Origin of the sequence: Rhodococcus sp. 05-2254-6 (assembly GCF_002258565.1) — a bacterium.
GTDB lineage: Bacteria > Actinomycetota > Actinomycetes > Mycobacteriales > Mycobacteriaceae > Rhodococcoides.
Genome location: NZ_NOZF01000140.1, coordinates 1 through 57,671 on the forward strand (window position 1 = coordinate 1; position 57,671 = coordinate 57,671).

48 protein-coding genes (1 of these 48 running past the window's edge) are annotated in these 57,671 nt (G+C 66.1%); 41 read left to right on the forward strand and 7 right to left on the reverse strand.

Features of this window, described 5'->3' with window-relative positions; translation table 11 throughout:
• Positions 1-290 precede the first annotated feature (290 nt).
• The 6 genes from yajC (at position 291) to CH256_RS18025 (ending at position 8,651) form a co-directional block, all read left to right on the forward strand.
• On the forward strand, positions 291-701 hold the full coding sequence (gene yajC / locus CH256_RS18000; protein ID WP_094641939.1) for a preprotein translocase subunit YajC: 411 nt from the start codon (positions 291-293) through the stop codon (positions 699-701).
• Between the two features lie 163 nt (positions 702-864).
• Positions 865-2,652: a protein translocase subunit SecD gene (secD, locus tag CH256_RS18005; protein WP_179272137.1), complete on the forward strand. Its 1,788-nt coding sequence runs from the start codon at positions 865-867 to the stop codon at positions 2,650-2,652.
• Position 2,653: 1 nt separating this feature from the next.
• A complete protein-coding gene (gene secF / locus CH256_RS18010) occupies positions 2,654-3,835 on the forward strand; it encodes a protein translocase subunit SecF (protein ID WP_068050589.1) in 1,182 nt (393 codons plus the stop codon).
• A gap of 23 nt (positions 3,836-3,858) precedes the next feature.
• Positions 3,859-5,562: an ABC transporter substrate-binding protein gene (locus CH256_RS18015; protein ID WP_094670201.1), complete on the forward strand. Its 1,704-nt coding sequence runs from the start codon at positions 3,859-3,861 to the stop codon at positions 5,560-5,562.
• A complete protein-coding gene (locus tag CH256_RS18020) occupies positions 5,559-6,098 on the forward strand; it encodes an adenine phosphoribosyltransferase (RefSeq protein ID WP_068050586.1) in 540 nt (179 codons plus the stop codon). Before CH256_RS18015 ends, CH256_RS18020 begins: the two co-directional genes overlap by 4 nt.
• A gap of 249 nt (positions 6,099-6,347) precedes the next feature.
• A complete protein-coding gene (locus tag CH256_RS18025; RefSeq protein WP_068050588.1) occupies positions 6,348-8,651 on the forward strand; it encodes a RelA/SpoT family protein in 2,304 nt (767 codons plus the stop codon).
• 69 nt (positions 8,652-8,720) lie between these two features.
• Here CH256_RS18025 and CH256_RS18030 read toward each other — a convergent pair whose 3' ends face one another.
• Positions 8,721-9,515 carry a peptidylprolyl isomerase gene (locus tag CH256_RS18030; RefSeq protein WP_094670202.1) on the reverse strand — a complete coding sequence of 265 codons (795 nt, stop codon included), beginning with the start codon at positions 9,513-9,515 and terminating at the stop codon, positions 8,721-8,723.
• On the reverse strand, positions 9,512-10,375 hold the full coding sequence (locus tag CH256_RS18035; RefSeq protein ID WP_094670240.1) for a peptidylprolyl isomerase: 864 nt from the start codon (positions 10,373-10,375) through the stop codon (positions 9,512-9,514). The genes CH256_RS18030 and CH256_RS18035 overlap by 4 nt, the downstream gene beginning before the upstream one ends.
• Positions 10,376-10,566: 191 nt before the next feature.
• Here CH256_RS18035 and CH256_RS18040 point away from each other — a divergent pair, with 191 nt between their 5' ends.
• Genes CH256_RS18040 through CH256_RS18050 form a run of 3 tightly spaced genes read left to right on the forward strand, consistent with a single transcriptional unit; the run spans position 10,567 to position 13,176 of the window.
• On the forward strand, positions 10,567-11,259 hold the full coding sequence (locus CH256_RS18040; protein WP_094641933.1) for an MBL fold metallo-hydrolase: 693 nt from the start codon (positions 10,567-10,569) through the stop codon (positions 11,257-11,259).
• A 2-nt stretch (positions 11,260-11,261) separates the two neighbouring features.
• The gene (hisS, locus tag CH256_RS18045; RefSeq protein WP_068050587.1) at positions 11,262-12,533 is read left to right on the forward strand and encodes a histidine--tRNA ligase; all 1,272 of its coding nucleotides are present in this window, start codon (positions 11,262-11,264) and stop codon (positions 12,531-12,533) included.
• Complete coding sequence (locus CH256_RS18050) at positions 12,523-13,176, forward strand: hypothetical protein (RefSeq protein ID WP_094670203.1); 654 nt, start codon at positions 12,523-12,525, stop codon at positions 13,174-13,176. The genes hisS and CH256_RS18050 overlap by 11 nt, the downstream gene beginning before the upstream one ends.
• A 7-nt stretch (positions 13,177-13,183) precedes the next feature.
• On the opposite strand, the gene CH256_RS18055 is transcribed toward CH256_RS18050, so the two are convergent.
• The gene (locus CH256_RS18055; RefSeq protein ID WP_068050581.1) at positions 13,184-13,654 is read right to left on the reverse strand and encodes a DUF3237 domain-containing protein; all 471 of its coding nucleotides are present in this window, start codon (positions 13,652-13,654) and stop codon (positions 13,184-13,186) included.
• A 124-nt stretch (positions 13,655-13,778) separates the two neighbouring features.
• On the opposite strand from CH256_RS18055, the gene CH256_RS18060 reads away from it, so the two are divergent.
• Positions 13,779-14,807 carry an Rv2578c family radical SAM protein gene (locus tag CH256_RS18060; protein ID WP_068050580.1) on the forward strand — a complete coding sequence of 343 codons (1,029 nt, stop codon included), beginning with the start codon at positions 13,779-13,781 and terminating at the stop codon, positions 14,805-14,807.
• A gap of 26 nt (positions 14,808-14,833) precedes the next feature.
• On the opposite strand, the gene ypfJ is transcribed toward CH256_RS18060, so the two are convergent.
• Positions 14,834-15,757 carry a KPN_02809 family neutral zinc metallopeptidase gene (gene ypfJ / locus CH256_RS18065; protein ID WP_068284208.1) on the reverse strand — a complete coding sequence of 308 codons (924 nt, stop codon included), beginning with the start codon at positions 15,755-15,757 and terminating at the stop codon, positions 14,834-14,836.
• A gap of 170 nt (positions 15,758-15,927) precedes the next feature.
• On the opposite strand from ypfJ, the gene aspS reads away from it, so the two are divergent.
• Positions 15,928-17,712, forward strand: a complete 1,785-nt coding sequence (gene aspS / locus CH256_RS18070) for an aspartate--tRNA ligase (RefSeq protein WP_068050575.1) — start codon at positions 15,928-15,930, stop codon at positions 17,710-17,712.
• 67 nt (positions 17,713-17,779) lie between these two features.
• Here aspS and CH256_RS18075 read toward each other — a convergent pair whose 3' ends face one another.
• On the reverse strand, positions 17,780-18,814 hold the full coding sequence (locus CH256_RS18075) for a hypothetical protein (RefSeq protein ID WP_179272138.1): 1,035 nt from the start codon (positions 18,812-18,814) through the stop codon (positions 17,780-17,782).
• A gap of 127 nt (positions 18,815-18,941) precedes the next feature.
• Positions 18,942-19,562, reverse strand: coding sequence for an RDD family protein (locus tag CH256_RS18080; protein ID WP_082899037.1), 621 nt, complete (start codon positions 19,560-19,562; stop codon positions 18,942-18,944).
• A 206-nt stretch (positions 19,563-19,768) separates the two neighbouring features.
• Here CH256_RS18080 and CH256_RS18085 point away from each other — a divergent pair, with 206 nt between their 5' ends.
• The 13 genes from CH256_RS18085 to aroB all read left to right on the forward strand — a co-directional run bounded on the left by CH256_RS18085 (position 19,769) and on the right by aroB (position 38,802).
• Positions 19,769-23,158, forward strand: coding sequence for a transglutaminase family protein (locus tag CH256_RS18085; protein ID WP_094670241.1), 3,390 nt, complete (start codon positions 19,769-19,771; stop codon positions 23,156-23,158).
• A 380-nt stretch (positions 23,159-23,538) separates the two neighbouring features.
• Positions 23,539-26,070 (forward strand): circularly permuted type 2 ATP-grasp protein, encoded by a 2,532-nt coding sequence (locus tag CH256_RS18095; RefSeq protein ID WP_373454843.1) that lies wholly within the window; start codon positions 23,539-23,541, stop codon positions 26,068-26,070.
• The gene (locus CH256_RS18100; RefSeq protein WP_094670206.1) at positions 26,070-26,969 is read left to right on the forward strand and encodes a transglutaminase family protein; all 900 of its coding nucleotides are present in this window, start codon (positions 26,070-26,072) and stop codon (positions 26,967-26,969) included. The genes CH256_RS18095 and CH256_RS18100 overlap by 1 nt, the downstream gene beginning before the upstream one ends.
• 155 nt (positions 26,970-27,124) lie before the next feature.
• Complete coding sequence (locus CH256_RS18105) at positions 27,125-28,294, forward strand: kinase (RefSeq protein WP_094670207.1); 1,170 nt, start codon at positions 27,125-27,127, stop codon at positions 28,292-28,294.
• A gap of 148 nt (positions 28,295-28,442) precedes the next feature.
• Entirely contained in the window at positions 28,443-29,750 is a 1,308-nt protein-coding gene (locus CH256_RS18110; protein ID WP_255183163.1) for a replication-associated recombination protein A, read from the forward strand.
• A 43-nt stretch (positions 29,751-29,793) separates the two neighbouring features.
• Positions 29,794-32,463 carry an alanine--tRNA ligase gene (alaS, locus tag CH256_RS18115; RefSeq protein WP_094670208.1) on the forward strand — a complete coding sequence of 890 codons (2,670 nt, stop codon included), beginning with the start codon at positions 29,794-29,796 and terminating at the stop codon, positions 32,461-32,463.
• 5 nt (positions 32,464-32,468) lie between these two features.
• Positions 32,469-32,999 (forward strand): Holliday junction resolvase RuvX, encoded by a 531-nt coding sequence (ruvX, locus tag CH256_RS18120; protein ID WP_068050567.1) that lies wholly within the window; start codon positions 32,469-32,471, stop codon positions 32,997-32,999.
• A complete protein-coding gene (locus tag CH256_RS18125) occupies positions 32,996-34,402 on the forward strand; it encodes an endolytic transglycosylase MltG (protein WP_094670209.1) in 1,407 nt (468 codons plus the stop codon). The genes ruvX and CH256_RS18125 overlap by 4 nt, the downstream gene beginning before the upstream one ends.
• On the forward strand, positions 34,377-35,216 hold the full coding sequence (locus CH256_RS18130) for a shikimate dehydrogenase (RefSeq protein ID WP_373454842.1): 840 nt from the start codon (positions 34,377-34,379) through the stop codon (positions 35,214-35,216). The genes CH256_RS18125 and CH256_RS18130 overlap by 26 nt, the downstream gene beginning before the upstream one ends.
• 138 nt (positions 35,217-35,354) lie before the next feature.
• Positions 35,355-35,927, forward strand: coding sequence for a prepilin peptidase (locus CH256_RS18135; RefSeq protein ID WP_231893997.1), 573 nt, complete (start codon positions 35,355-35,357; stop codon positions 35,925-35,927).
• A 12-nt stretch (positions 35,928-35,939) separates the two neighbouring features.
• Positions 35,940-37,127 carry a chorismate synthase gene (aroC, locus tag CH256_RS18140; RefSeq protein WP_094641913.1) on the forward strand — a complete coding sequence of 396 codons (1,188 nt, stop codon included), beginning with the start codon at positions 35,940-35,942 and terminating at the stop codon, positions 37,125-37,127.
• On the forward strand, positions 37,124-37,675 hold the full coding sequence (locus CH256_RS18145) for a shikimate kinase (RefSeq protein WP_068050563.1): 552 nt from the start codon (positions 37,124-37,126) through the stop codon (positions 37,673-37,675). The genes aroC and CH256_RS18145 overlap by 4 nt, the downstream gene beginning before the upstream one ends.
• Before the next feature lie 14 nt (positions 37,676-37,689).
• Entirely contained in the window at positions 37,690-38,802 is a 1,113-nt protein-coding gene (aroB, locus tag CH256_RS18150; RefSeq protein ID WP_068050562.1) for a 3-dehydroquinate synthase, read from the forward strand.
• Between the two features lie 89 nt (positions 38,803-38,891).
• On the opposite strand, the gene CH256_RS18155 is transcribed toward aroB, so the two are convergent.
• Positions 38,892-39,551: a B-4DMT family transporter gene (locus CH256_RS18155; protein WP_094670211.1), complete on the reverse strand. Its 660-nt coding sequence runs from the start codon at positions 39,549-39,551 to the stop codon at positions 38,892-38,894.
• Positions 39,552-39,657: 106 nt separating this feature from the next.
• On the opposite strand from CH256_RS18155, the gene CH256_RS18160 reads away from it, so the two are divergent.
• The 17 genes from CH256_RS18160 to CH256_RS18240 all read left to right on the forward strand — a co-directional run.
• Positions 39,658-40,761, forward strand: coding sequence for a M24 family metallopeptidase (locus CH256_RS18160; RefSeq protein WP_094670212.1), 1,104 nt, complete (start codon positions 39,658-39,660; stop codon positions 40,759-40,761).
• Positions 40,762-40,838: 77 nt separating this feature from the next.
• Complete coding sequence (gene efp / locus CH256_RS18165) at positions 40,839-41,402, forward strand: elongation factor P (protein ID WP_027496978.1); 564 nt, start codon at positions 40,839-40,841, stop codon at positions 41,400-41,402.
• Between the two features lies 1 nt (position 41,403).
• A complete protein-coding gene (gene nusB, locus CH256_RS18170; protein ID WP_094670213.1) occupies positions 41,404-41,958 on the forward strand; it encodes a transcription antitermination factor NusB in 555 nt (184 codons plus the stop codon).
• Positions 41,959-42,097: 139 nt separating this feature from the next.
• Positions 42,098-42,685, forward strand: coding sequence for a bifunctional pyr operon transcriptional regulator/uracil phosphoribosyltransferase PyrR (gene pyrR / locus CH256_RS18175; RefSeq protein ID WP_094641904.1), 588 nt, complete (start codon positions 42,098-42,100; stop codon positions 42,683-42,685).
• Complete coding sequence (locus CH256_RS18180) at positions 42,682-43,629, forward strand: aspartate carbamoyltransferase catalytic subunit (protein WP_094670214.1); 948 nt, start codon at positions 42,682-42,684, stop codon at positions 43,627-43,629. The genes pyrR and CH256_RS18180 overlap by 4 nt, the downstream gene beginning before the upstream one ends.
• Positions 43,626-44,960, forward strand: coding sequence for a dihydroorotase (locus CH256_RS18185; RefSeq protein WP_094670215.1), 1,335 nt, complete (start codon positions 43,626-43,628; stop codon positions 44,958-44,960). The genes CH256_RS18180 and CH256_RS18185 overlap by 4 nt, the downstream gene beginning before the upstream one ends.
• Before the next feature lie 4 nt (positions 44,961-44,964).
• A complete protein-coding gene (locus tag CH256_RS18190; protein ID WP_068050555.1) occupies positions 44,965-45,471 on the forward strand; it encodes a PH-like domain-containing protein in 507 nt (168 codons plus the stop codon).
• The gene (carA, locus tag CH256_RS18195; protein ID WP_094670216.1) at positions 45,468-46,598 is read left to right on the forward strand and encodes a glutamine-hydrolyzing carbamoyl-phosphate synthase small subunit; all 1,131 of its coding nucleotides are present in this window, start codon (positions 45,468-45,470) and stop codon (positions 46,596-46,598) included. The genes CH256_RS18190 and carA overlap by 4 nt, the downstream gene beginning before the upstream one ends.
• On the forward strand, positions 46,598-49,936 hold the full coding sequence (gene carB, locus CH256_RS18200; protein ID WP_094670217.1) for a carbamoyl-phosphate synthase large subunit: 3,339 nt from the start codon (positions 46,598-46,600) through the stop codon (positions 49,934-49,936). Before carA ends, carB begins: the two co-directional genes overlap by 1 nt.
• A gap of 27 nt (positions 49,937-49,963) precedes the next feature.
• On the forward strand, positions 49,964-50,791 hold the full coding sequence (gene pyrF / locus CH256_RS18205) for an orotidine-5'-phosphate decarboxylase (RefSeq protein WP_094670218.1): 828 nt from the start codon (positions 49,964-49,966) through the stop codon (positions 50,789-50,791).
• 209 nt (positions 50,792-51,000) lie between these two features.
• A complete protein-coding gene (gene mihF / locus CH256_RS18210) occupies positions 51,001-51,321 on the forward strand; it encodes an integration host factor, actinobacterial type (protein ID WP_008716579.1) in 321 nt (106 codons plus the stop codon).
• Between the two features lie 5 nt (positions 51,322-51,326).
• Positions 51,327-51,938 (forward strand): guanylate kinase, encoded by a 612-nt coding sequence (gene gmk / locus CH256_RS18215; RefSeq protein ID WP_094670219.1) that lies wholly within the window; start codon positions 51,327-51,329, stop codon positions 51,936-51,938.
• Positions 51,939-52,010: 72 nt separating this feature from the next.
• The gene (rpoZ, locus tag CH256_RS18220) at positions 52,011-52,316 is read left to right on the forward strand and encodes a DNA-directed RNA polymerase subunit omega (RefSeq protein WP_094670220.1); all 306 of its coding nucleotides are present in this window, start codon (positions 52,011-52,013) and stop codon (positions 52,314-52,316) included.
• Between the two features lie 23 nt (positions 52,317-52,339).
• On the forward strand, positions 52,340-53,590 hold the full coding sequence (coaBC, locus tag CH256_RS18225; protein WP_094670221.1) for a bifunctional phosphopantothenoylcysteine decarboxylase/phosphopantothenate--cysteine ligase CoaBC: 1,251 nt from the start codon (positions 52,340-52,342) through the stop codon (positions 53,588-53,590).
• 181 nt (positions 53,591-53,771) lie between these two features.
• Positions 53,772-54,986: a methionine adenosyltransferase gene (gene metK, locus CH256_RS18230; protein WP_037189390.1), complete on the forward strand. Its 1,215-nt coding sequence runs from the start codon at positions 53,772-53,774 to the stop codon at positions 54,984-54,986.
• A 147-nt stretch (positions 54,987-55,133) separates the two neighbouring features.
• Positions 55,134-57,101 (forward strand): primosomal protein N', encoded by a 1,968-nt coding sequence (locus tag CH256_RS18235; protein ID WP_179272141.1) that lies wholly within the window; start codon positions 55,134-55,136, stop codon positions 57,099-57,101.
• A gap of 79 nt (positions 57,102-57,180) precedes the next feature.
• Positions 57,181-57,671: the 5' portion of a cyclase family protein gene (locus CH256_RS18240; RefSeq protein WP_068050541.1), read on the forward strand. The gene runs 361 nt beyond the window's last position; only the first 491 of its 852 coding nucleotides appear in the window; the start codon lies at positions 57,181-57,183; its stop codon lies off the right edge, out of view.

Below are 57,671 nucleotides of genomic sequence, written 5' to 3' on the forward strand. Positions count from 1 at the left end.
CAGCGGAAACAGCAAATCCATCGGAAGGTCAGTCCTCGAAGTCGGGTTCGATATACGTCATTGTCTCGTGCGAGAACGCCGCCGGTGCGGGCCTCGCAGCTACCCAGTGTGCCATTACCTGGAACCGGTCCGGTCCGTTCGTGTCCTGTTGTGCCCGATTCACTCGAATAATCCCTGCTGGACCTCCGAGGATCGGACCGAAATTCCACCCACTGCGAGGCCCGCACCGGCGGCGTTCTCGCACGAGACAATGACGTATATCGAACCCGACTTCGAGGACTGACCTTCCGATGGATTTGCTGTTTCCGCTGCTGATCGTGGCCCTTCTGGTACCGCTGTTTCTCAATGCGCGTCGACAGAAGAAGGTGTTGGCCAAGACCACGGAAATGCAGGACTCGCTGAAGATCGGCGACGAGGTCGTCACCACCGCCGGTCTGTACGCCCGCGTCGTCCTGGTCGAGGACGACACGATCGACCTCGAGATCGCCGACGGCGTCATCACCACGTGGTCGCGCGCAGTCGTGCGTGAGGTGCTGCCCGACGATTCCGAGTTCGACGACACCGACATCGACGCCACCACCGAGGCGGACATCGCGGCCCTCGGCTCGAACAACACCGCGGGACCGTCGCTGAGCAAGACAGACGCGGCCCGGCCGGACGAGACCGTCGAGCAGACGGCGAAGAGGCTCGAAAAAGAGTGAGCTCGATGTGATCGACGACCGCTGTCGGAGACAGTATCCGGCAGCGGTTTTCTCTGCGGTGACCGATGTGGTGCACAATCGCACCGCTCACCGCTGACACAGCGGGCCGCCAGGCCCTGCAGGAACCGACATTTTCCATCGCCTCAGAGGAGAAACACACACCGTGGCACCTTCCAGCGGACCGGTGCAACCCGCCCGCTATCTCGCCGTTTTCGCGGTGCTGATGGCAGCGGTGTACGCCATGGTCTTCTTCACCGGAGACAAAGACCCCTCGCCGAAGTTGGGAATCGACCTGCAGGGCGGCACGCGCGTGACACTCACCGCGCGGACCCCCGACGGCAACGCACCGACGCAGGACAGCTTGCAGCAGGCGCAGCAGATCATCGAGACCCGCGTCAACGGTCTCGGTGTCTCCGGCTCCGAGGTGGTCATCGACGGCGACAACCTCGTCATCACGGTGCCCGGCGACGACAGCTCCCAGGCGCGCACCCTCGGGCAGACCGCGCGACTGTTCATCCGTCCCGTGATCGGATCCGTTGCTCCGTCGACGGGCGAGGGTGCAGGCACGCAGCAGACCCCGGTCGACCCGGCCGCGCCGGTCGATCCTGCGGCACCTGCAGACCCGGCTGCTTCGGCGGACCCGGCTGCACCCGCAGATCCGGCCACTCCGCAGCAACGTGTGTTCCCGGCGCAGGATCCGACGACGGTCGATCCGACTCCCGCCCCCGCTACTGATGCACCCGCTAGCGAGGCACCGGCCACCGACGCACCGGCCGAGGACCCCGCCACCGACGCTTCGCTGTCCGACGCCGATCGTGCCGCCCAGGAGATCGCCGACGCGAAGGCACTGCGGCAGAGCGAGGACCAGCAGGTCCAACAACTCGCGATGCAGTCCCTCGACTGCAACGCCGCCGACCCGCTCGCAGGCAACGACGATCCCGCTCTTCCCCTCGTCGCATGCTCGACCGATGGAACGGCCGTCTATCTACTCGGTCCGACGATCATCGACGGTCAGCAGATATCCGACGCGACCTCCGGGTTCGACAGTCAGCAGGCACAGTTCCAGGTGAGCCTGACGTTCGACACGGAGGGCTCGAACACCTGGGCTCAGTTCACCGCGGCCAACCTGCAGAAGCAGGCTGCGTTCGTATTGGACTCCAAGGTGATCAGTGCGCCGGTCATCCAGGGGGCCACCCCAGCCGGTAGCGCCACCTCGATCACCGGAAACTTCAATGCCCAGACCTCCTCGGAGCTGGCCAACACGCTCAAGTACGGCTCACTACCGCTGTCCTTCGTGTCCTCCGAAGCCGAAACTGTTTCGGCCACACTGGGATTGGCCTCGCTCGAAGCCGGACTGCTCGCAGGTGCCATCGGACTGGCGCTGGTGTTGGTCTACTGCCTGCTCTACTACCGTGCCCTCGGACTGCTCACCGCGCTGTCGTTGGCGCTGGCCGGTCTAGTCGTCTACGGAATCATCGTTCTGTTGGGCAGATGGATCAGCTTCACGCTGGACCTGGCAGGCATCGCAGGCCTGATCATCGGTATCGGTATGACCGCGGACTCGTTCGTGGTGTTCTTCGAACGCATCAAGGACGAGATCCGGGAGGGTCGCAGCTTCCGGTCGGCGGTTCCTCGCGGCTGGGCTCGCGCACGCAAGACGATCCTGTCCGGCAACGCGGTCAGCTTCATCGCTGCTGCGGTGTTGTACGTGTTGGCCGTGGGTCAGGTCCGCGGCTTCGCGTTCACGCTCGGACTGACGACGATCCTGGACATCATCGTCGTGGTGCTGGTGACCTGGCCGCTGGTGTACCTGGCGTCGAAATCCACGTACTGGTCCAAGCCGTCGGTCAACGGCCTCGGTGCAGTCCAGCAGATCGCGCTCGAACGCAAGCGCGCCGCCAACAAGGCACTCGCCGTCAAGACCGGCACTGCGCCGTCGAAGGAGGCATGACATGTCGGACACGACCACGTCGACCCCATCCCCCCTCGACGATTCGGGCGTCGATCAATCCACCCAGCCCAAGCACAGCTGGTTTTCCAGGTTGTACACCGGCACCGGTGCCTTCGACATAGTCGGTCGTCGCCGGTTCTACTACATCCTCACCGGCGTCATCGTGCTGGTGTGCCTGCTGAGCTTCCTCGTCCGCGGCTTCACACTCGGTATCGATTTCGAGGGCGGAACCCGGATCGCGCTGCCCGCCGCCGACAACATCTCCACCGAGCAGGTCGAAACCGTCTACGACGACTCGCTCGGCATGCCGCCGGTGTCGGTACAGACCGTCGGTTCGGGTGCCGCAGCGACGGTGCAGATTCGCTCCGAAGCTCTCGACCCCGCCGAAGTGGACACCCTTCGCCAGGCGTTGTTCGAGGCCTTCCAGCCGCAGGACAACTCGGGTACCGCTACCCCGAATGCCATCAGCGTGTCCGACGTCAGTGAGACCTGGGGCAGTCAGATCACCCAGAAGGCCCTGATCGCACTCGTGGTCTTCCTGGTCATAGTCAGTATCTACATCGCGGTCCGATACGAGCGAGACATGGCGTTGGCGGCTCTGGCTGCCCTGGCCTTCGACCTTCTGGTGACCGCAGGTGTGTACTCGCTCGTCGGATTCGAGGTGACGCCTGCGACGGTCATCGGTCTGCTGACGATCCTCGGCTTCTCCCTGTACGACTCCGTGGTGGTGTTCGACAAGGTCGAGGAGAACACCCGGGGCATCCTCAACCTGCATCGCAAGACCTACGCCGAACAGGCGAACCTGGCCGTCAACCAGACCCTGATGCGCTCGATCAACACCACCGTGATCGGTGTTCTCCCGGTGATCGCACTGATGATCATCGCGGTGTGGCTACTCGGAGTGGGCACGCTCAAGGATCTGGCGCTGGTACAGCTGGTCGGCATGATCGTCGGTGCCTACTCGTCGATCTTCTTCGCCACTCCGTTGCTGGTGACGCTCAAGGAGAAGTGGGGCCCCGTCGCAGTCCACACCCGCAAGGTCCACTCCAAGCGCGCCGAGGCGGCAGCTCGCGCGGCCGGTCTCGCTCCGGAGCCGGTGGCTGTCGGCGTGGCAACTCCGAAGTCTTCTGCTCCCCAGCCGGGCAACCGCCCCACCGGGAAACGAAACAAGAAGCGTCGGTAGACCACCTTCGACAGGGACGGAGAGTGCACGTGAAACGACGGTGGATCGCGGCACTGGTGGCAGCGAGTGTCGGCGCGGTGTCCATCACGGCGTGTTCGTCGCCCGAGGACAAGGTGCCCTCGATCGGCTACTCGTTCGACAACGTGGTGAACACGTACAACGCCAGAACCGTCGACGGCGCGGCGTCGGGAGCCCGGCAGGCGTTCACCCGGGTGCAGGTGGGCTTCAGCTACCTCGGGCCCGAGGGAGACGCGTTGTCGGACAACGACATCGGAACAGTATCGGTGGTACCCGGTGACACTCTGACCGTGCAGTACGCCATCGCCCCGGCCGCGACGTACTCGGACGGTGTGCCGATGGCCTGCGACGACCTGGTGTTGGCCTGGGCGGCGAACAGCGGAAGGTTCGCCACCGACGGCCCCATGTTCGACGCGGCGTCGACGGCCGGGTACTCCGACATCGAGCGCATCGATTGCGTTCCGGGGGCCAAGGAAGCCACCGTCGTCTTCGCATCCGGCCGCAGCTACCAGAACTGGCGAGCCCTGTTCGGCGCCACCGATCTGCTACCGGCGCATGTCGCGGCCCGGGCCGCAGGCGTGCAGAACGTCGTCGATCCCATCCTGGCCGAGGACGACGACGTGGTGCGCCGCATCGCCGACTTCTGGAACACCGGATGGAACCTGACACCGGGTTCGATCGACCTCTCGCTGCTGCCCTCGGCCGGCCCGTACCGGGTCGAGTCCTACTCCGCCGAGGACGGTCTCGTGCTCGTGGCGAACGACGCCTGGTGGGGAAACCCGCCTCAGACCGAACAGGTGGTCGTCTGGCCCAAGGGCACCGACCTGGCGGCGAAGTCCGCGGACGGCTCGCTGGACGTGGTCGACCACGGTGCCGGTGCCGTCGATCTCGGGACCACCGAGGGTTTCACCACCACCGAGGAACCGTCGCGAGGCGTCGAGCAGTTGACGTTTTCGACCCAGGGGGTGCTGGGCCAGGCGAGTGCACGTCGAGCAGTGGCCGCATGCATCCCGAGATCGGATCTGTTCGACACACTGGGTCACCCCGGTTCCGAGGCGGCAGCGGCGGGTCTCGGCTCGGGTGTCGTCGACTCTCGACTCGTCCAGCCCGACACGCTGGTGTACCCGTCGGTCGCGGCGGTGGTGGGTGATCGCTACCAGCGCTCGGACCTGGACCAGGCCGGCCGAGAGCTCGAGGCCGCAGGCGAGAATGCAATGACCGTTCGTGTCGGCTACCGGGGACCGGACGCGCGGCGCGCCCAGGTGGTGAGCCGCATGGCCGCCGATTGTGCCGCCGCGGGCATCACCGTCGAGGATGCGAGCTCGCCGGACTTCACACCGTCCGCCCTGCGGGCCGGGGCGGTCGATGCCGTCCTGGGTAGCAGCGGATCGCTTCCTGGACCGTCGGGTTCGGCTGCCGCGGTGACCGCACGGTATTCGCTGCGCACTGGAATCGGTCTGAACGTCGGCGGATACAGCAACGGCAGGATCGATTCCATCGTCGATCAATTGGCGGTGACCGACGATCCCGAGCGCATTCTGGCGCTGGCCACCGAGGGCGAGAACATCCTGTGGAACGACATGCCGTCGCTTCCCCTGTACAACGAGCCGCGTACGACCGTCGTCAGTGACGGCATGCAGGACGTGGTGCCCAACCCGACGGCCGCTGGTGCCGGATGGAACATGGATCGGTGGGTGCTTCTTCGATGAACGATGCAGACGGTGCAGTGGGTGCGGCCGCTGCCGTGGCCAGGCTGACGCGGTGGGTGGACGATTTTCCCGTCCCCGGTGTGCGCTTCGGCGATCTGACACCGGTGTTCGCGGACGGGCCGGCGTTACGCAGCGTCGTATCGGAGTTGGCGCAGGGATTCGAGGACGTCGACCTGGTGGCGGGTATCGACGCACGGGGTTTTCTGTTGGGGGCCGGAGTTGCCCTCGAACTCGGGTGCGGTGTGCTGGCGGTGCGCAAGGCGGGAAAGTTGCCGCCTCCGGTGCATTCACGGTCGTACGATCTCGAGTACGGAACCGCCGAGTTGCAGATCCCGACTGCGATCGACGTGACCGGGAAGCGAGTGCTGGTGGTCGACGACGTACTGGCGACCGGCGGTACCGTCGATGCGACGGCTCGGTTGTTGGCCGAGCAGGGGGCAGTCATCGCCGGAGCCGCTGTGGTTCTCGAGATCGCTGTTCTGGGTGGGCGCGACAAGTGCAGTGGCTACCCGCTCGGCTGCCTGGTTCGAGTATGAGGACTAAAGTCGCTTTCACGAAGCGTTGACCGAACAATTCCGGCAACAACGCGGAATGTGTGGCAGGAGGTGATGAGAGTGACCCGTTACATCGATCAGCCCTTGCCCGATGGGCCTGCCGTCCCCGAACGGCCCGTTGCCGATCAGACCGGGGTCACCGAACGGACCGGTGTCGACGTCGTCACGACAGAAGAGGCCGCGTCCGGTGATTCCCGCCCGGCCGTCGACACTCCGGTACCCCACGGCCCGGTGGCGAACGATGCGCAGGCTCCGTCGGGAACCCGTAATTCGGCACCCGTCCCCACCTCGGCATCGCGTCGGGTGCGGGCGCGTCTGGCGCGCCGCATCACCGCCGGACGCAGCGCGGCGGTCAAGCCGGTGCTCGAGCCACTGGTCAGCCTGCACCGCGAGCTCTATCCCAAGGCCGACCTGACATTGCTGCAGCGGGCCTACGACGTGGCCGACGAGCTGCACGCCTCGCAGATGCGCAAGTCCGGCGATCCCTACATCACGCATCCGCTCGCTGTGGCGAACATTCTGGCCGAACTCGGAATGGACACGACCACCCTGGTTGCGGCGCTGCTGCACGACACCGTCGAGGACACCGGGTATTCGCTGGCCAAGTTGACCGAGGAATTCGGCGACGAGGTGTCTCATCTCGTGGACGGAGTGACAAAGCTCGACAAGGTCGTGCTCGGAACTGCGGCCGAGGGCGAGACCATCCGCAAGATGATCATCGCGATGGCGCGAGATCCACGGGTGTTGGTCATCAAGGTCGCCGACCGGTTGCACAACATGCGCACCATGCGGTTCCTGCCCCCGGAGAAGCAGGCGCGCAAGGCCAAGGAGACGCTGGAAGTCATTGCGCCGCTTGCCCATCGGCTCGGAATGGCCACGGTCAAGTGGGAGCTCGAAGACCTGGCGTTCGCCATACTCCACCCCAAGAAGTACGACGAGATCGTGCGTCTGGTGGCCGATCGTGCGCCGTCCCGCGACACCTACCTCGAGAAGGTTCGGGCCGAGATCAACGCGACACTCGCCGCGTCGCGCATCAGTGCCGTCGTCGAGGGTCGCCCGAAGCACTACTGGTCGATCTACCAGAAGATGATCGTCAAGGGCCGCGACTTCGACGACATCCACGACCTCGTGGGCGTCCGCATCCTGTGCGACGAGATCCGCGACTGCTACGCCGCTGTCGGCGTGGTGCATTCGCTGTGGCAGCCGATGGCGGGCCGTTTCAAGGACTACATCGCGCAGCCGCGCTACGGGGTGTACCAGTCGCTGCACACCACGGTGATCGGACCCGAGGGCAAGCCCCTCGAGGTGCAGATCCGGACGCGGGACATGCACCGTACAGCCGAGTTCGGAATTGCGGCGCACTGGCGCTACAAGGAGACCAAGGGCAAGCATTCACAGGACAATGCCGAGGTCGACGACATGGCGTGGATGCGTCAGCTGCTCGACTGGCAGCGAGAAGCCGCCGATCCGGGAGAGTTCCTCGAGTCGCTGCGCTACGACCTCGCGGTCAAGGAGATCTTCGTCTTCACGCCCAAGGGCGACGTGGTCACCCTGCCCGCCGGATCGTGTCCGGTCGACTTCGCGTACGCGGTGCACACCGAGGTGGGGCATCGCTGTATCGGTGCGCGGGTCAACGGTCGACTCGTGGCACTGGAACGGACTCTCGACAACGGTGAAGTGGTCGAGGTGTTCACCTCGAAAGCCGCCACTGCCGGTCCGAGCCGGGACTGGCAGGGTTTCGTCGCCTCACCGCGTGCCAAGACCAAGATTCGCCAGTGGTTCGCCAAGGAGCGCCGCGAGGAAGCTCTCGAGGCGGGCAAGGACGGCATCGCCAAGGAGGTTCGTCGAGGCGGACTACCCTTGCAGCGCTTGATGAATGCCGAGTCCATGTCGGCGATCGCGCACGAACTACGGTACGTCGACGTCTCCGCGCTCTACACCGCGGTCGGCGAGAATCATGTGTCCGCTCGCCACGTGGTGCAGCGGCTGGTCGCCCATCTCGGCGGCGTCGGCGATGTCGAGGAAGAGCTCGCCGAGCGGTCGACCCCGTCGACCATCCCGACTCGACCCCGTCAGGTCGGCGACGCGGGCGTACTGGTCACCGGATCCGAGGGCGTCGTCGCGAAACTCGCCAAGTGCTGCACCCCGGTGCCGGGAGACGAGATCCTCGGATTCGTCACCCGTGGTGGATCGGTGAGTGTCCACCGCACCGACTGCACCAACGCACGGTCGCTCGAGGAACAGTCCGAACGGTTCATCGAGGTTCAGTGGGCGCCGTCGGCGTCGTCGGTGTTCCTGGTCGCCATTCAGATCGAGGCACTCGACCGTCATCGACTGCTGTCCGACGTCACCAAGGCGCTCGCCGACGAGAAGGTCAACATTCTTTCGGCGTCCGTCGCGACATCGGGGGACCGGGTGGCGATCAGCAAGTTCACGTTCGAGATGGGCGACCCGAAGCACCTCGGGCACGTGCTGAACGTGGTGCGCAACGTCGAGGGCGTCTACGACGTGTACCGCCTGACGTCTGCTGCCTGAGCGGCAGTCCGAGAACGACGAGAGGGTGAGCAGATGTTCTGCTCACCCTCTCGGCCTTCGAGCGCGAACTCAGGCGGCGGACTCCACGATCACCGGGTTCGCCGGTGCGCCGTCCTCGGAGCCACCGGTGACCCCGCCCGCAGCGATGGCGTCGAGGGTCTGCAGACCGGAGTCCGAGATCGTGCCGAACACCGTGTACTGCGGCGGCAGCACCGAATCGGCGTACACCAGGAAGAACTGGCTACCGTTGGTATCGGGGCCTGCGTTGGCCATGGCCAACGTTCCTCGGGGGTAGACCACCGGATTCTCGGCCTGCGCCGGGTCGTCGGTGTACGCGGTGGTGGGGTACTCGTTGGCGAAGGTGTATCCCGGTCCACCTCGACCGGACCCGGACGGATCACCGCACTGCACTACCTCGAGGCCCGGTGACGTCGTCAGTCGGTGACAGGGCGAGCCGTCGAAATATCCCTGCTGAACGAGGCCGACGACGCTGTTGACGGTGCACGGTGCCTGAGTGCGGTCGAGTGTGATGTCGATCGGACCCTGATTGGTGGACAGCGTCACGTCGACGTTTCCGAACACGTCGATGTTGTCGGTCGCAGGAGCGTCGACCTCCTTGGCGGCCGGCGACTCCGCCGGATACGAGCAGGACACCGTGTCGGTCGTCGGCTGCGGCACGGGCGGCAACGCACCGAACCGGGACAGGTCGAGTGCAGGACGCGGCGCGGGTGCTTCGGTCGTCGTGGTCGTCGACGACGACGGTGTGGTGGTCGGTGCGGCTGCCGGTTCGGTCGAACCGGAACACCCTGCGAGTACCAGCGCGGTGGCCGAGACCGCGATCGTCAGCGCCGAGGTGCGGTTCACAGGTCGCTCAGCATGGACGTGATGTCGACCGGTTCGGCGGGCGCTCCGTCGGATGCGCCGCCCTCCACTCCCTTGGCCGCGATGGCGTCGAGAGTGGCGAGTCCGGTCTCGTCGATGGTGCCGAATGCTGTGTAGGCGGGCGGCAGTTCGGAATCGCCGTAGACGAGGAAGAACTGGCTGCCGTTGGTACCCGGGCCTGCGTTGGCCATGGCCAACGTTCCGCGCGGGTATGCGATCGGGGTCTGTGCGGCGGGGTCGCCTTCGGCATACGTATCGGTGGGGAATTCGTCGGCGAACTGGTACCCCGGACCACCGGAGCCGGTGCCCGTGGGATCGCCGCACTGCAACACCTGCAGGCCCGCGCCCGTGGTGAGTCGATGGCAGGTGGTGCCGTCGAAGTAGCCCTGATTGGCGAGCGATACGAAGCTATTGACCGTGCACGGAGCCTCGGGATTGTTCAGCGTCAGACCGATGTTGCCCGCAGACGTGGTCATGCTGTAGCTCAGCGGCTCGTCGCTGGTGGGGACGTTGTCGGTGCGCGGGGGAGTGTTCTCCTTGGCCGCCGGCTGCGTAGCAGCGGGATAGGAGCAGTTCACCGTCTCTGGCAGCGGCTCGGTGCGTCCCGCTGCGATGATCGAATCGGCAGGTGCCGACGTCGACGATTCCTGCGCGGTGCTCGCATCGTCGTCACCGCGCGTCACCACGAACACGACCGAGACGACGGCCACGACCGCGACGACGCCGAGAACGGAACCGACGATCGTCAATTGCTTACGACGCCGCGCTCGCTCGGCGCGGCGTACGAGTTGGCGTTCGAGCTTTCGTTTGGCAGCCTCGCGCCGTTGCTCGTTGCTGGGCAATTCGTGTTCCTCCCGCTTGTCGAAAAACGACCTCGCCCGCTCGCTGCACGGACCGATCGTGTGGTAACCGGCCGAGAATCGGCCAACGCGAGTTTGCCACTGTTGCCTGAGAGCATGCTGGGGGGACCCGACGCGAGCGGCCACACTAAGCTTGCTCGGTACTTCGGCCTCAGCCTTTAGGAGCGTTTGTCTTGCTCGTCACCGGATTCCCCGCAGGCATGTTTCAGACCAACTGTTACATCCTGGCCCAGGACGACGCGTCCGAGTGTGTCGTCGTCGATCCCGGTCAGGACGCCGCGGATCCGCTGATCGACTTCCTGACGCAGTCCTCGCTCACCCCCACCGCAGTGTTGCTCACGCACGGTCATCTGGACCACACGTGGTCGGTGGAGCCGATCTGCGCAAAGTACGGCATCCCGGCGTACATCGCACCCGAGGACCGCTACATGCTGGCCGATCCGATCAAGGGAACGGGCCCGACGTTGGCGGCAGTGCTGGGCGACCTCGAGTTCCACGAACCGGCCGAGGTGATCGAGCTCACGGACGGTCACCGGCTCGAGCTCGCCGGAATCGAGTTCACGGTGGTGCACACCCCCGGGCACACCCAGGGATCCGTCGTGTTCCTCGCCCATGCAGACGGGCCCGACGGCTCGGTTCCGTTGGCACTGACCGGGGACACCCTCTTCGCGGGATCGATCGGGCGCAGCGACCTGCCCGGCGGCGATCATGATCAGCTGCTGCGATCGATCGCGAGTCGGCTGCTACCGCTCAGTGATGACACGGTGGTGCTCCCGGGGCACGGCGGACAGAGTTCGATAGGCCAGGAGCGGGAGTCCAATCCGTTCCTCGTTGGACTCACCGACCCCGAGCAAGGGAAGCTGTGAACGTGAGCAAGCCGACCGCCTTTTCTGCGCCCAAGGGCGTCCCCGATTACTTCCCCCCGAACTCGGCCGAGTTCGTCGCCGTCCGCGAGGGGCTGCTCGACGCCGCCCGCAACGCCGGCTACGGCCACATCGAACTGCCGATCTTCGAGGACACCGGGCTGTTCGCCCGCGGAGTCGGGGAGTCGACCGATGTGGTGAGCAAGGAGATGTACACCTTCGCCGACCGCGGAGATCGATCGGTGACGCTGCGTCCCGAAGGCACCGCAGGAGTCATGCGCGCGGTGATCGAGCACGGATTGGATCGGGGAGCGCTGCCGGTCAAGCTCGCCTACGCCGGGCCCTTCTTCCGCTACGAACGCCCGCAGGCCGGCCGGTACCGGCAGCTGCAGCAGGTGGGTGTCGAGGCGATCGGCGTCGACGACCCGGCGCTGGACGCCGAGGTCATCGCCGTGGCCGACGCCGGTTTCCGGACCCTCGGGCTCACCGGGTTCCGGCTCGAGATCACCTCGCTCGGCGACGACACCTGTCGCCCGCAGTACCGAGAGCTGTTGCAGCAGTTCCTGTTCGCGCTTCCGCTCGACGAGGACACCCGTCGGCGCGCCGAGATCAACCCGCTGCGCGTGCTCGACGACAAGCGCCCTGAGGTGCGCGCGATGACCGCAGACGCACCGCTGATGCTCGATCACCTCTCCGAATCGGCGAAGGAACACTTCGACGAAGTGCTGGCATACCTGGACGTGATGAACGTTCCGTACCTGGTGAATCCGCGGATGGTGCGGGGCCTGGACTACTACACCAAGACGACGTTCGAGTTCGTGCACGACGGGCTCGGCGCACAATCGGGCATCGGCGGCGGCGGACGCTACGACGGGCTGATGGAACAGCTGGGCGGGCAGGCGCTCTCCGGAATCGGGTTCGGCCTCGGCGTCGATCGCACCGTGCTGGCCCTCGCCGCCGAAGGCAAGACCGCGGGCGCAACGTCACGATGCCAGGTCTTCGGCGTTCCGATGGGTGCCGGCGCCAAGCTGGCGATCGTCGACATCGCGGCTCAGCTACGCGAACGAGGAATAGCCGTGGACATGGCCTACGGCAATCGCGGGATCAAGGGTGCCATGAAGGCCGCCGACCGGTCCGGGGCGCGGTTCGCGTTGATGCTCGGCGATCAGGAACTGGCTGCGGAATCGGTTCTGGTGAAAGACCTTTCGAACGGCGAGCAGGACACCGTTCCGATGGCCGACGTGGTCGACGCCCTCGGAGCGCGCCTTGCCCGGTGAGTCCCGGCCCGGTGACTCTCGGTCCAACGCGGGGCCGGTAGCCCTCGACCTGGTCTCGGTGGAGTTCCTGGCACCGCGCCTGCGCAAGATAATGGTCGGGTCGGCCGTGATCGGGATCGTTCTCGCCGTCGTCCTGGCGCTGTTCGCGCCGGTGTGGGTCGCAGTTCTCGTCGGGGTGATCGTCGGCGGTCCCGCAGTGCTGTCGGGTTGGCTCGGTCTGCGCCGACGGGTGTGGCTCGACGGCCCGCAACTGTGCGCGCGAGGGTTGCGCACTCGCCGGCTGAAAATGCCGGAGGTGGTGACGGCCGAACTGACGATTCGGACGGCCGGAATCGATCAGATCTCGCTGCGGCTCTACGACGGGCGTACACACATCGTGGTTCCGCTTGCGCTCTACACCAGGGACGGGGGCCGTGAGCTGCCGATTCTCGCGTTACGCAGCCTCGCCGACTCGCTGTGGACCACCGAGCTGGTACCAGCCGCAGCGATCGCATCGGTGCTGGTGGATCAGCTACGTGCCGAGGCGCGCGATGCCGGACTCGATCAGCGGCCGCTCTATCGCGCCGTCGAACTGGTTCGCAGCAAAGGGCGAACTCCGCAGGCGACGCTGACCGACCGCGAGGTCGCGCAGTTGCTCGACTGAACCGTGATCAGGTGACCAGGAAGGCGTCGAGCACGACGGCTTCGGCGGAGCGGGATCCGGACGTGACGACGAGTGCGCGGTTGAGATAGGTGAACTTCGGCACTGCGGTCGACACGCGGAGTGTGCCGCGGAAGTAGTACGTGGCGGGATCGACCTCTCGCTCGGGATCGTTCAGAGCTTCGATGACCTCGGCAGGCCCGAACTGAACCCCTCGGTAGTCCAAGGAGAGGTAGCCTCCGGTCGCCAATTCCAGAACGAGGTCGCTGCTGAACTCGGTGCATCCGTCGGACCGCGTCACGCTGACGACGGTCGACCCGGCTGCGAGAGTTCCCTCGATGTCGGGGCCGGGAGCTGCGCCGCCGAGCACGGTGGTGACGACCCGCTCGCCCGCGGGTACCGAACCGATGTCGATTCCAGGTCCGAGTGTGAGGCCGAGACGCAGAATGGGTTCGAGGGTCGGTGTGTTCGGGGCGGTCACGGCGGTGCACTCCTAGGATCGACTGGGGGCCTACGGTATCGCCTTCCCATGACCACACCCGAGCGGGGATCGGCAGTGGCGGGCCGGCCTTGACACGGCATAGAACAAATGTTCGACTGTGTGCATGCGATGGGCGGGTCAGACTCTCGACGCCGCGGACGACGGGGCGCTACCGGGGCTCGAGCGGTCGGGTTTGGTCCGCAGCGTGCAGACGCCGGAGTTCGAGGGCATCACCTTCCACGAGGTGCTGTGCAAGAGCGCCCTGAACGAGGTTCCGAGCGAATCGCAGGTGCCCTTCTCGTGGACCGTCAACCCGATGCGCGGATGCTCGCACGCATGTCGATACTGCTTCGCCCGCCCCACCCACGAGTACCTGGATCTGGACTCCGGCAACGACTTCGACTCGCAGATTGTCGTCAAGACCAACGTCGCGGCCGTTCTGCGCAAGGAGCTTTCGCGGCGATCGTGGAAGCGTGAGCCGGTGGCGCTGGGAACCAACACCGACCCCTACCAACGCGCGGAGGGCCGATATCGGTTGATGCCCGGCATCATTCGGGCGCTGACCGAATCTGGCACTCCGTTCTCGATTCTGACCAAGGGCACACTCTTGCGACGCGATCTACCCCTGTTGACGTTGGCCGCCCAGCAAGTCGACGTGCACGTGAGCATCAGCCTCGCTATTCACGACGCCGACCTGCAGAAGCAGCTCGAGCCCGGAACCCCCGGTCCGCGAGCACGATTGGACCTCGTTCGAGCGGTCCGCGACGCCGGACTGGAGTGCGGAGTTCTGGTGGCACCGGTCATTCCGTTTCTCACCGACGGGGCCAAGCAACTGGACGGCCTCATCGGCGCTCTGGCCGAGGCGGGTGCGACGACCGTGACGGCCCTGCCGATGCATCTGCGTTCGAGCACCAAAGATTGGTACATGAGCTGGCTGGTGAAGGAGCACCCCGCGTTGGTGCGGCGGTACCGTCAGCTCTATGGGCACGGGGCCTACGTGACTCCGGAGTACAAGCAGTGGCTACGTGGCCGCATCGATCCGTTGCTCGACAAGTACGGGTTCGCCCCAGAGCAGACCCGCTCGCTGCCCGTGAACGAACCTGCCGAACCCCGAGCGTCGGTGACCTCGGGGCCGGCCCTCACCTTGTTCTGACTACGTCGTTCCGACTACTTCGGGGATCAGGGATTGTTCAGGTCCCGCGCCGAGAACGTATCGCAGGCCGCCACCTGCCCGGTCTCGTAGCCCGCGGTGAACCATGCCTGTCGCTGTGCAGACGAACCGTGCGTCCAGCCCTCGGGGTTGACGCTGCCGGTGGATGCCTGCTGAATCCGGTCGTCGCCCACCGACGACGCGGCGGAGAGAGCGTCATCGATGTCGGTGGTGGTCAGCGGCTCGAGGAACGGAACCCCGGTGTCCGGATCGACTGTGTCGGCTGCATAGTGCGCCCAGATTCCCGCGTAGCAATCGGCCTGCAGCTCCACCTTGACGCCACCGGACTCGGGTCCCTGCGGATCGGCCTGCGCGCGGCCGATGTCGCCCAGTTGGTTCTGCAGGTGGTGGCCGACCTCGTGCGCCACCACGTACTCCTGCGCCAAGGGGCCGCCGCTCGAGCCGAACTGGTCGACGAGAACCTGGAAGAAGCTGGTGTCGAAGTAGGCGGTGGAATCGGCGGGGCAGTAGAATGGCCCGACGGCGCTGGTGGCGTTGCCGCAGCCGGTGTTGGTTGCTCCCGAGAACAGATTCACGCCGGGCTGAACGTAGGCGACGCCGGTCTGAGCTTGCAGCTGCGATTCCCAGACGGTGTCCAGGCTCGATACCGTGAATCCGATACGGCAGTCGATCTTGGTGTTCGCGTCCGCCTCGGTCTCGCAGCCCTCGAGGGTCCCCGAGGTGCCGGAGTCGACCTGCCCCGCCGAGCTGTCACCGCCACTGATCTGATTGAGAATCGAACCGGGATCTCCGCCGAAGAGCAGCGCGATGACGATGATGATCAGGCCGCCTGCACCACCGCCGATGGCGAGTTTGCCACCGCGTCCGCCGCCACCGCTGCCGCCGACGGAGACTCGACCCCGCTCCATCCGCGAACCTTCTCTGAAGGTCATGCCCGAGTTCCTCTCCGCCGAGCTCCCACCCTGTGGCGAGAACACACATCGCTGCTGTCGGCCATAGCTTCGCATGCCGCGTCGCGATCTCGTTTCCTTCTACGGTCATGTGCTCCGTAGGATCGGTGAGCGAAGAACACGATCAGCGGATTTTTCTCGAAAGGACACCCGTGCTGCGCACCCACCTCGCCGGCTCATTACGCCCCGAGCACGTCGACCGAACCGTGACGCTGACGGGATGGGTGGCCCGCCGACGCGATCACGGCGGCGTCATCTTCATCGATCTGCGCGACGCGTCCGGTGTGTCCCAGGTCGTCTTCCGTGAGGGAGCAGCACTCGAGCAGGCCCATCGCCTGCGCGCCGAATACGTCGTGAAGGTCACCGGCAAGGTCGAGGGCCGCCCCGAGGGCAACGCCAACTACGAGATCCCCACCGGTGCGATCGAGGTCGAGGCCTCCGAGATCGAGGTTCTGTCCGAGGCGGCACCGCTGCCGTTCCAGCTCGACGACCAGCCGGGCGAAGAAGCGCGTCTGAAGTACCGCTACCTCGATCTGCGTCGTGAGGGCCCCGGGCATGCCATTCGCCTGCGCTCTCATGTCAACGCCGCCGCCCGCTCGGTGCTCGCGCACCACGAGTTCGTCGAGGTCGAGACTCCGACGCTCACGCGATCCACCCCCGAGGGTGCCCGCGACTTCCTGGTGCCGGCGCGGTTGCAGCCGGGTAGCTTCTACGCTCTGCCGCAGAGTCCGCAGCTGTTCAAGCAGCTGCTCATGGTCGGCGGTATCGAGCGCTACTACCAGATTGCCCGGTGCTACCGAGACGAGGACTTCCGCGCCGACCGTCAGCCGGAGTTCACTCAGCTCGACGTCGAGATGAGCTTCGTCACCCAGGACGACGTCATCCTGTTGGCCGAGGAGATCCTGGCATCGCTGTGGAAGCTCGTCGGGCATCACTTCACGGCTCCGATTCCGCGGATCACCTACGCCGAGGCGATGCGTCGCTACGGTTCGGACAAGCCCGATCTTCGCTTCGAGATCGAACTGGTCGAGTGCACGGACTTCTTCTCCGACACCACCTTCCGAGTGTTCCAGGCCCCGTACGTCGGTGCGGTCGTCATGCCCGGTGGCGCGAGCCAGCCCCGGAAGCAGCTCGACCGATGGCAGGAATTCGCCAAGCAGCGTGGCCACAAGGGCCTCGCGTACGTTCTCGTGGGTGAGGACGGCACGCTGGGTGGTCCGGTTGCCAAGAACCTGACCGACGCCGAGCGCGACGGCCTCGCCGCACACGTCGGCGCGAAGAACGGCGATGCGATCTTCTTCTCCGCCGGCCCTGTCAAGGCATCCCGTGGATTGCTCGGTGCCGTGCGCGGCGAAATCGCTCGGAAGCTCGACCTGATCGACCCGAAGGCGTGGGCGTTCGTGTGGGTCGTCGATGCCCCGCTGTTCGAGCCCACGTCCGACGCCACCGCCAGTGGGGACGTAGCGGTCGGATCCGGTGCGTGGACGGCGGTGCACCATGCGTTCACCTCGCCGAAGCCGGAGTCGATGGATACGTTCGACACCGACCCCGGATCTGCTCTGGCCTACGCCTACGACATCGTCTGCAACGGAAACGAGATCGGCGGCGGCAGTATTCGTATCCACCGCAAGGACATTCAGGAACGGGTGTTCGCGATCATGGGTATCGGCAAGGAAGAAGCACAGGAGAAGTTCGGCTTTCTTCTCGATGCCTTCTCGTACGGCGCACCGCCGCACGGCGGCATCGCGTTCGGCTGGGATCGCATCACCGCGCTGCTCGCCGGAGTCGATTCCATCCGAGAGGTCATCGCGTTCCCCAAGTCCGGCGGCGGCATCGACCCGTTGACCGACGCGCCCGCACCCATCACGCCGCAGCAGCGTAAGGAATCGGGCGTCGACTTCAAGCCGGAGAAGAAGGAAGAACCAGCCGAGGCCTAGAAGGGTTCGAAAACGAATGTCCCCGTAGCGCAGTGCGTTGCGGGGACATTCGTCTGTTCGGATCAGGTCAGCGTGCGGGGGACAGCGGACCGCCGGTGAGGACGCGGTAGGCGTAGTTGGTCGCGATCACCGAGATCGGGATGGTGAACAGCAGACCGAGGCCACACAGCAGCGCGCCGCCGATGTTGATCGCGGTCAACAGAAGTAGTAGCAGCAGCATCGGGCCGAAGTTCTTGACGGTCAGGTCGACACTCGACTTGATGGATTCGATCGCCGACTGGTTGCGATCGATCAGGAACGTCAAGGCGAAGTTCGCGAGGAAGCCGATCGCGATCAGAAGGACCGTTCCGAGGAACGGGATGAAACCGAGCACCACGCTGACGACGGTCCAGATCAACGCCAGGACGGCGATCTGGCCGACGTTGGTGAGTTGAAAGAACCGCCCGAACGACGGTTTCTCGGGATCGCCGGTCTCGTCCAGGGCTCCGCGAACGTAGGCGGCGTTGACGAAATACGACACGAACGTGGCGATGGCCGTGACGACGATGGCCACCCCGGATGTCGTGGTCGTGAACGTCGTGTCACCGCTGTCGGCTGCTGCCATCGCCGCGGTGAACGTCGACGCGAAGATCAGGACGACCCCGATAGCACTGACAGCCCACACGATGGCCGTGATGGCGAGCCACGGGCCGACGTTGTCCTTGAACTTGGCAAAGCTGTAGCTCAGCGCTGCACCGACATCCAGGCGACCGGGATTGGGACCCAACGGCACCTGTCCGTACCCCTGGTTGCCGTAGTTCGCGTAGTTGCCGGGCGGGGGTGGATACGCACCGGGTGGCGGTGGATAGCTGCCGGGCGCGCCGATCTGAGGCGGGTAGTTTCCTGGCGGGGGTGGGTAGCCACCGGGAGGCGGGTAGCCGCCCTGAGGTCCCTGCGGTCGGTAGTTCCCCTGCGGCGGGTAGTTCCCGGGCGGGGGCAGGTACTGACCGCCGGCAGGCGGCGGGGTGTTTCCCGTGTTCGGCGGGAGAGTGTTCGGCGTTTCGGGGCGGTCGGGATCGGAACCCTGGCCGGGCCGAGGTTCGTCGGTCGGATCGTCGTTCACGTCGTTCTCCTGGTCTGTGGTCGGGACGCGTGGGGTGGTTCGGAGCACCGAGACCCCGAAACACTGTGAACGCAGACGAGCGGGCCTCCGCCTGATGTCGGAGGTCCGCTCGTGCGTGGACGGGTTGTTACGAAATGCTGATGACCTGGGTTCCGCCGGCGATCTCGTCGTGCTTGCCCTGTTTGGTCGGGCTGGAGTTGATGGTCACCGCAACGACGATGTACGCCACGATCACCAGGAAACTGCCGACGAACGGCACGATGTTGAGCAGAAGGAAGGCATTGCGCTTGGCCGCCTCGGCCTGAGTGGGCAGTCCGCCTGCTGGGCCGAGGGTGCGTAGACCGAGGAGTTGCTTGCCCAGAGTCTGGCCGCGGGAGGACTCGAGCAGCGTGAAGTACGCGAAGCCGAGGAGCGCAGTCGCGAGACCCATCAGGAAAGTTCCGAAGAACCCGCTGGGGAGAATCAAGTACAGGATGATCTGGACGATCGCGAGAATGAGCAAGTCCAGGAAGCGCGCCGCGAAACGTGATCCGAGGCTGCCGGGCTGCGCGCCGCCGGGCAACTGCGAGCCCAGCCCGAATCCGGCGTTTCCGCCTACCGGTGGCGGCGGATAGTTGCCCGGGGGCGGATAGTTGCCGGGCGGTGGGTAGTTGCCGGGCGGTGGGTAACCGGACGCTGGATTCGTGGGGTACTGGGGTTGGTTCGGATCGGACCCGTACTGCGGTCCGTTGGGTGGATTGTCGCTCACGAGATTCCCTTTGGTTGCAAAGTGTGGCGTGCGTCGAACGAATACTCGATTCTCGCCGAGCGAACCCCACCACGAAGAGGGTGTCAAGCACTACACACCTGCCCGGTCGGTACATTTCGGACACGATTTCTCGCCGAGCGCACCGGGCCCGGTCCTACTAGGGTTGGGTGTTCTACCCATACCGGGACTATCACGAGGGGCTCGCCGTGGGCATCAAGGTTGCACTCGAACACCGCACCAGCTACCGATTCGACCGCACCGTCAAGATCTTTCCGCACGAAATTCGGCTGCGACCGGCACCGCATTCGCGCACTCCCATCGAGGCGTACTCGCTGAAGATCGAGCCGGCGGAGCATTTCGTCAATTGGCAGCAGGACGTGTTCGGAAACTTCCTCGCTCGGGTGGTCTTCCCCGAGCGAACCGATCACCTGTCGATCACCGTCGGACTCGTCGCGGACATGGCGTCCATCAATCCCCTCGACTTCTTCGTCGAGGAATGGGCCGAGCACTACGGCTTCGCGTACGAAGAGCACGACCTGCCCGACCTCGAGCCGTATCTACGGCCGGTGGACGAGGGCAAGGCCGGATCCGGACCGGGACCGGTGGTCTCGGCTTGGGTGGAGAAGCTACAGGCGGCTGTCACCGAACGCGGAGAGTCGTTGCGCACCATCGATTTTCTCGTGATGGCAAACCAAGCCGTCATGGGCGACGTCGGGTACTCCGTGCGCATGGAACCCGGAGTGCAGACCCCCGATCTGACCCTGACGTCCGCCGTCGGGTCGTGCCGCGACTCGGCGTGGTTGCTGGTGTCGGTACTGCGTCAGATGGGTCTGGCAGCGCGGTTCGTCTCGGGTTACCTGGTTCAGTTGTCCTCCGACGTAAAGTCGCTGGACGGCCCGTCCGGGCCGGTGGAGGACTTCACCGATCTCCATGCCTGGACCGAGGTCTACCTCCCCGGTGCGGGCTGGGTCGGGATGGACCCGACATCGGGTCTGTTCGCCGGCGAGGGCCACATTCCACTGTCGGCCACACCGCACCCGTCGACGGCCGCCGCCATCTCCGGTGCGACGAGCAAGTGCAAGGCCGAACTCGACTTCTCGAACACCGTCGTCCGCGTCCACGAGGATCCGCGAACGACGTTGCCGTACACCGCCGAGCAGTGGGAATCGATCAAGGCCACAGCCGAGAAGATCGACGAGCGGATGATCGATCAGGACATTCGGTTGACCGTCGGCGGCGAGCCCACGTTCGTCGCGATCGAGAATCAGGAAGCGCCCGAGTGGAACACCACTGCCGACGGTCCGCACAAGCGCAAGCTGGCAAGTGTGCTCGCTGAACGGCTTCGCACCATCTACGCACCGGACGGTCTGGTGCAGCGCAGCCAGGGCAAGTGGTACCCCGGCGAACCTCTGCCGCGGTGGCAGGTGGGACTGTTCTGGCGTACCGACGGTCAAGCTCTGTGGCACGACTCCGATCTGATCGCCGATCCCTGGTTGGCCGAGGACCTGCGCCCGGATCCGGTGGACAATTCGGCGTCGCAGGCATTGATCGACGAGTTGGTCAAGGCGCTCGGACTGCCCGCCTCACAGGCGCGTCCCGCCTACGAGGACCCGTTGGTGAAACTGTTGGACCTGGTTCGCCAGCCCTACGGTGATCCGCCCGCCGACGACGAGGATCTCGAACCGGGAGCCGATTCCGCGGATGCCAGAAAGAAACTGCTCGAACGGCTCGATGCCAGTACCGACGAGCCTGCGGCATTCGTTCTGCCCATCTCGCGCACCGAGGACGGCTCCGGCTGGGAGAGCTCGGACTGGAAGTTGCGCCGCGGCCGAATAGTGTTGCTGGAGGGCGATTCTCCCGCGGGCCTGCGGCTGCCACTTCGCGCGATCTCCTGGGACGGCGGTCCCGTCGAGAACCCGGCAGACCCCACCGCGCCCAAGCCGGATCTGCCCACACCGCAGCTGACCCAGCAACCGCCGCGTGCGGTGAACCCGGCCGAGTCGCGTTACGCGCAGTTGGTGAACGAGACGTCCGGGGTGGGCGGCACCGCCGTCACCGCACTGGTCGCCGAGGTTCGCGACGGCGTCCTGCACGTGTTCATGCCGCCGATGGATCGGTTGGACGACTTCGTCGATCTCGTCTCGCGGGTCGAGCAGGCGGCGTCGACCATCGACACGCCCGTCGTGATCGAGGGCTACGGTCCGCCGTCCGATCCTCGTATCCAAACCCTCACCGTCACACCGGATCCCGGTGTGATCGAGGTCAACGTGCAACCGACCTCCTCGTGGGCGGAACAGAACGATCTGATGGAGCGTCTCTACCTCGAGGCGCGTCAGTCCCGTTTGAGCACAGAGGGATTCGACAACGACGGCACCACGCGTGGAACGGGCGGTGGAAACCACATCACGCTCGGCGGGGTGACGCCGGTGGATTCACCCGTTCTGCGTCGACCGGACCTGTTGGTCTCGCTGCTGACGCACTGGCAGCGGCACCCGTCGCTGTCGTACCTGTTCTCGGGCCGCTTCATCGGCACCACGTCGCAGGCTCCTCGCGCCGACGAGGGCCGCGAGGAATCGCTCTACGAGCTCGAGGTCGCATTCAGCGAGATCGAACGACTGACCGGGGCCGACCGATCGGCGTCGCCCTGGGTCGTCGACCGAGCGCTGCGGCACCTGCTCACCGACATCACCGGCAACACGCACCGCGCCGAGTTCTGCATCGACAAGCTCTACAGTCCCGACTCCACTCGCGGACGACTGGGACTGCTCGAACTGCGCGGGTTCGAGATGCCGCCGCACCATCAGATGGCGATGGTGCAGTCACTGCTCGTGCGATCGATGGTCTCGCGGTTCTGGGACACCCCGATGAAGGCACCTCTCATCCGGCACGGTGCCAATCTGCACGGTCGGTACATGTTGCCGCACTTCGTCATCAACGATATCGGGCGTGTCGTCGAGGACCTCCGCGAGCACGGCATCGATTTCGACACCAGCTGGCTCGATCCGTTCACCGAGTTCAGATTCCCCCGAATCGGCACCACCGTGGTCGGTGACGCCGAGATCGAGCTGCGGGGTGCGATCGAGCCATGGAACACCCTCGGCGAAGAATCGACGTCCTCGGGCACCGCTCGGTACGTGGACTCTTCGGTGGAACGAATCCAGGTTCAGGTCGCCGGAGCCGACGCGGGCCGCTACATGGTGACGTGCAACGGGGTGCCGGTGCCGATGTTGCGGACCGAGCGTCAGGACGTGCAGGTCGCCGGTGTGCGTTACCGCGCTTGGCAGCCGCCGAGTGCTCTGCACCCGACGATCGAGGTGCAGAGTCCGCTGCGTTTCGATCTGGTGGAAATGCAGACCGGACGTGCGGTCGGCGGGTGCTCGTACCACGTGGTGCACCCGGGCGGTCGCTCGTACGAGGGACCGCCGGTCAACTCCGTGGAAGCCGAAGCGCGCCGTAACGGCCGCTTCGAGGAGGGCGGGTTCACCTCGGGCAAGGTGGACGTAGCAAGATTGCTCGAGATGCACGCTCGCCAAGCGATCGATGTGTCCGCGCCCGGCATGCTCGACCTGCGCCGGACCGGAGTCATCACGTCCTGACGCGCGACTGCACAGGAGAACGAGTCGACCGGTAGCGATCTCGGTCCGACGCGTATCGGGTGGTTCCGCAGGCAGCGGAGTCACCCGGCGGCGGAGTGTGATCGACCGACGGAAGGAACAACGGCTCGATGGTGCCCGTGGATACCACCCTGAGTGGAGCCGGCAGGAACGACGATGTTTCGAGTGGTGCCGGCAGGAACGACGATGTTTCGAGTGGTGCCGGCAGGAACGACGATGTTTCGAGTGGAGCCGGCAGGAACGACGATGTTTCGAGTGGTGCCGGCAGGAACGACGACGTTTCGAGTGGTGCCGGGTCGCCGTGGCTCGCGTATCGCGGTCGGCGTGAGGCTGTGACCGGTCGTGTCGATCGGTTCGACGAGATGCTCGATGCCGACGACGACGTCCGTCCGCATTGGGCGGAATTAATCGACGGTATGCGCGAGGCCGGCTCGGGTGCCATGCAGACGTTGCAGTCGCGGGTGAGCCGTCTGGTCGACGACCACGGCATCACGTACAACCCGATTCCGTCGGGTGGCAGCGAGGCGTTGCCCAGTGCTGTTCGGTGGGGGTTGGACAGTGTTCCGTTGGTCGTCGCGGCCGACGAGTGGGACCGTCTGGAAGCAGGTTTGGTTCAGCGGTCGATGTTGCTCGATGCGATGCTCACCGACATCTACGGTGCTCAGGAAACCGTTCGTCGGGGGTTGATTCCGCCGGAGTTGGTCTTCGGCAACCCGGGCTATCTGCGGACGGCGCATGCGATCACCGTTCCGGGGCCGCATCAGCTGTTCATGCATGCCGCCGATGTCGCCCGAGGTTCCGACGGCGAATTCCGGGTCGTCGCCGACCGCACGCAGGCACCGTCGGGAGTGGGGTACGCGCTCGCCGATCGGCGGGTGATGTCGCGCGCGATGCCGGAGTTGTTCCAGGCCAGCAATCCCAGGCCGCTGTCCACGTTCGCTCGGGCGGTTCGTCTGGCGCTTCGCGATGCGGCACCCGCATCGGCCGAGAATCCGGTCGTGGTGGTGCTCAGTCCCGGTTCGCATTCCGAGACGGCATTCGATCAGGCTTATCTCGCAACGGTTCTCGGCTTTCCGCTCGTGGAGAATGCCGATCTCGTGGTCCGCGACGGCTGTCTGTGGATGCGGTCGCTCGGCAAGCTGCGCCGGGTCGATGTGGTGCTGCGCCGAGTCGACGCCGAGTTCGCCGACCCACTCGATCTGCGCCCGGATTCGCATCTGGGAGTCGTCGGTCTGGTCGAAGTGCTGCGGCGTGGGGCCGTGAGCGTCGTGAACACTCTCGGTAGTGGTGTCCTCGAGAACCCGGCTCTTCTTCCGTTGCTTCCGGCGTTGAGCCGTGCCCTGCTGGACGAGGATCTGATTCTCGGTTCGGTACAGACCTATTGGGGTGGCGACCCGGATCAGCTCTCGCACATCGGAAGCCGGATGCGTTCGCTGGTGCTGCGCTCTACCACCTCACGTCGCACGGTGGTGGGGCACGATCTCACCGACGTCGCCGCGGAGGAGCTGTGGAAGCGAATTCTCGCCGAGCCATGGAAGTGGACCGGGCAGGAAGTCCCCGAGTTCTCGTTGGCTCCGGTCGGTTCGTCGATCGACGGCGGCTCGGGTTCGCAGTTGTCGGTGGCACCGGCGCAGGTGGGGATGCGGCTGTTCACGGTTGCCCAGCGGGGCGGGTACACGCCGATGCGCGGCGGCCTGGGGCAGGTGGTGCTCACCGCACCGGTCACCGAACCGCTCATCACGGTGGCGTCGAAGGACGTATGGGTCAAGTCGGTGGAACGGGTCACCCCGGCGGACTCCGCTCCGCACACCCCGCCCGCCACGGTGGAGGAGTTGCCGCAGTACGCCGCGTCCAACGTCGATGTCGTCAGTTCCCCGCGTGTGCTCGGCGACCTGTTCTGGTTCGGCCGCTACAGCGAGCGTGCCGAGGACATGACTCGACTGCTCATCGCCGCGCGCGAACGCAATCAGGACTACCGCTCGATGCCGTGGCTCGAAGGCAGCGAGAGTCTGCCGATCCTTCTCGAAGCGGTCACGAAGGTCTCGCGCACCTGGCCGGGATTCCTCGACGAGAAGAACCGCGGTGATGCGAGCGTGGAAATGCGCTCGCTGATGCTCTCCACGGGACGTCTGGGTTCGCTGGCCCAATCGGTGGATCGGATGCAGCAAGCGGCGCGCGCGGTGCGCGACCAGCTCTCGAACGACACCTGGGCGGTGCTGAATCGCATCGACACCGCGCTCGAGGAGCTGGCCGAGTCGCCGGTTCACAACGGCGCGCAACTGGCGTCGTCGCAGTCGAGTGTGCTGCGCGGGTTGCTTGCGCTGGCCGGCTTGGCATCGGAATCGATGGTGCGAGACGCGGGCTGGTACCTGATGGATGCAGGCAAACGGATCGAGCGTGGTCTGCAGCTGACTGCGCTGCTCTCGGCCACGCTGAGTCACGCTCTCACGCCGTCCACCGAACAAGCGGTCATCGATTCGGTGCTGTCCGCGGCCGAGTCCTCGGTGATCTACCGCAGACGCAACAGCGGGCGCGCGCGTCCGGCTGCCGTCGCGCAACTGTTGTTGTTCGACGAGGGCAACCCGCGAGCGTTGGTCTACCAGCTCGATCGGCTGCGGGACGACCTGGGTTCGTTGCCCGACGCCTCGGGTACGTCGCGGCCCGAGCAGCTCGTCGAGCAGATGCGGGTGCGGTTGCGGCGCGTTGACCCGGGCGATCTGGAATCGGTCGATGCGAACGGCAGGCGAGTGGAGTTGCTCGAGCTGGTGGACGGCATCCACGACTCGCTGGAGGAATTGTCCCGCGTCGTCCTCGCCACGCACATGTCGTTGCCCGGTGGCACGCAGCCGCTGTGGGGCAGCGCCAACATCCGAACTGCGAACGGAGTGCGGTGATGAGTCGTCGGTACCGAATCAAGCACATCACCACCTACACGTATTCCGACCGCGTTACCTCGTCCTACGGGCGCGGATTCCTCGCGCCCCGCGACATGGACGGGCAGCACTGTCTGGAGAAGTCGGTCACGGTGGAGCCGGCTCCCACCGATCAATCCTTCGGCGTGGACGTCTACGGCAACGAGGACGTGTACTTCCACGTCACGCACGACCACGAGAAGCTGGTGGTCACGGCGGATTCGCTGGTGGAGGTCTATCCTCGTCCGGCGGACGAGACGACGTCGTGGCCGGCGACGGCATCCTGGGAGTCGGCTCGGATGGCGCTGTTCGATGCGAGCGTGCCTGCGGATCCGGCCCGCGCGTCGGCCGTGGAGTTCGCTCTCGATCTGCCGACTCCGGAGATAGCCGACGAGGTGCGCGCCTACGCGGCCCCCAGCTTCTGGCCCGGTCGTCCCCTCGCGGACGTCGTCGTCGATCTGACGCATCGGATCTTCACCGACTTTCGCTATCTTTCCGGCTCGACGACGGTCTCGACCACCGTTGTCGACGTCCTCGCCGCGAGGTCGGGAGTGTGTCAGGACTTCGCTCGCCTTGCGATCGCGTGCTTGCGGTCCCAGGGTCTGGCGGCCCGGTACGTGTCGGGATACCTCGCAACCGAACCTCCGCCCGGCAAGGAACGGATGATCGGTGTCGACGCGACCCACGCATGGGCTGCGGTGTGGATGCCGAACGATCGGTGGCTCGCCTTCGATCCCACCAACGATCAGCTGGTCGACGAGCGATACGCGACCGTGGCGTGGGGACGCGATTACGCCGACGTGCCGCCCCTGCGCGGAGTGATCTACACCGAAGCGGAGGAGAGCACCATCGCCGTATCGGTGGACGTTGCACCGCAGTAGCGAACCCGGCATAATTCGGTGGCTCGGGGGTAACCGACCATCTGGTCGAATCTACGAATGCAACGTGCGAAAAGCCGCAAAACGGACAATCGTTTCCCATTCGTAGTCACCGAGACGGCACAGCAGAACACACCGAACGGGTAGCTTGGATATCGATGACCGCAACACTGGCAGACCCTGTATCAGAGGTAGTAGCAGCAGCCCAGCGACTCCTCACCAAACGCACCGGAGCTCCGGTGACGTTGATCGACCCGGTGAATCTGGGGGGTAGCGGTCAAGCGATCGTGTTGCGAGTCAGAGTGTCCGAGAACCCGTTTCAGCTGCCCCGCACCCTGGTGATCAAGCAGGTCCGGGAGCTGCCCGCCGAATCGGAACTGCATGCCGAGCTCGCCGACATCTCCGGTTCCAGCGCCTTCCTGCGCGAGGCGGCGTCGTACCAGTTCGCCAACGCTCTGGCCACGGACAGCAGGCCCGGACCCGAGCTGCACGCATACGACCTCGACGCGAGGTTGCTGGTGCTCAGCGATCTCGGCGACGCCAGTCCCATCACTGCTCTGCTGCGCAACTCGGACGAAGCCGCGGTGACCAATTCCTTGATGGCCATGGCGCAGGCGCTCGGCCGCATGCACGCCGCCACCGTCGGCCGTGAGGACGATTTCGCCGCTCTGCTGCGACGGGTGGGACAACCCGACTCCACCGACGGGATCTCCGCCCAGATACCCGACGCTCTTGCCGAGGTCCCCGGCCTGCTGACCGATCGTCTGGGCGTCGGAACGACTCCGGATGCCATTCTCGATCGAGTCTCTCGCAGCGGGCGACTGTTCGCGCACGGTGCCTTCCGCGCCTTCAGCCCGTCCGACCTGTGTCCCGACAACATCATCGTCAACGACGAAGGCGTGCGGTTCCTCGACTACGAGTGGGGCGGATTTCGTGACGCCACCCTCGACATTACCTACGCGTTGGCGTCGTTCCCAGGTTGCCTGTGCAGCTTCGAGCTCTCACACGATCGCGAGCAGGCGATGATCGACGCGTGGCGCTCGGAAGTGGTGGGGATATGGCCCGCGTTGGCCGACGACACCACGCTGGCGAGCAAAATTCTCGACGCGCGTCTGATCTGGGTGTGGCTGAGCACCTACTGGTTCCTGCCCGACGACCACACGCGCATCGCAGCGGCGCGTGCTCACCACCTGTCGGTTCCGCGGTCGCAGGCACTGATTTCGCGGTGGACGGCGCTGGCAGACAGTGCCGCGCGCGTCGGTGAGACCGACATCGCCGACTACGCGACGTCGGTCGGCACCGCTCTGCGCACCAAGTGGGAGCGCTGAGGAAGACGCCGTTCGCGCATCCGCCGGTCGCATCGGTAGCGTTCGACGGGTGAGCGGCGGCATCGGTAGTGACTTCTCCGGCGGCGACATCTCGGGGAGCGACGAGTTGGGCGATGGACTGTTCGACGCGCCTGCGCCCCCGGAGGCGATGATCGCCGAGTCCCGTCCCACGTCCACCTACGTCAGGCCCGACGCACCTCTGGCGGTCCGTATGCGTCCGACGAGCCTCGACGAGGTGGTGGGGCAGTCTCATCTGTTGGCTCCGGGCGCACCGCTGCGCCGGCTGGTCGAGGGCTCCGGTGCGTCCTCGGTGATGCTCTACGGTCCACCGGGAACCGGTAAGACGACGCTGGCGTCGCTGATCTCGGGGGCTACCGGACGCAAGTTCGAGGCGCTGTCGGCTCTCTCGGCCGGTGTCAAGGAAGTACGCAACGTCATCGAACTCGCGCGCCGCCGACTGCTCTCGGGCGAGCAGACGGTGCTGTTCATCGACGAGGTGCACCGATTCTCCAAGACGCAGCAGGATGCACTGCTCGCTGCCGTCGAGAATCGGATCGTGTTGTTGGTGGCTGCGACCACGGAGAACCCGTCGTTCTCGGTGGTGTCGCCGCTGCTGTCCCGGTCGTTGGTTCTGCAGTTGCAGCCGCTGGCATCCGAGGACATCGAGTTGTTGCTCACTCGCGCCGCCAACGATCCGCGCGGACTGGACGGTGCGGTGACCATCGCCGACGACGCGATGGATCACCTGGTGCGTCTCGCTGCCGGCGACGCCCGACGGGCGTTGACGGCACTCGAGGCGGCAGCGGGCGCTGCAACCGACGGGATGCTCGACCTCGCGACGGTCGAGGCCAGTGTCGACAAGGCCGCCGTGCGTTACGACCGCGACGGAGATCAGCACTACGACGTCATCAGCGCGTTCATCAAGTCGATCAGAGGGTCCGACGTCGACGCCGCCCTGCACTATCTTGCGCGGATGATCACGGCAGGCGAGGACGCGCGGTTCATCGCGAGACGTCTCGTGGTGCACGCCAGCGAGGACATCGGGATGGCCGACCCCACGGCACTGCAGACCGCGACGGCCGCTGCCAGCGCCGTGCAGATGATCGGTATGCCCGAGGCACGGTTGGCGCTGGCGCAGGCGACGATTCATCTGGCCACTGCGCCCAAATCCGGTGCCGTGATCGGCGCACTCGGTGCTGCCATGGCCGACGTGGCTGCAGGCAAGTCGGGATCGGTGCCGCCGCATCTGCGCGACGGCCACTACAAGGGAGCTCAAGGGCTGGGGAACGCCGTCGGGTATCGGTACCCGCACAGCAGTCCTGGCGGCGTATTGGGGCAGCAGTATCCGCCGGACGAACTGGTGGGCGTGAACTACTACGAGCCCACCGAGCACGGTGCCGAGCGGGAAATCGCGACCAGGGTCGGGAAACTGCGCCGCATCATCCGAGGCCGATAGGCCCTCGAGTCGGTGCGGGGTCCGACGACGCTAACCTGTATCCGTGCAGACCCATGAGATCCGCAGGCGTTTCCTCGACCATTTCGTGAAGGCGGGACACACCGAAGTACCCAGTGCGTCGTTGATCCTCGACGACCCCAATCTGCTGTTCGTCAATGCGGGCATGGTTCCGTTCGTGCCGTTCTTCCTCGGTCAGCAGACACCGCCGTACAAGACGGCGACGAGCGTCCAGAAGTGCGTGCGCACGCTCGACATCGAGAACGTCGGTATCACCACCCGCCACAACACGTTCTTCCAGATGGCAGGAAACTTCTCGTTCGGCGACTACTTCAAGCGAGACGCCATTCGGCACGCCTGGTCTCTGTTGACTGACAGCATCGAGGACGGCGGATACGGGTTCGATCCCGAGCGCATCTGGGCCACCGCGTATCTCGACGACGACGAGGCGATCGAGCTTTGGAAGGAGATCGCAGGCCTCCCCGACGAGCGAATTCAGCGCCGAGGAATGGCCGACAACTACTGGTCCATGGGCATTCCCGGACCCTGTGGCCCGTGCTCGGAGATCTACTACGACCGAGGACCCGAGTTCGGTGCCGAGGGCGGTCCCGAGGCCGACGAGGATCGGTACATCGAGATCTGGAACCTCGTGTTCATGCAGAACGAACGCGGCAAGGGAATCAGCAAGGACGACTTCGAGATCCTCGGTCCGCTGCCGAAGCAGAACATCGACACCGGCATGGGCGTCGAGCGCGTCGCCTTCCTGCTGCAGGGCGTGGACAACGTCTACGAGACCGACCTCGTCCGACCGGTGATCGCCAAGGCAGAGGAACTCTCGGGACGCGCCTACGGTGCCAACCACGACGACGACGTGCGTTTCCGAGTCATCGCCGATCACGCCCGGACCGCCGCGCTGCTGATCTCCGACGGAGTCAATCCCGGCAACGACGGTCGCGGCTACGTGCTGCGCCGATTGCTGCGCCGCATCGTCCGATCGGCACGCCTGCTCGGCGCACCCGACGAGACCATGGCGCAGTTCGTCACCGTCGTACGAGACACGATGGCCGAGTCGTACCCGAATCTGGTCACCGACTTCGATCGCATTCTGACCGTCGCAGTGGGGGAGGAAACGGCGTTCCTCAAGACCCTGACCTCGGGTTCGCGGCTGTTCGAGGGAGCGGCGGAGGCAGTCAAGGCGTCGGGCGCGAAGAAGATCGGCGGTGCCGAGGCATTCGCGCTGCACGACACCTATGGTTTCCCGATCGATCTGACGCTCGAGATGGCCGCCGAGGCCGGCCTGTCGGTGGACGAGGACGGTTTCCGCTCGCTGATGGCCGAGCAGCGCAACCGGGCCAAGGACGACGCCCGTGCCCGCAAGCACGCACACGCAGACCTCACGGTCTACAAGGATTTCGTCGACGGTTCGCCGACCGAGTTCACCGGATTCGACGAACTCGGCTCCGAGGCAACGGTATTGGCCCTGATCTCGAACGGCGTCCGCGTACCGACCGCGGTTGCGGGAGACTCGGTGGAGATCATCCTCGACCGCAGCCCGCTCTACGCCGAGTCCGGTGGCCAGATCGCCGACATCGGCACGATCACTGCACCCGGCCTCGGCGTCAAGGTCAACGACGTGCAGAAGATCGCCAAGAAGCTCTGGACGCACAAGTCGGTGGTCGAGTCGGGTCAGATCACCGAGGGCGACACCGTGCACGTCGACGTCGACCACGCGTGGCGTAAGGGCGCGACTCAGGGCCACTCGGGTACCCACATGGTGCACGCGGCACTGCGACAGGTGCTCGGGCCGAACGCGACACAGGCCGGATCGCTCAACAAGCCCGGCTACCTTCGGTTCGACTTCTCGTGGCAGGGAGCGCTCTCGGAGGCGCAGCGCGACGACATCGAGAACGTCGCCAACGACGCGGTGGGCTCGGACTTCGCGGTCAACACCATGGTCACCGACCTCGACAGTGCCAAGAAGATGGGCGCCATGGCCCTGTTCGGTGAGAACTACGGCGACGAAGTGCGCGTCGTCGAGATCGGCGGACCGTTCTCGATGGAACTGTGCGGTGGTACGCACGTGCAGCACTCGTCGCAGATCGGCCCGGTCACCATTCTCGGTGAATCGTCCGTGGGCTCGGGAGTGCGCCGAGTCGAAGCCTTCGTCGGTCTCGACTCGTACCGCTATCTCGCCAAGGAACGCGCGCTGCTGGCCGGCATCGCGTCCTCGCTGAAGGTGCCGTCCGAGGAGGTTCCGGCCCGCATCGAGACCCTGGTCGAGCGTCTGCGGGTCGCGGAGAAGGAACTCGACGCGGTCAAGGCTGCCGCAGTGCTGGCCTCGGCAGGGGAGTTCGTCGGCAGGGCCGAGCGATTCGGCGACGTGCGAGCGGTCATCGCGCAGGCACCGGACGGCGTCGGCGGCAACGACTTGCGCACCTTGGTCACCGATATCCGAGGCCGGCTGGGCGCGGATCCGGCCGTGGCGGTGCTGTTCGGCACCGTGAACGGCAAGGTCCCGTTCGTGGTCTCGACCAACAAGGCAGCTCAGGATGCAGGCATCGCGGCAGGCGATCTGGTGGCGGCCTTCGGTCCGAGTATCGGTGGCCGAGGCGGCGGCAAGCCCGAGTTGGCTCAGGGTTCGGGATCGGACGTCGCCGGAATTCCAGCCGGTATCGACGCAGCCCGGGCTCGATTGACCGAACTCACCACCCACTGACGATCGTGGTAGCTCAGGGGCGCGGCCCCGATCGGCCAGGAGTCGACGATCCCGGCCGCGGCCGTCGTATCGGCATCGACGTCGGGAGTGTGCGCATCGGTATCGCCTCGAGCGATCCCGACGGTGTACTCGCCACGCCGGTCGAGACCGTGCCGCGATCGAAGATCAAGGGTCCCGACGCCCCGGACGTGGCGCGGGTGGCGGAGATCGTCGCCGAATACGAGGCCGTCGAGATCGTCATCGGGCTTCCTCGGACGCTGCGCGGAGAGCGCGGCAACGCCGTCGACGCAGCCGAGAAATTCGGCCGCTCCCTGCACCGGCGACTGGGTGATGTGCCGATTCGGATGGCCGACGAGCGACTGACTACCGTGAGTGCATCGCGCGCGCTACGGGACAGTGGAGTGCGAGCCAAGAACCAACGATCGGTGATCGATCAGGCTGCGGCGGTCGCCATACTGCAGGGCTGGCTCGACGAGCGCCGTGCCGTATCGGATCGTGCAGCGAACAATTCAGGATCGACGGAGGTCGACGAGTGAACTACGAAGGGTCCGATCGGGACCGGCGAGATGCGCGCTCGGACGAGGCGCACACCGACCCGATCGGCTATCGCGTGGACGAGGGCAGCGAGTTCCACCGCACTGTGCACGGCCCGCCGCAGCGTCAGGAGCCGCATCCCCGGTCCTCTCGTGACGCAGATCGGGAGCACGAGGCCGAGCGCGGAGCGTTGCCACAGGAGGTCGGCCGCAGCCGTGCCGCGACCCGGAAGGACCGAGCTGCCTCCAGCCGCAAGCGCCGCGGCCGCCTGGTCGCTCTGGTGCTCGGTCTCGTACTGGTCGTAGCCGTTGCGGGAGGAGCGTATTTCGCAGTGAGCAAGTTCGGCAATCGCACGACACCGAACGCCGACTTCACCGCGGGCTCACCGGGGGACGGCGTGGTGATTCAGGTTCATCCCAACGACACCGCACAACAGATCGGTACCCAGGCAGCGGACAAGGGTGTGGTCGCCAGCTCAGGAGCCTTCCTCGAAGCGGCGCTCCTGAACAACGCCATCACCTCGGTTCAACCCGGTTTCTATCTGCTCGCCAGCAACGTGCCTGCCTCGCAGGCCGTGAACGAACTGGTCGACCCCGCCTCCCGGGTGGGCAACATGGTGATCTCGGAGGGCCGGCAGCTGCACGACGCGCGCGACGTGAACACCGGTGCCGTCAAGAAGGGCATCTACACCCTGATCTCCGAGGCCAGCTGCGTGGACCGAACCGGCAGTGGAACCCCCACCTGCGTGAGCTACGACGACCTCAACGTGGCCGGAGCCGTGGACGACCCGGCCGCCTTGGGCGTGCCCGACTGGGCCACCGATCGCGTCGAGGGAGTCCCGGACCGCGATCGCCAGCTCGAAGGCCTGATCGCCGCAGGAACCTGGGACTTCGATCCCAGCGCGGCTCCGACCGACATTCTGAAGCAGCTGGTGTCCGAGAGCGCGACCCGCTACGAGGACACCGGAATCCTCACCGCGGGTGCCAACTCCGGGCTGACTCCGTACGACACCCTCGTCGCTGCGTCGCTCGTCGAGCGGGAGTCGCTGCCGCAGGACTTCAGCAAGGTGGCCCGGGTGATCCTCAATCGGCTCGCGGTGCCGCAGAAGCTCGAGTTCGACTCGACGGTCAACTACTCGCTCGACACGACCGAGGTGGCCACCACCGACGCCGATCGCGCCCGCGTCACCCCGTGGAACACCTATGCCAGCGAAGGGCTGCCGGCAACTCCGATCTCCTCGCCGAGTATCGGAGCGGTGCAGGCGGTCGAGATGCCCGCCGACGGTGACTGGCTGTACTTCGTGACCATCAACCAGGCGGGCGAAACTCTGTTCACCCGCAGCTACGAGGAACACCTGGCCAACATCACCAAGGTCGAGGGTGGCTTCCTCGACAGCGGCCGCTGACGTGCGCGCCGCTGTACTCGGAAGCCCTGTCGAACACTCGAAGTCGCCGGTGCTGCACTGTGCCGCGTACCGCGCGCTCGGCCTCGCCGACTGGACCTACGAGCGCATCGACTGCACCGGTGAGCAGTTGCCCGGCCTGCTCGACGGTTTCGGTCCCGAATGGGTCGGCGTGTCGGTCACCATGCCGGGGAAGGTCGCGGCTCTGGCGTACGCGACCGAGCGCACCGCGCGGGCAGTTCTGGCCGGCTCGGCGAACACCCTGGTGCGCACCGAGTCGGGCTGGCGCGCCGATTGCACGGACGTCGATGGGATAATCGGTGCACTGCGCGACGCCGGAATCGAGGACCTGTCCGGTCGCACCGTGACGGTGGTCGGCGCAGGAGGAACGTCGAGGCCGGCGATCGTGGCGCTGGCCGGACTCGGAGCGACTGCGGTCACTGTCGTCGCGCGGTCGGCCGACCGCGCCCGAGACACACTGGACTGCGCCGTCGCCGCGGGGATGCGCGCGGAATTCGCGGACATGACCGACCCTCGGCTCGCCACCGTCGCAGCGGAGTCCGCTGTGCTCGTCAGCACCGTGCCCGCGGCCGGGGCTGCGGACATCGCGTCGGATCTCGCCCAGGCGCCCCTGGTCCTCGACGCCATCTACGATCCCTGGCCGACGCCCCTGGCAACTGCCGTGGACGCGGCCGGTGGAACCGTCATCAGCGGATTGTCGATGCTGCTCAATCAGGCGTACGGGCAGGTGGAACAGTTCACCGGCAGGCCCGCGCCGCGAGCGATCATGCGGGACGCACTGTTCGCCGCGTTGTGAGTTCGAGCCGGCAGTAGTCCACGGGCCGGAGTAGTCCACGGGCCGCGAGTTGTCCACAGGCCCCGAGTTGTGCACAGGGCAATGTTCCACCTGGGCTTTCGTCACAGTCGATCGCTGCCGTGGTGCAAGCCTTCGGTCATGATTGTCGTGTGTGGTGCGGTCGTGGTCGGTGCCGTTGTGGGGCTGACGATGCGCCGATGTTTGGTCCGATGGAGTCCTCGGCTCCTGCCGCTGCTGTCTGCGATCGGTACCGGATGGGTCTGGTGGCGTTTCGGCGGTACCGAGTACGCGGTTCCGTTGTGCGTGACGACGTGGTGGTTCGCCGCACTCAGCGCGGTCGACCTGCAGCGACGCCGGTTGCCGAACGCCTTGACCGTCCCCGGGGCGGTCGTGGTGACGATCGCGCTCGTGTTCACCGGTTCGCCGGGGGCACTGCTGGGCGGTGCTCTGTTGTTCGCGATCTATCTCGTCGTTCACCTTCTCGCGCCCGCGGCGTTCGGAGCGGGGGACGTCAAACTCGCCTGGTCGGTCGGCTCGATCGCGTGCGTCGGCGGCGGGGGAGGATGGGCGATCGCCGCGCTGTCGGCACCGGTGGCAACTGCCGTGGTGGGGTCGATCACCGCGGCGTTGGGGCACCGGCGAGCCCGCATCCCGCACGGCCCGTCCATGTGCGCGGCCACCCTGCTGGCATCCGCGGCGTCCCTGGCGTGAAAAGATGTTCGAGTGCTGCGCTGGATAACTGCCGGAGAATCCCACGGACCCGCTCTCGTCGCCATTCTCGAAGGAATGGTCGCGGGAGTAGAGGTGACCTCGGACGACATTGCCTCTCAACTTGCTCGCCGTCGCCTCGGCTACGGCCGAGGTGCCCGCATGAAGTTCGAGGCCGACAAAGTGACCCTCACCGGTGGTGTCCGACACGGACGCACGATGGGTGGTCCGGTCGCGATCGAGGTCGGCAACACCGAGTGGCCCAAGTGGGAGCAGGTGATGTCGGCCGATCCCGTCGACGAGGCAGTGCTCGCGGATCTCGCGCGCAACTCCCCGTTGACGCGGCCGCGGCCCGGCCACGCCGACTTCTCCGGGATGCTCAAGTACGGCTTCGACGACGCTCGCCCGGTGCTCGAGCGCGCCAGCGCGCGTGAGACAGCCGCCCGGGTCGCCATCGGCACCGTCGCCCGCCTGTTCCTGAAGCAGGCGTTCGGAGTGGATGTCGTGTCCCACGTGATCTCCATCGGGGCATCCGACCCCTATGTCGGGCCGCCGCCCGCAGGAGCGGACCTCGACGCGATCGACGCATCTCCGGTTCGCGCCTTCGACAAGGCCGCCGAAGAATCGATGATCGCCGAGATCGAAGCAGCGAAGAAGGACGGTGACACCCTCGGCGGCGTCGTCGAGGTCGTGGTGCACGGTCTGCCCGTCGGCCTCGGGTCGTTCGTCTCCGGAGAACGCAAGCTCGACGCAAGACTCGCCGCGGCCCTGATGGGAATCCAGGCCATCAAGGGGGTCGAGATCGGGGACGGCTTCGAGACCGCGCGTCGACGCGGAAGCGTCGCTCACGACGAGATCAAGCCCGGTCCGGACGGTGTGTTGCGCTCGACCAACCGGGCAGGCGGCATCGAGGGCGGTATGACCAACGGTGAGGCACTGCGAGTGCGGGCGGCGATGAAGCCCATCTCGACGGTTCCGCGCGCGTTGGCAACGGTCGACATGACGACCGGCGACGAGGCGGTGGCCATTCATCAGCGCTCGGATGTCTGCGCTGTTCCGGCTGCCGGTGTCGTGGCCGAGACGATGGTCGCCCTGGTCGTCGCGCAGGCAGCGTTGGAGAAGTTCGGTGGGGACTCGCTGGCGGAGACGACGAGTAACGTCGACCACTACGTGAAGGGCACCGCCGCCCGACCTCCACGATGACCCCGTACGCGGTCCTCGTCGGACCGCCGGGAGCAGGCAAGTCGACGATCGGTCGACGGCTGGCACAGGCTCTCGACCTGGACCTGTTCGACACCGATGTGGCCATCGAGCGAGACACCGGTCGTACGATCGCCGATATCTTCTCGCACGACGGCGAACCGGCCTTTCGGCAGATCGAGGAGCGGATAGTCGCCGGTGCTCTGGCCTCGCACGACGGGATCGTCTCCCTCGGCGGTGGTGCTGTGCTGTCGCCCGCGACCCGCGCTCTGCTGTCCGGGCACACCGTGGTGTACCTGGAAATCAGTGTGGCCGAAGGGCTTCGGCGTACCGGTGCGAACACGGTTCGGCCGTTGCTCGCCGGTCCTGATCCGCGTGCGAAGTACCAGGAACTGATGCGTCATCGGCGACCTCTCTATCGATCGGTGGCCACGGTGCGCGTGCGTACCGACAGTCGCAGCCCCGCTCGGGTCGTGGGCCAGTTGGTGTCGAAGCTGACCGCCATCGCCCCTGTTCCCGGGCGCGATGCGAACGAGAAAAACCCCCAGTAGATGAAGGTGATTCGATGACAGAGCCAGTGCGCGTCCAGGTCGAGACTGCCAACCCGTACCCGGTGATCATCGGCCGAGGTCTGTTGACGGATCTCGTCGACCAGCTCGCCGGAACGGCCACCGTGGCGATCTTCCACCAGCCTCCGCTGGCAGAGACCGCGGAAGCAGTGCGAGCGGCGTTGGCGGACAAGGGAATCGACGCTCATCGCATCGAGATTCCGGACGCCGAGGACGGCAAGGATCTGGCCGTGGCCGGGTTCTGCTGGGAGGTTCTCGGCCGAATCGGTCTCACTCGCAGCGACGCCATCGTCAGCCTGGGCGGCGGAGCGGCGACGGACCTGGCCGGATTCGTGGCCGCGACCTGGATGCGCGGAGTTCGTATCGTCCACGTCCCGACGACGCTGCTGGCCATGGTCGACGCGGCCGTGGGCGGCAAGACCGGCATCAATACCGATGCCGGCAAGAACCTCGTCGGCTCCTTCCACGAACCGGCTGCCGTGTTGATCGATCTGGCGACCCTGGAGACCGTGCCGAAGAACGAGATCGTGTCGGGCCTGGCCGAGGTGATCAAGACCGGATTCATCGCCGATCCGAAGATTCTGGACATCATCGAAGCCGATCCTGCCGCGGCGCTGGATCCGACCGGCGACGTGCTCCCGGAGCTGATTCGGCGCTCGGTCGAGGTCAAGGCGAAGGTCGTGGCGGCAGATCTGCGTGAGTCGAACCTGCGCGAGATCCTGAACTACGGGCACACGCTCGCGCACGCCATCGAGCGGCGGGAGCAGTACCGGTGGCGTCACGGTGCCGCGGTGTCGGTCGGTCTGGTGTTCGCGGCCGAGCTGGGACGTCTGGCCGGACGCCTGGACGACGCCACTGCCGACCGCCACCGTTCGATTCTCGAATCGGTCGGATTGCCGGTCACCTACGACGAGTATGCGTTCTCGGATCTGCTCAAGGGCATGCAGACGGACAAGAAGAACCGGGCCGGGCTGCTGCGGTTCGTGGTTCTGGACGGTTTGGCCAAGCCCGGACGGCTCGAAGGTCCGGATCCGGCACTGCTCGTCGCTGCATTCTCCGCGGTCGGCCGCGAGGCCCCGGCCGCAGGTGGGTCGGCCATCATGTTGTGACGCCGTCGGCCCGTCTCGGGGCCTGACGACAACGGGCGGTGATCGACGCGTACAGCGTCGATCACCGCCCGTAGGTCGATGTAGGGGAGTCAGGAACCGTCGGCGCTGCCGTGGCGGCCGCGCTTGTCGAGCCGCGGCTTGCCGTCCGCGTCCACTGCCGAGAACACCTCGGTGTCGGCGTCGCCGTGCTCGGGAGCCCACTGCGTTTCGGTCCGCGTGGGTTCGGTCCGCGTCGCCTCTGCCTGACCCGAACGGTTCTCCTGGCCGGCGTTGACCAGCTGGCGGTCGTGCGCACGTTCGGCGTCCGAGGTGGCCAACTTCTTCTTGGCCTCGCGGTTGACGATCTGTCGTCCCACGAACACCGCGACGCTGGCGCCGATGAAGATGGTGAGAATCGTGAACGCGGCTCCGGACGTGAGCTCGAAGACCAGACCGTTCTGACCCAGGCTGAAGTCGACGAAGAAGTCGACGATCCAGCTCAGGAGACCACCGAGGAGTCCACCGACCACAGCGGCTTTGAGCCAGACCATGGTGAGGTCCTCGCCGTCCTCGGGGTCGGGATGCTTGCGCCGGTCGCGGATTCCATCGATGCCGGCCCACACGATGATGACGAGCAGCACGAGGGCGTATGCCACCCAGCGCAGTGCCGATCCGCTCAGCGGCCACATCGACACTGCTGCCCCCAGCAGCAGTCGAACGACGGCGTTGACCAATCCCATACTTATGCCACGCACTGCCCACCCAGTCATGCGGCACAGCATATCCGCACGTCGAAGTTTGTGTGTCGGGGCCCACAAGTTCGACGAGCCGGTCGAGGGAGGGGGAGCCTGTGGGGCGACCGGTAATGTCGGGCTCATGCCTGCCGATTTCGGTGCCCGTCGTGGTGCCCTACGAGAACTGTTGGCCGCCGACGGACTCGATTCGATGCTGATCACCGATCTTCTCAACGTGCGATATCTGACTGGATTCACCGGGTCCAACGCCGCGCTACTGGTCTCGGTGGACGATTCGGCCGGTGACGAGGATCGGACGGTCATCTGCACAGACGGTCGGTACGTCACCCAGGTGGCCGAGCAGGTGCCGGGTCTGCGGGCCGAGATCGACCGGGCGTCGGCGATACACCTGCTTCGATCGGGCGTGTCGGGTAGCGGCGGCCGGATCGGTTTCGAGAGTCACGTGGTGACCGTCGACGCCCATCGCGCGTGGTCCGAGCTCGACGGTGCTGCGGAGTTGGTCCGCGCACCGGGTGTCGTGGAGTCCTTGCGCATGGTCAAGGACGAGTTCGAGGTGGGGTTGCTCCGGGACGCCTGCCGCGCCGCCGACGAGGCCCTGGCTCGATTGATCGGTGGAGGCGGCATCCGGGCAGGCCGGACCGAGCGTGAGGTCGCCCGCGAGCTGGAATCGGCGATGCTCGACCACGGTGCCGATGCGATCTCGTTCGAGACCATCGTTGCGGCGGGTGCCAACTCGGCGGTCCCGCACCACCGGCCCACCGATGCGGTGTTGGCCGACGGCGACTTCGTCAAGCTCGACTTCGGTGCACTCGTCGGCGGCTACCACTCGGACATGACTCGAACCTTCGTCATCGGTAGTCCCGCGCAGTGGCAGCGCGATCTGTACGAGCTGGTGCAGCGGTCGCAGACTGCCGGTCGCGACGCCCTGGCACCGGGAGTGACCACCGCCTCGGTCGACGCCGCGTCACGCTCGGTGATCGAGGACGCAGGGTACGGGGAGTACTTCCTCCACGGGCTCGGCCATGGCGTCGGCCTGGAAATCCACGAAGCGCCGGGAATCGCGAAGACGAGCACCGGTACACTGCTGAGCGGTGCAGCGGTCACCGTCGAGCCGGGTGTCTACTTCTCCGGTCGCGGCGGCGTTCGGATCGAGGACACACTCGTCGTTCGCGACGGGGGTCCGGAACTGCTCACCCTGACAAGCAAGGAACTCACGTCCGTCTAGCGCGCGGGCGGGAGCGAATCCAAGCCCGTGACCGACGGCGCGTCACGCGCACAAACGATTGAGGAGACGCGAAGCAAGTGGCTTCCACCAGCGATTTCAAGAACGGACTGGTTCTCAACCTGGAGAACCAGCTGTGGTCGATCATCGAATTCCAGCACGTCAAGCCCGGTAAGGGACCCGCATTCGTGCGGACCAAGCTCAAGAACGTGCTCTCGGGCAAGGTCGTCGACAAGACGTTCAACGCCGGTGTGAAGGTCGAGACCGCAACGGTCGACCGCCGCGACATGACGTACCTCTACCACGACGGCAGCGACTACGTGTTCATGGACGCCGACACATACGACCAGCTCTCGATCGGTGAGGCCACCGTCGGTGACGGCGCACGCTTCCTGCTCGAGAACCTCCGCGTTCAGGTCGCCATGCACGAGGGTGTTCCGCTGTACGTCGAGCTTCCCGTCACCGTCGAGCTCGAGGTCAAGCATACCGATCCCGGCCTGCAGGGCGATCGCTCCACCGGCGGCACCAAGCCGGCGACCCTCGAGACCGGAGCCGAGATCTCGGTGCCGCTGTTCATCAACACCGGCGACAAGCTCAAGGTCGACTCACGTGACGGAAACTACCTCGGGCGTGTGAACTCCTAACGTGTCATCGAAGAAGTCGACATCCTCCGCCTCGCAGAACGGTGCTCCCGGTGCGAAGAAGCTGGGTGCGCGTCACAAGGCCCGCAAGCGGGCGGTGGACTTTCTGTTCGAGGCGGAGGCGCGCAACGTCGACCCGGTGAACCTGACCACCGAGCGCATCGAACTCGCACGCGGCGACGACACCATTGCTCCCGTCAGTGACTACACCAAGACGCTGGTCGAGGGCGTAGCCGAGAATCTCGATCGCCTTGACGGCGTGATCGCCGATCACCTCAAGGACTGGACGCTCACCCGTCTGCCTGCGGTGGACAGGGCGATCCTGCGCGTCGCCGTCTGGGAGTTGTTCCACGCCACCGACGTGCCACCGGTCGTCGCCGTCGACGAAGCCGTCGAGCTGGCCAAACAGCTCTCCACCGACGATTCGCCCGGCTTCGTCAACGGCGTGCTGGGTCAGATCGTCCTGGTCGCGCCGCAGGTACGCGCCGCGGCCGCGGCCGTCTCGAGCCGTACCCAGTCCGATGCGTCCGGTGAAGCGTCGGTCGACGCCGAGCAGTGATCGCACGGTCGACGCACGTGTGACCGAACGCTCTGCGAGCCTGCTGGTCTCGGTTCGCAGAGCGTTGCTAGGCTCTACGCAGTTGTTGTCAGACATCCTTTAACGATCCGTCCAGAGAGGCGGAGAAGGAGGTCGTAGTTTGCCTGCGCCCGAAAGCTCGTCCGCGAACCCCGCCGTTCGCGAATTGCTGTCCTCGGCCGATGTGGGACGCACCATCTCCCGCATGGCCCATCAGATCATCGAGAAGACGGCCCTCGACGCCGCGGACTCGCCGCGCGTGGTGCTACTGGGCATCCCCACGCGTGGGACCACGCTGGCGGAACGACTCGCAGAACGTATCGAGGCATTTTCGGGCGTGCGGCCTCCGCTCGGGTCCCTCGACATCACCCTCTACCGCGACGATCTGCGGAACAAGCCGCACCGACCACTCGAGCGCACCTCGGTGCCCACAGGCGGCGTCGACGACGCACTGGTCGTACTGGTCGACGACGTACTGTTCTCCGGGCGAACCGTACGGTCCGCGCTCGACGCACTGCGTGACCTCGGTCGCCCCCGTGCGGTGCAGCTGGCGGTCCTCATCGACCGCGGCCATCGCGAACTTCCACTTCGTGCGGACTACGTCGGCAAGAACGTCCCCACAGCGCGCACCGAAGACGTGTCGGTGCTGCTCTCCGAACACGACGGCCGCGACGGGGTCAGCCTGTCCGAGGGAGGATCCGCTCGATGAAGCACTTGCTCTCGGTCGCCGACCTGACGGCCGAATCGGCCACCGAGATCCTCGACGAAGCCGAACGATTCGAGCAGGCGCTTCTCGGCCGCGAGGTCAAGAAACTACCGACACTGCGCGGACGCACCATCATGACGGTGTTCTTCGAGAACTCGACGCGCACCCGCGTCTCGTTCGAGGTCGCAGGCAAGTGGATGAGCGCCGATGTCATCAACGTCAGCGCCAGCAGCTCGTCGGTGTCGAAGGGGGAGTCGCTCCGCGACACCGCGATGACGTTGCGCGCCGCCGGAGCCGACGCCCTGATCGTCCGACACCCGGCATCGGGTGCTGCGCACCAGATCGCTCAATGGACCGCCGATCAGGGAACTGGTGGCGGCCCGGCGGTGATCAACGCAGGCGACGGTACCCACGAACACCCCACCCAGGCCCTGCTCGACGCCCTGACGGTTCGTCAACGACTCGGGGACATCGCCGGCCGTCGGGTGGCGATCGTCGGCGACATCCTGCACAGCCGGGTGGCGCGCTCGAATGCGATCCTGCTGGCCACGCTCGGTGCCGAAGTGGTGCTTATCGCACCACCGACTCTGCTGCCCGTCGGAGTGACCGGCTGGCCGGTGCGGGTCTCGCACGACATCGACGCCGAACTGCCCGGTCTGGACGCGGTGCTGATGCTCAGAGTGCAGGCCGAGCGAATGAACGGCGGGTTCTTCCCCTCCGCTCGTGAGTACTCGATCACGTACGGGCTCTCGCAGCGCCGCCTCGACCTGCTGCCCGAGCACGCCGTCGTCCTGCACCCGGGTCCGATGCTTCGCGGTATGGAGATCGCGTCCTCGGTGGCCGATTCTCCGAAAACTGCAGTTCTGCAACAGGTTACGAATGGAGTTCACGTGCGGATGGCGGTGCTGTTCCGATTGCTGGTCGGTTCGGACGGGGGTGCATCGTGAACGCACCTGCGACCTCCGTCCTGCTCCGCGGCGTGCTGCTGTACGGCGAGGGCCCCGAGACCGACGTTCTGATCTCCGGCGAAGAGATCGCCGGAATCGGTGCGGACCTCGACGCCGACGGTGCCGAGGTGGTCGATGCCCGCGGCCAGATTCTGCTGCCCGGGTTCGTCGACATGCACACGCACCTGCGCGAGCCCGGCCGCGAGGACACCGAAACGATCGAATCCGGTTCGGCGGCAGCGGCTCTGGGTGGCTACACCGCGGTGTTCGCGATGGCGAACACCGATCCGGTTGCCGACTCGGTGGTGGTCACCGACCACGTGTGGCGTCGAGGACAGGAAGTGGGCCTCGTCGACGTCCACCCGGTCGGTGCGATCACGGTCGGTTTGAAGGGAAAGCAGCTCGCCGAGATGGCCACGATGGCAGCGGGAATCGGCCGGGTGAAGATGTTCTCGGACGACGGCCACTGCGTCGACGATCCACTGATCATGCGTCGGGCGTTGGAATACTCGAGTTCGCTCGGTGTCCTCATCGCTCAGCACGCCGAGGAGCCCAGGCTCACCGTCGGTGCCGTCGCCCACGAGGGCCCCACTGCGGCGCGGCTCGGACTGGCCGGTTGGCCACGCGCGGCAGAAGAATCGATCGTCGCGCGCGACGCCCTGCTGGCCCGTGACGCGGGTGCGCGGGTGCACATCTGCCACGCGTCCACCGCGGGAACCGTCGAGCTGATGAAATGGGCACGCGGACAGGGTATTTCGATCACTGCCGAGGTCACCCCGCATCACCTGCTGCTGGACGATTCGCGGCTCGAGACGTACGACGCGATCAACAAGGTGAACCCGCCGCTACGCGAGAAATCCGATGTCGACGCCCTGCGCAAGGGCCTGGCCGACGGTGTGATCGATTGTGTGGCAACCGATCACGCGCCGCATGCCGAACAGGACAAGTGCTGTGAGTTCTCGATCGCCCGTCCCGGGATGCTCGGGCTCGAAACCGCACTGTCGATCGTCGTCGACACGATGGTGACCCCGGGCCTGCTCGATTGGCGCGGCGTGGCGCGGGTGATGAGCGAGCGTCCTGCCGAAATCGTCGGACTGGTTGATCAGGGACGGCCCATCGAGGTCGGTGAGATCGCCAATCTGACGCTGGTGGATGCGAATTCGAGCTGGACGGTCTCGGGCGAGAAGCTGGCCAGTGTCGCACACAACACGCCGTTCGAGGACATGACCTTCTCCTCGAAGGTGACCACGACGGTGTTGCGCGGACGAATCACCGTTCGCGACGGAGTCGTGGCGAACAGAGCTTCAGTGGCGAACAGAGCGGGAGAGTAGAGCCGTGGACAGAGTTCTCATCGTCATCGGATTCGTCCTGTTCTGGGCGCTGATGATCGCCCTGATCTTCTGGGGTTGGAGAGGACGGCAGAAGCGTCAGGAAGACCGAATCGGTGAATTCCCGGCCGTGCCCGAAAATCTGGGTGCCACTCACATCGAGCCGGCCACCGGCCTGTACGTCGGCAGCACCATCGCGCCGAGCTGGCAGGACCGGATCGCCGTCGGCGACATCGGCCATCGCGCCACCGGCGAACTGTCGCGATACGAGAAGGGCATTCTGCTCGATCGAGACGGTGAATCTCCCATCTGGATTCCAGCGGAATCGATTCGTGCGATCCGCACCGAGCGCGGGTTGGCGGGCAAGGTCATGACCAAGGACGGGCTTCTGGTCATTCGTTGGGAGCTCCCGACGGGGACCGAGATAGACACCGGCTTCCGGGCCGACGACAAGCAGATCTACCCGGTGTGGACAGCGAGTTCCACCGGAGAAACCAAGGAGGAAACCGCGTGAGCAGCGCAGTTCTTGTTCTGGAGGACGGCCGGACATTCCGCGGCACCACATTCGGCGCACAGGGGCGCACCCTCGGCGAGGCCGTGTTCTGTACCGGAATGACCGGGTACCAGGAGACACTGACCGACCCGAGCTATCACCGACAGATCGTCGTCGCGACCGCGCCGCAGATCGGCAACACCGGCTGGAACCAGGAGGACGGTGAAGCCGCCAGCGCCCAGGATCCCAACAAGATCTGGGTCGCCGGATACGTCGTTCGAGATCCGGCGCGCCGTACCTCGAGTTGGCGCTCGACCGGAACTCTGCAGGATCAGCTCGAGGCCCAGAACGTGGTGGGCATCGCCGGAATCGACACACGCGCCCTGGTACGGCACCTGCGCACCCGCGGCTCGATGCGAGCGGGAGTGTTCTCCGGCGACGCACTCGGCACCTCGGAGGAGATGCTCGAGCAGGTGGTCGATCAGCCGTCCATGCTCGGTGCCGACCTCGCCGGTGAAGTGACCACCGGAGCCGGCTACACCATCGAGCCGTCCGGTGATGCTCGGTTCACCGTCGTCGCAGTCGATCTCGGTATCAAGACCAACACTCCGCGGATGTTCGCCGAGCGCGGTATCCGCGTGCACGTGGTGCCGTCGAACACCACCATCGAGCAGGTTCTGGAACTGAACCCGGACGGTGTATTCCTCTCCAACGGACCGGGCGACCCGGCCACGGCGGACACCAGCGTCGCGTTGACCAGGCAGGTACTCGAACGTGAGCTGCCGCTGTTCGGTATCTGCTTCGGAAATCAGATCTTCGGGCGGGCACTGGGCCGTGGCACCTACAAGATGAAGTTCGGCCACCGCGGCATGAACATCCCGGTCATCGAGCACACCACCGGACGCATCGCGATCACCGCGCAGAATCACGGATTCGCACTCGAAGGCGAAGCGGGCGAGGAGTTCGACACCGACTTCGGCCGCGCCCGGATCAGCCACACCTGCGCCAACGACGGCACCGTCGAAGGCGTCGAACTGATCAGCGGTAGCGCCTTCTCCGTGCAGTACCACCCCGAGGCCGCGGCAGGTCCACACGACGCCGCCTACCTCTTCGACCGTTTCACCAGCGTCCTTCAGGAGAAGAAGTAATGCCACGCCGCACAGACCTGAACCACGTCCTGGTCATCGGATCCGGCCCGATCGTCATCGGTCAGGCCTGTGAGTTCGACTACTCCGGCACCCAGGCCTGCCGAGTGCTGCGCGAGGAGGGACTGCGCGTCAGCCTCGTCAACTCCAACCCCGCGACGATCATGACCGACCCCGAGTTCGCCGACGCCACCTACGTCGAGCCGATCACTGCGGAGTTCATCGAGAAGATCTTCGCCCGCGAGGCCGAGCAGGGCCACCCCATCCAGGCCGTGCTCGCCACCCTGGGTGGGCAGACAGCGCTCAATGCCGCTGTTGCACTACACGATCAGGGCATTCTCACCAAGTACGGCGTGGAGCTGATCGGTGCCGACTTCGACGCCATCCAGCGCGGCGAGGATCGGCAGAAGTTCAAGGACATCGTCGCCAAGGTCGGTGGCGAGTCCGCCAAGTCTGCCGTCTGCTACACGATGGACGAGGTGCGCGAGACCGTCGCCGAGCTCGGCTTCCCGGTCGTCGTACGGCCGTCGTTCACCATGGGCGGTCTCGGTTCGGGATTGGCCTACAACGACGAGGACCTGACCCGAATCGCCGGTGGCGGTCTGTCGGCCTCACCCACGGCGAACGTGCTCATCGAGGAGTCCATCCTCGGCTGGAAGGAATACGAGCTCGAGCTGATGCGCGACGGCCGCGACAACGTGGTCATCGTGTGCTCCATCGAGAACGTGGACCCAGTGGGCGTACACACCGGCGACTCGGTGACCGTCGCCCCGGCCATGACGCTGACCGACCGCGAGTACCAGAAGATGCGCGACCTTTCCATCGACATCCTCCGTGAGGTGGGCGTCGACACCGGTGGCTGCAACATCCAGTTCGCGATGGATCCGGCGGACGGCCGCCTCGTCGTCATCGAGATGAACCCCCGCGTGTCGCGCTCGTCGGCGCTGGCATCGAAGGCAACCGGTTACCCGATCGCGAAGATGGCCGCCAAGCTGGCCATCGGCTACACCCTCGACGAGATCGTCAACGACATCACCCGCGAGACCCCGGCCTGCTTCGAGCCGACCCTGGACTACGTGGTCGTCAAGGCACCGCGGTTCGCGTTCGAGAAGTTCCCCGGTGCCGACGGCACGCTGACCACGACGATGAAGTCCGTCGGTGAGGCGATGTCCATCGGCCGCAACTTCACCGAGGCATTCGGCAAGGTGATGCGCTCGCTCGAAACCAAGCGCGCGGGGTACTGGACCGGCCCCGACGTCGAGGCCGAGAGCCTCGACGCTCTGCTGAAGGACCTGTCCGTTCCTCAGGACGGTCGGATGTACGGGATCGAGAAGGCCTTCGCGATGGGCGCCACCCTCGAGCAGCTCTTCGAGGCCACCAAGATCGACCCCTGGTTCCTCGATCAGTTCCAGCAGATCCACGAACTCGGCGTCCAGGTCCGCGAGGCGGCCGAATTCGACGAGGCGCTGCTGCGTCAGGCGAAGTACCACGGACTGTCCGACCGACAGATCGCCGCTCTGCGTCCCGAACTCGGCGGTGAGGACGGTGTGCGTGCGCTGCGTACCGAGCTCGGTGTGCATCCGGTCTACAAGACGGTCGACACCTGCGCCGCCGAGTTCGAGGCCAAGACGCCGTACCACTACGGCACCTACGAACTCGACCCCGACGCCGAATCCGAGGTGGCCCCGCAGCCGGACCGCCCCAAGGTGCTCATCCTGGGCTCGGGTCCCAACCGCATCGGTCAGGGCATCGAATTCGACTACAGCTGTGTGCACGCGGCGCAGACACTGTCCGAGGCCGGGTACGAGACGGTGATGGTCAACTGCAACCCGGAAACCGTCTCCACCGACTACGACACCGCCGACCGCCTGTACTTCGAGCCACTGACCTTCGAGGACGTCCTCGAGGTGTACCGGGCCGAGGCGGCGTCGGGCACGGTGCGAGGCGTCATCGTCCAGCTCGGCGGTCAGACCCCGCTCGGACTCGCCAAGCGACTGAAGGCCGCGGGCGTCCCGATCGTCGGAACGTCGCCCGAGGCCATCGATCTCGCCGAGGACCGGGGCGAATTCGGCAAGGTGCTCGACGCAGCCGGACTGCCGGCAGCGAAGTACGGCACCGCAACGACGTTCGACGGAGCCCGTGAGATCGCCGCCGGAATCGGTTACCCGGTGCTGGTGCGCCCGTCCTACGTGCTCGGCGGACGCGGCATGGAGATCGTGTACGACGAGGCATCGCTGGCCACGTACATCTCCAACGCGACGGAGATCTCGGACGACCGTCCGGTGCTGGTCGACCGGTTCCTCGAAGACGCAGTCGAAATCGACGTCGACGCACTGTGCGACGGCACCGAGGTCTACATCGGCGGCATCATGGAACACATCGAGGAGGCCGGTATCCACTCCGGTGACTCGGCCTGTGCGTTGCCGCCGATCACGCTGGGCAAGACCGACATCGAGAACGTCCGACGGTCCACCGAGGCGCTCGCGAAGGGCATCGGCGTACGCGGTCTGCTCAACGTGCAGTACGCACTCAAGGACGACATCCTGTACGTCCTCGAAGCCAATCCTCGCGCGAGCCGCACGGTTCCGTTCGTGTCCAAGGCGACGGCAGTTCAGCTCGCGAAGGCCTGCGCTCGCGTGATGCTCGGGGAGAGCATCGCCGAACTCCGGACCGCGGGAATCCTGCCCGAGACCGGAGACGGTGGCACCGTCCCGGCCGGATCCCCGATCGCCGTCAAGGAAGCGGTGTTGCCCTTCAACCGGTTCCGCCGCGCGGACGGGACCGGAGTGGACACCTTGCTGAGCCCGGAGATGAAGTCCACCGGTGAGGTGATGGGAATCGACTTCGATTTCGGTACCGCGTTCGCCAAGAGTCAGACTGCGGCGTACGGCTCGTTGCCTGCGGGTGGCGCGGTGTTCGTATCGGTGGCCAACAAGGACAAGCGATCACTGATCTTCCCGGTGAAGCGACTGGCGGATCTGGGCTTCACGATCCTGGCGACCGAAGGAACCGCAGATGTGTTGCGGCGCAACGGAATCAAATGCGAACAGGTCTACAAGCAGTCCGGTGAGGACGTGCCCGCAGGGGAGCGGACCATCGTCGACCGGATTCTCGCCGGTGACATCGCCATGGTGATCAACACCCCGTACGGCAACTCCGGCCCCCGCGTCGACGGATACGAGATCCGCAGCGCGGCAGTGGCGCAGAACATTCCGTGCATCACCACGGTGCAGGGTGCGTCGGCAGCGGTGCAGGGCATCGAAGCCGGCATCGCCGGAGGAATCGGTGTTCGCTCGTTGCAGGACCTGCACGCCGGTCTGAAGCAGGGTCTCGAAGGCTGAGGTAGGTCAGGGAGAGCGGGGAAAGCAATGAGTCATCACACGTGGTCGGATCGGTTGCGCGCCGCGGTTGCGGCCCGTGGTCGACTGTGTGTCGGAATCGATCCGCACCCGGCGCTGCTCGAGGCGTGGGACCTGCCTCGCTCGGCGGACGGTCTCGAGGTGTTCGCCGAGCTGTGCGTCGAGGCGTTCGTCGGCGAGGTGGCCATCGTCAAGCCTCAGGTGGCGTTCTTCGAGGCGTACGGATCTGCCGGGTATGCGGTGCTCGAACGCACTGTGAGTGTGCTTCGGGATGCGGGCACCCTGGTGATCTCCGATGCGAAGCGCGGCGACATCGGAACCACGATGGATGCGTACGCGCAGGCCTGGCTGGAACCCGATTCTCCGTTGTCCTCGGATGCAGTGACGGTGTCGCCGTACCTTGGCTTCGATTCACTGGGGGAGACCGTCGATCGAGCGGTGCGACACCGGCGCGGTCTGTTCGTGCTGGCTCGGACCTCGAATGCGGAGGGCTCGGCCCTGCAGCAGGCGGCGACCTCGGACGGCGAGACGGTGGCTCAGTCGATCGTCGACGCGGCGGGGAGGCGCAACCGCGTCGACGCCGACGCGGTGGGCTTGGTCGTCGGTGCCACTCGTGATCACGGTCTCGACCTGTCGAACTACACCGGACCCATCCTCGCGCCGGGTCTGGGAGCGCAGGGAGCAACGGTTGCAGATCTTGCGGAGATCTTCCGCGATTCGCGTGAGCTGTTGCTTCCCAACTCCTCTCGGGGTGTCCTGGCGGCAGGTCCGTCGGTGACGGCATTGCGCGACGCGGCGATGCGGTTGCGCGACGAGATCGAAGCCGGTCTCGCATAGTCGACGCTGCCGCGCTCCGGCATTCGGGGGCGGGTTAGCGGTGAGCGGCAGTCGTCGGTACGGTCGCTAGCGCTGCCGACGAACAGTGCGGATCGCCGGTGCGGAGCGCCGATGAACGTGGTCCGTGGCAGTGGAACATCGATGGTCGACGTGCCGACAGCGATCGTGCACGTCGTATCGCCCAGAACGAGAAGACGGAGGAACCGACAGTGGCCCTTCCCCAGTTGACGCCCGAGCAGCGTGCCGCTGCCCTCGAGAAGGCAGCGATCGCCAGGAAAGCGCGCGCCGAGCTCAAGGAGCGCCTCAAGCGCGGGGGCACCGATCTCAAGCAGGTGCTCACAGATGCCGAGACGGACGAGATTCTCGGAAAGATGAAGGTCTCCGCGTTGCTCGAGGCCCTGCCGAAGGTGGGCAAGGTCAAGGCCGCGGAGCTGATGACGGAATTGGAGATCGCGCCCACCCGTCGACTGCGCGGTCTCGGAGATCGGCAGCGCAAGGCGCTGTTGACGAAGTTCGATTTCGAGGCCTGACGACGGTGACTGACACTGCGGCGACATCGGTCCCGGAGATCGAGCGCGGCCGGTTGGTGGTGTTGTCCGGCCCCTCCGGCGTCGGCAAGTCCAGTGTCGTTCGGCTCGTGCGTGCTGTGCTGCCCGAGCTGGTGTTCAGCGTGTCGGTCACGACGCGAGCGCCGCGGCCCGGTGAGGTGGACGGTCAGGATTACCACTTCGTGTCGGCCGATGAGTTCGATCGGATGATCGCCGACGACGAGTTGCTCGAGTGGGCGAGCATTCACGGTGGTCTGCAGCGGTCGGGGACTCCGGCCGCACCGGTGGAGGCCGCGCTGGAGGCGGGTAGCCCGGTGTTGCTCGAGCTCGATCTGGCCGGTGCCCGTGCCGTGCGGGTGTCCAAGCCCGAGGCGATGCTGGTGTTCATGGCTCCACCGACGTGGGACGACCTCGTCTCTCGTCTGGTCGGGCGCGCGACCGAGGAGAGCGCGGCCACCGAGCGGAGATTGGAGACCGCACGGGTGGAATTGGCCGCACAGGACGAGTTCGACACGGTGGTTGTCAATACCGATGTCGACCATTCGTGCGAACAGTTGGTATCCTTGTTGGTCGGTAGGTCGTCGGTCGGCAACAGCTGACCAGTTTCACGGCGCATGAGGCCCCGACCAGCTAGTTCGTAGCACCAACGATGCAATTTCAGGAGATCATCAGTGAGCAGCATTTCAGCGGCCGTTTCCGACTTCGACGGACGCAGCGCTCTGCCGGCCTACGACACGCCGCTCGGCATCACCAATCCGCCCATCGACGAGCTGCTCGACCGCACCTCGTCCAAGTACGCCCTCGTGATCTACGCAGCCAAGCGTGCCCGCCAGATCAACGACTACTACAACCAGCTCGGTGACGGCATCCTCGAGTACGTGGGACCGCTGGTCGAGCCGGGTCTGCAGGAGAAGCCGCTGTCGATCGCTCTTCGCGAGATCCACGCGGACCTGCTCGAGCACACCGAAGGCGAATAAGAACCTCACAGAGGACATCTGACTTGCACGTTGTCGTCGGAGTCGGCGGAGGTATCGCCGCCTACAAGAGTTGTTCGCTCATCCGTAGTTTCACCGAGGGCGGGCACCAGGTACGGGTTATTCCGACCGCATCCGCCCTGGAGTTCGTCGGGCGTGCGACATTCGAGGCGTTGTCCGGCCAACCGGTACACACCGGGGTGTTCGCGGACGTGCCGGAAGTTCCGCATGTGCGCCTGGGTCAGGAGGCAGACCTCGTCGTCGTCGCCCCCGCCACCGCGGACCTCATGGCCCGCATCGCGGGGGGACGCGCAGACGATCTTCTGACGGCCACCCTGCTCACGGCGCGGTGCCCGGTGGTCCTGGCTCCGGCGATGCACACCGAGATGTGGGAGCACCCCGCCACGGTCGCCAACGTCGCGACCCTTCGTTCTCGCGGAACACACGTGATCGAACCGGCATCGGGGCGTCTGACCGGGCGAGACACCGGGTCGGGTCGGCTGCCGGAGCCGGACGAGATCTTCGCGCTCTCCATGCTGGTGACCGAGCGAGGGGACGCGCTTCCTCGCGATCTCGAAAAACGCCGTGTTCTGGTCTCTGCCGGGGGCACTCGCGAGCCTCTCGATCCGGTTCGTTTTCTGGGCAACCGAAGCTCGGGCAAGCAGGGATATGCGCTCGCGCGAGTGGCAGCGCAACGAGGAGCCCAGGTGACGTTGGTCGCCGGGTACACCAGTGACCTCGACGCTCCGGCCGCGGTCGACGTGGTGCACGTCAAGACGGCGTCGGACATGCAGGAGGCCGTTCGCAAACTTGCCGTCGGTGTCGACGCCGTGGTGATGGCGGCCGCGGTCGCCGACTTCCGCCCGGAGTCCATCGCGGGCAGCAAGATCAAGAAGGGGGCCGACGAACCGTCGTCGATCCCGCTGGTCCGCAACGACGACATACTCGCCGGTCTCGTGTCGGCTCGCCGCGACGGTGAGCTCGAACCGTCGACGGTCATCGTCGGATTCGCCGCCGAGACCGGGGACGCGGACGGCGACGTGCTGACGTACGCGCGGGCCAAGCTCGAACGCAAGGGCTGCGACCTGCTCGTGGTCAACGCTGTCGGGGACGGCAAGGCGTTCGAGGTCGACCACAACGACGGCTGGCTGCTCGGTTCCGACGGTTCCGAGGCGGCGCTCGGCGAGGGCTCCAAAGCACTTCTCGCGAGCCGCGTGCTGGATTCGGTGGCGCAGATGCTCGATGCGCGGAGTACTCGACCGAAGTCGAATCCGTGACGATGCCGAGAGTGCACGATCGATGTCGTACCGGCTACCGTGCTGGGCACCACGTGTAGTGCCGTAGAGGTTTGCGCGGCTCCGGCAGGGGCGATAACACCGAGGGAACGTCAATTTTCGTGGAGTGCCCGACCGGCGCGAGGCGTCGGGTCGGGCAGGAACATGCGTCGAGAGGAAGTCCGTGAGCAAGTCCGGTAGTCGGCTTTTCACCAGCGAGTCCGTCACAGAGGGTCACCCCGACAAGATCTGTGACGCCATCAGCGATTCCATTCTCGATGCTCTGCTGACGGAGGATCCGCGTGCTCGGGTGGCCGTGGAGACCCTGGTCACCACCGGCCAGGTGCATGTCGCGGGTGAGGTCAATACCACCGCATACGCCGACATCCCCAAGATCGTGCGCGAGAAGGTGCTCGAGATCGGGTACGACTCGTCGGCCAAGGGGTTCGACGGAAATTCGTGCGGTGTCAACGTTGCGATCGGCGCGCAGTCACCCGAGATCGCTCAGGGCGTCGATCACTCGCACGAGGCCCGAGTCGAGGGACTGTCCGACGACGAGATCGACCGTCAGGGCGCGGGGGATCAGGGGTTGATGTTCGGCTATGCCAACACCGACACTCCCGAGCTGATGCCGCTGCCGATCGCGTTGGCGCACCGGCTCTCTCGGCGACTGACCGAGGTCCGCAAGAGCGGAGTGCTGCCGTACCTACGTCCGGACGGCAAGACGCAGGTGACGATCGAGTACGACGGTGACAACGCCGTTCGCCTCGACACCGTCGTGATCTCGACTCAGCACGCAGCGGACATCGATCTCGACAACCTGCTCACTCCCGACATTCGGGAGAAGGTGCTCGGCTCGGTGCTCGCCGAGTTGGACGTGCCGACACTGGACACGTCCAACGTGCGTCTGTTGGTCAATCCCACCGGAAAGTTCGTCCTCGGTGGACCGATGGGCGACGCCGGACTGACCGGCCGGAAGATCATCGTCGACACCTACGGCGGCATGGCACGGCACGGTGGTGGCGCGTTCTCCGGCAAGGACCCGTCCAAGGTCGACCGCAGTGCTGCCTATGCGATGCGGTGGGTCGCGAAGAACGCTGTCGCCGCCGGTCTCGCCGATCGCATCGAGGTCCAGGTGGCGTACGCCATCGGCAAGGCGGCACCGGTCGGGTTGTTCGTCGAGACGTTCGGCACCGAAAAGACCGATCCCGCGCGTATCCAGGCGGCGATCAGCGAGGTGTTCGACCTGCGTCCCGGTGCCATCATTCGTGATCTGGACCTGCTGCGACCGATCTACGCGCCCACCGCCGCGTACGGTCACTTCGGCCGCACCGACATCGATCTCCCGTGGGAGTCCACCGATCGCGCCGGCAAGCTCCGGGAGGCTGCCGGACTCTGAGTTCGGCGTCGACCGTTCTGCACGTACCCTGCTCGCACCGGCTCGGTGCTCCGACATCGAGTGTGGGGTGAGAATCGAGGAGGAGGTGCGGTGGCGGGCGTAGCGCGGGTGGCGGCGTCGGATCTTCCGATCGCGCGCATTCTTCCGATGTTGCCGCTGCCGCATCTCGACCGCGAGTTCGACTACCTCGTTCCCGAAGAGGTGAGCAGTGATGCTCAGCCGGGTGTCCGAGTTCGGGTGCGGTTCGCGGGTCGACTGGTCGATGGTTTCGTGCTGGCCAGACTGGCCGAGACCGAGCACTCCGGCAAGCTCGGCTGGCTCGATCGGGTGGTGTCCGCGGAGCAGGTTCTGACTCCGGAGATCGCAGAACTGGCCGCGGCAGTGGCGGATCGATACGCCGGGACCAGGGCTGACGTGCTACGGCTGGCGATCCCGGCTCGCCATGCCCGAGTCGAGGCGGAACAGACACCCATCGTCGAGCCCCCGGCCGAGCCGGACATCGACCGAGCGGCCTGGTCGGCCTACACCCACGGCTCGAACTTCCTCGACGCATTGGCATCGGGACGCGTACCGCGCGCGGTATGGCAGGCGTTGCCCGGTGAGCTGTGGCCGGTGCGGTTGGCGGAGGCCGCCGCCGTGACCGTGGCCGGCGGTCGGTCCGCGGTGGTCGTGGTGCCCGATCAGCGAGACCTCGATCGTCTGGAGACGGCCTGCACGGCTCTGCTCGGTGCCGACCGGGTGGTGGCGCTGTCGGCCGGTTTGGGCCCGGCGAAGCGGTATCGGCAATGGTTGCGTGGGCTGCGATCGGGCCCGGTCGTCGTGGTGGGGACGCGCAGCGCCGTGTTCGCTCCGGTGTCCACTCTCGGCATGATCGCCATCTGGGACGATGGTGACGACAGTTTCGCCGAGCCCCGTTCGCCGTATCCGCATGCCCGAGAAGTGGCGTTGCTGCGAGCGCACGTGTCCGCAGCCGCGGTGGTCATCGGCGGACATGCGCGGACTGCGGAGGCGGAAGCTCTCGTGGATTCCGGTTGGGCACACGACCTGGTGGCTCCTCGTGAGCTTGTCCGTGAGCGTCAACCCCACGTGGTGGCCTTGGCCGACTCGGACCATGCGCTCGCGCGGGATCCGGCAGCCCGTGTCGCCCGGTTGCCCGCGATCGCGTTCGAGGCGGCTCGGGCCGCACTGAAGGCCGATTCGCCTGTGCTGGTTCAGGTTCCGCGCGGGGGCTACGTGCCGTCACTGGCGTGCGCGAAGTGTCGACATCCGGCTCGGTGTCGCCGGTGCAACGGTCCGTTGGCGCTTCCGTCGGCCCCGGGGAGCGACGGAGCAGGGAGTCCGACGTGCTCGTGGTGCGGAATCGCAGACACCGCGCATCGGTGCACGGCATGCGGATCGCGCAACCTGCGTGCGGTCGTGATCGGCGCGGGCCGTACCGCCGAGGAACTCGGACGGGCATTTCCCGGAGTACCGGTTCACAACTCGGGAGGCGCCGCCGTGCTCGACGCCGTCCGACCCGGTGCCGGTCTCGTCGTGTCCACCGTCGGTGCCGAGCCGACGGTCGACGGTGGATACGGTGCGGCCCTCTTGCTGGACGGCTGGGCCCTGCTCGGCCGGGCAGACCTGCGCGCGGCCGAGGAGACGCTGCGTCGGTGGATGACCGCCGCCGCTTTGGTTCGGCCGGGCACGGCAGGCGGACGAGTGGTCGTCGTCGCCGAGTCCGAGATACCCACGGTGCAGGCACTGGTTCGCTGGGACCCGCTGTGGCACGCCAGAAGTCAGTTGTACGAACGAGTGGAGGTACGGTTCCCGCCCGCCGTGCACGTTGCGGCCGTCGACGGAACCACCGATGCGATCACCGCGCTGGTGGAGAGCGCAGATCTGCCCGAGTCGGTGGAAATACTCGGACCGGTCGATCTGCCGGACGGCCAACGGGCGCCGGCGGGCGGCGGTGAGGACGCACTGCCCGGTGATGTGCAGCGGTTGTTGATACGCGTGCCACGCAGCACCGGAGCGGCGTTGGCGCGGGCACTGGCCACCGCGCAGGCATCGCGCAGTGCCAAGAAACTCGGCGGCGGAGTGCGGGTCCAGATAGACCCGATTCGAATCGGCTGATTCCGCCGTCCCGGCTCGACGTGGCCTAGGGTTGCCTCGGGGCGGCGCACGGGGCGCCGATGAAAGGTGGGTCGGGGACATGAAGAGAAGGCAGCTCTTTCGCCGTGCGACAACAGGTTTGGCAGTGGTGATCGGTGCCCGTCTGGCCGCACCTGCCACCGCCGACGCCCTGCCGGGTACCGGCTCGGCGCAGCCACCGACACCGGCCGTTCCGTTGGACCGAATGCTCCGGATCGTGTCCCTGTCGCACATCAACGATCCGGCGCTCACCCCGATCTTTCCTGGCGATCCCGAATTCTCGCTCGAGACGGCGTTCACCGTCGCAGACGACGGCTTCTACCTCCAGTACGTCAAGGAGGGCGAGCACACCGGCACGCACTGGGGCGCACCCGCGCACTTCCAGGAAGGTGGCCTGACCGCCGACCAGCTCGATCCGGAGGATCTGTTTCTGCCCGCGGTGAAGATCGACATTCGTGATCGGGCGGCGGCCGACGCCGACTACGCCGTGACCGTGGCCGACCTGCAGAACTGGGAAGCCGTCAACGGTGCCATTCCACCAGGGGCGGCTGT

Coding starts and splice junctions, on each gene's coding strand:
- yajC (WP_094641939.1), top strand. CDS start 291: ATGGATTTGCTGTTTCCGCTGCTGATCGTGGCCCTTCTGGTACCGCTG.
- secF (WP_068050589.1), top strand. CDS start 2,654: ATGTCGGACACGACCACGTCGACCCCATCCCCCCTCGACGATTCGGGC.
- CH256_RS18020 (WP_068050586.1), top strand. CDS start 5,559: ATGAACGATGCAGACGGTGCAGTGGGTGCGGCCGCTGCCGTGGCCAGG.
- CH256_RS18060 (WP_068050580.1), top strand. CDS start 13,779: ATGCGATGGGCGGGTCAGACTCTCGACGCCGCGGACGACGGGGCGCTA.
- ypfJ (WP_068284208.1), bottom strand. CDS start 15,757: ATGACCTTCAGAGAAGGTTCGCGGATGGAGCGGGGTCGAGTCTCCGTC.
- CH256_RS18095 (WP_373454843.1), top strand. CDS start 23,539: ATGCTCGATGCCGACGACGACGTCCGTCCGCATTGGGCGGAATTAATC.
- CH256_RS18100 (WP_094670206.1), top strand. CDS start 26,070: ATGAGTCGTCGGTACCGAATCAAGCACATCACCACCTACACGTATTCC.
- CH256_RS18105 (WP_094670207.1), top strand. CDS start 27,125: ATGACCGCAACACTGGCAGACCCTGTATCAGAGGTAGTAGCAGCAGCC.
- CH256_RS18110 (WP_255183163.1), top strand. CDS start 28,443: ATGATCGCCGAGTCCCGTCCCACGTCCACCTACGTCAGGCCCGACGCA.
- CH256_RS18135 (WP_231893997.1), top strand. CDS start 35,355: ATGATTGTCGTGTGTGGTGCGGTCGTGGTCGGTGCCGTTGTGGGGCTG.
- CH256_RS18145 (WP_068050563.1), top strand. CDS start 37,124: ATGACCCCGTACGCGGTCCTCGTCGGACCGCCGGGAGCAGGCAAGTCG.
- aroB (WP_068050562.1), top strand. CDS start 37,690: ATGACAGAGCCAGTGCGCGTCCAGGTCGAGACTGCCAACCCGTACCCG.
- CH256_RS18155 (WP_094670211.1), bottom strand. CDS start 39,551: ATGACTGGGTGGGCAGTGCGTGGCATAAGTATGGGATTGGTCAACGCC.
- CH256_RS18160 (WP_094670212.1), top strand. CDS start 39,658: ATGCCTGCCGATTTCGGTGCCCGTCGTGGTGCCCTACGAGAACTGTTG.
- CH256_RS18180 (WP_094670214.1), top strand. CDS start 42,682: ATGAAGCACTTGCTCTCGGTCGCCGACCTGACGGCCGAATCGGCCACC.
- carB (WP_094670217.1), top strand. CDS start 46,598: ATGCCACGCCGCACAGACCTGAACCACGTCCTGGTCATCGGATCCGGC.
- pyrF (WP_094670218.1), top strand. CDS start 49,964: ATGAGTCATCACACGTGGTCGGATCGGTTGCGCGCCGCGGTTGCGGCC.
- CH256_RS18235 (WP_179272141.1), top strand. CDS start 55,134: ATGTTGCCGCTGCCGCATCTCGACCGCGAGTTCGACTACCTCGTTCCC.